The 57671-nt window shown below is 45.9% G+C and carries 48 protein-coding genes and 1 riboswitch (2 of these 49 running past the window's edge); of the genes, 9 read left to right on the forward strand and 39 right to left on the reverse strand.

The genetic code is table 11. The annotated features are described in order from the left end of the window. The 3 genes from H70737_RS25715 to H70737_RS25725 form a co-directional block, all read right to left on the reverse strand. Window positions 1–244, reverse strand: the 5' end (the start) of a protein-coding gene (locus tag H70737_RS25715) for a histidine phosphatase family protein (protein ID WP_042191869.1). It extends 365 nt beyond the left edge of the window; the window shows 244 of its 609 coding nt (coding positions 1–244); it begins with the start codon at window positions 242–244; its stop codon lies beyond the left edge, outside the window. A 115-nt stretch (window positions 245–359) separates the two neighbouring features. Further along, complete coding sequence (locus tag H70737_RS25720) at window positions 360–1985, reverse strand: ABC-F family ATP-binding cassette domain-containing protein (RefSeq protein ID WP_042131056.1); 1626 nt, start codon at window positions 1983–1985, stop codon at window positions 360–362. A 156-nt stretch (window positions 1986–2141) separates the two neighbouring features. Further along, complete coding sequence (locus H70737_RS25725; protein WP_042191870.1) at window positions 2142–3107, reverse strand: MBL fold metallo-hydrolase; 966 nt, start codon at window positions 3105–3107, stop codon at window positions 2142–2144. A gap of 243 nt (window positions 3108–3350) precedes the next feature. Between H70737_RS25725 and H70737_RS25730 the strand changes: the two genes are divergently transcribed. Further along, window positions 3351–4487 (forward strand): virulence factor, encoded by a 1137-nt coding sequence (locus H70737_RS25730; protein ID WP_042191874.1) that lies wholly within the window; start codon window positions 3351–3353, stop codon window positions 4485–4487. Between the two features lie 103 nt (window positions 4488–4590). Then, a riboswitch (Lysine riboswitch) is annotated at window positions 4591–4796 on the forward strand. Window positions 4797–4997: 201 nt separating this feature from the next. Continuing rightward, the gene (locus H70737_RS25735; protein WP_042131059.1) at window positions 4998–6476 is read left to right on the forward strand and encodes an amino acid permease; all 1479 of its coding nucleotides are present in this window, start codon (window positions 4998–5000) and stop codon (window positions 6474–6476) included. A gap of 78 nt (window positions 6477–6554) precedes the next feature. Here H70737_RS25735 and H70737_RS25740 read toward each other — a convergent pair whose 3' ends face one another. The 9 genes from H70737_RS25740 to xylA all read right to left on the reverse strand — a co-directional run bounded on the left by H70737_RS25740 (window position 6555) and on the right by xylA (window position 21503). Next, window positions 6555–7694 carry a transglutaminase domain-containing protein gene (locus H70737_RS25740; RefSeq protein ID WP_042191876.1) on the reverse strand — a complete coding sequence of 380 codons (1140 nt, stop codon included), beginning with the start codon at window positions 7692–7694 and terminating at the stop codon, window positions 6555–6557. 140 nt (window positions 7695–7834) lie between these two features. Next, window positions 7835–10207, reverse strand: a complete 2373-nt coding sequence (locus H70737_RS25745; RefSeq protein ID WP_042191878.1) for a glycoside hydrolase family 95 protein — start codon at window positions 10205–10207, stop codon at window positions 7835–7837. Window positions 10208–10325: 118 nt separating this feature from the next. After that, the gene (locus H70737_RS25750) at window positions 10326–12083 is read right to left on the reverse strand and encodes an ABC transporter substrate-binding protein (RefSeq protein ID WP_076285489.1); all 1758 of its coding nucleotides are present in this window, start codon (window positions 12081–12083) and stop codon (window positions 10326–10328) included. Window positions 12084–12229: 146 nt separating this feature from the next. Continuing rightward, on the reverse strand, window positions 12230–13135 hold the full coding sequence (locus H70737_RS25755) for a carbohydrate ABC transporter permease (RefSeq protein ID WP_042191881.1): 906 nt from the start codon (window positions 13133–13135) through the stop codon (window positions 12230–12232). A gap of 65 nt (window positions 13136–13200) precedes the next feature. Beyond that, a complete protein-coding gene (locus H70737_RS25760) occupies window positions 13201–14136 on the reverse strand; it encodes an ABC transporter permease (protein ID WP_231573511.1) in 936 nt (311 codons plus the stop codon). 738 nt (window positions 14137–14874) lie between these two features. Further along, window positions 14875–16416 carry a response regulator transcription factor gene (locus H70737_RS25765; protein WP_042191888.1) on the reverse strand — a complete coding sequence of 514 codons (1542 nt, stop codon included), beginning with the start codon at window positions 16414–16416 and terminating at the stop codon, window positions 14875–14877. Further along, complete coding sequence (locus H70737_RS25770) at window positions 16413–18200, reverse strand: sensor histidine kinase (protein ID WP_042191891.1); 1788 nt, start codon at window positions 18198–18200, stop codon at window positions 16413–16415. The genes H70737_RS25765 and H70737_RS25770 overlap by 4 nt, the downstream gene beginning before the upstream one ends. 217 nt (window positions 18201–18417) lie before the next feature. Beyond that, window positions 18418–19914, reverse strand: a complete 1497-nt coding sequence (xylB, locus tag H70737_RS25775) for a xylulokinase (protein WP_042191893.1) — start codon at window positions 19912–19914, stop codon at window positions 18418–18420. 272 nt (window positions 19915–20186) lie between these two features. Continuing rightward, window positions 20187–21503 (reverse strand): xylose isomerase, encoded by a 1317-nt coding sequence (xylA, locus tag H70737_RS25780; protein WP_042131068.1) that lies wholly within the window; start codon window positions 21501–21503, stop codon window positions 20187–20189. A 376-nt stretch (window positions 21504–21879) separates the two neighbouring features. Between xylA and H70737_RS25785 the strand changes: the two genes are divergently transcribed. Both H70737_RS25785 and H70737_RS25790 read left to right on the forward strand, forming a co-directional pair. Next, entirely contained in the window at window positions 21880–23040 is a 1161-nt protein-coding gene (locus H70737_RS25785) for an ROK family transcriptional regulator (RefSeq protein WP_042191895.1), read from the forward strand. A 215-nt stretch (window positions 23041–23255) separates the two neighbouring features. Then, the gene (locus H70737_RS25790; protein ID WP_042191897.1) at window positions 23256–23456 is read left to right on the forward strand and encodes a hypothetical protein; all 201 of its coding nucleotides are present in this window, start codon (window positions 23256–23258) and stop codon (window positions 23454–23456) included. A gap of 266 nt (window positions 23457–23722) precedes the next feature. Here H70737_RS25790 and H70737_RS25795 read toward each other — a convergent pair whose 3' ends face one another. From H70737_RS25795 to deoC, 6 genes are all read right to left on the reverse strand, one after another. Further along, entirely contained in the window at window positions 23723–23956 is a 234-nt protein-coding gene (locus H70737_RS25795; RefSeq protein ID WP_042191899.1) for a glutaredoxin family protein, read from the reverse strand. Window positions 23957–24025: 69 nt separating this feature from the next. Then, window positions 24026–24967 (reverse strand): thioredoxin-disulfide reductase, encoded by a 942-nt coding sequence (gene trxB / locus H70737_RS25800; protein ID WP_042191901.1) that lies wholly within the window; start codon window positions 24965–24967, stop codon window positions 24026–24028. A gap of 156 nt (window positions 24968–25123) precedes the next feature. Beyond that, the gene (locus H70737_RS25805; RefSeq protein WP_081951213.1) at window positions 25124–27088 is read right to left on the reverse strand and encodes a heavy metal translocating P-type ATPase; all 1965 of its coding nucleotides are present in this window, start codon (window positions 27086–27088) and stop codon (window positions 25124–25126) included. 636 nt (window positions 27089–27724) lie between these two features. Continuing rightward, window positions 27725–28801 carry a hypothetical protein gene (locus tag H70737_RS25810; RefSeq protein WP_042191903.1) on the reverse strand — a complete coding sequence of 359 codons (1077 nt, stop codon included), beginning with the start codon at window positions 28799–28801 and terminating at the stop codon, window positions 27725–27727. Window positions 28802–29010: 209 nt separating this feature from the next. After that, window positions 29011–30303, reverse strand: a complete 1293-nt coding sequence (locus tag H70737_RS25815; RefSeq protein WP_042131076.1) for a homocysteine synthase — start codon at window positions 30301–30303, stop codon at window positions 29011–29013. 312 nt (window positions 30304–30615) lie between these two features. Further along, window positions 30616–31293, reverse strand: coding sequence for a deoxyribose-phosphate aldolase (gene deoC / locus H70737_RS25820; protein ID WP_143759565.1), 678 nt, complete (start codon window positions 31291–31293; stop codon window positions 30616–30618). Window positions 31294–31615: 322 nt separating this feature from the next. Here deoC and H70737_RS25825 point away from each other — a divergent pair, with 322 nt between their 5' ends. Beyond that, complete coding sequence (locus H70737_RS25825; protein WP_042191906.1) at window positions 31616–31957, forward strand: hypothetical protein; 342 nt, start codon at window positions 31616–31618, stop codon at window positions 31955–31957. Between the two features lie 10 nt (window positions 31958–31967). Further along, window positions 31968–32960, forward strand: coding sequence for a ketoacyl-ACP synthase III (locus H70737_RS25830; RefSeq protein ID WP_042191908.1), 993 nt, complete (start codon window positions 31968–31970; stop codon window positions 32958–32960). Window positions 32961–33056: 96 nt separating this feature from the next. Here H70737_RS25830 and H70737_RS25835 read toward each other — a convergent pair whose 3' ends face one another. From H70737_RS25835 to H70737_RS25860, 6 genes are all read right to left on the reverse strand, one after another. Then, window positions 33057–33890, reverse strand: coding sequence for a prohibitin family protein (locus tag H70737_RS25835; RefSeq protein ID WP_042191910.1), 834 nt, complete (start codon window positions 33888–33890; stop codon window positions 33057–33059). Window positions 33891–33995: 105 nt separating this feature from the next. After that, window positions 33996–34769: a hypothetical protein gene (locus H70737_RS25840; protein WP_042191912.1), complete on the reverse strand. Its 774-nt coding sequence runs from the start codon at window positions 34767–34769 to the stop codon at window positions 33996–33998. Window positions 34770–34958: 189 nt separating this feature from the next. Next, entirely contained in the window at window positions 34959–35957 is a 999-nt protein-coding gene (locus tag H70737_RS25845) for an LLM class flavin-dependent oxidoreductase (protein WP_042191914.1), read from the reverse strand. Window positions 35958–35978: 21 nt separating this feature from the next. After that, window positions 35979–36461, reverse strand: coding sequence for an RrF2 family transcriptional regulator (locus tag H70737_RS25850; protein WP_042191916.1), 483 nt, complete (start codon window positions 36459–36461; stop codon window positions 35979–35981). A gap of 187 nt (window positions 36462–36648) precedes the next feature. Beyond that, entirely contained in the window at window positions 36649–38091 is a 1443-nt protein-coding gene (locus tag H70737_RS25855; protein ID WP_042191918.1) for a SulP family inorganic anion transporter, read from the reverse strand. 192 nt (window positions 38092–38283) lie between these two features. Then, window positions 38284–39360, reverse strand: coding sequence for a bifunctional 3-deoxy-7-phosphoheptulonate synthase/chorismate mutase (locus H70737_RS25860; RefSeq protein WP_042191920.1), 1077 nt, complete (start codon window positions 39358–39360; stop codon window positions 38284–38286). Between the two features lie 680 nt (window positions 39361–40040). Here H70737_RS25860 and H70737_RS25865 point away from each other — a divergent pair. Continuing rightward, the gene (locus H70737_RS25865; RefSeq protein WP_042191922.1) at window positions 40041–40586 is read left to right on the forward strand and encodes a glutathione peroxidase; all 546 of its coding nucleotides are present in this window, start codon (window positions 40041–40043) and stop codon (window positions 40584–40586) included. 205 nt (window positions 40587–40791) lie between these two features. Here H70737_RS25865 and H70737_RS25870 read toward each other — a convergent pair whose 3' ends face one another. The 10 genes from H70737_RS25870 to H70737_RS25915 all read right to left on the reverse strand — a co-directional run bounded on the left by H70737_RS25870 (window position 40792) and on the right by H70737_RS25915 (window position 51425). Further along, window positions 40792–41133, reverse strand: coding sequence for a 4Fe-4S binding protein (locus H70737_RS25870; RefSeq protein WP_042191924.1), 342 nt, complete (start codon window positions 41131–41133; stop codon window positions 40792–40794). Further along, window positions 41130–42740 carry an FAD-binding protein gene (locus H70737_RS25875; protein WP_042191927.1) on the reverse strand — a complete coding sequence of 537 codons (1611 nt, stop codon included), beginning with the start codon at window positions 42738–42740 and terminating at the stop codon, window positions 41130–41132. Before H70737_RS25875 ends, H70737_RS25870 begins: the two co-directional genes overlap by 4 nt. 39 nt (window positions 42741–42779) lie before the next feature. Continuing rightward, a complete protein-coding gene (locus H70737_RS25880) occupies window positions 42780–43838 on the reverse strand; it encodes an ABC transporter substrate-binding protein (RefSeq protein ID WP_042191929.1) in 1059 nt (352 codons plus the stop codon). A 48-nt stretch (window positions 43839–43886) separates the two neighbouring features. Next, window positions 43887–44219, reverse strand: coding sequence for a 4Fe-4S dicluster domain-containing protein (locus H70737_RS25885; protein ID WP_042191931.1), 333 nt, complete (start codon window positions 44217–44219; stop codon window positions 43887–43889). After that, the gene (locus tag H70737_RS25890; RefSeq protein WP_042191933.1) at window positions 44216–45823 is read right to left on the reverse strand and encodes an FAD-dependent oxidoreductase; all 1608 of its coding nucleotides are present in this window, start codon (window positions 45821–45823) and stop codon (window positions 44216–44218) included. Before H70737_RS25890 ends, H70737_RS25885 begins: the two co-directional genes overlap by 4 nt. Window positions 45824–45846: 23 nt before the next feature. Then, window positions 45847–46734, reverse strand: a complete 888-nt coding sequence (locus tag H70737_RS25895) for an ABC transporter permease (RefSeq protein WP_052404425.1) — start codon at window positions 46732–46734, stop codon at window positions 45847–45849. A 36-nt stretch (window positions 46735–46770) separates the two neighbouring features. Beyond that, window positions 46771–47574 (reverse strand): ABC transporter permease, encoded by an 804-nt coding sequence (locus H70737_RS25900; protein WP_042191936.1) that lies wholly within the window; start codon window positions 47572–47574, stop codon window positions 46771–46773. Window positions 47575–47678: 104 nt separating this feature from the next. Then, the gene (locus H70737_RS25905) at window positions 47679–48455 is read right to left on the reverse strand and encodes an ABC transporter ATP-binding protein (protein ID WP_042191938.1); all 777 of its coding nucleotides are present in this window, start codon (window positions 48453–48455) and stop codon (window positions 47679–47681) included. 180 nt (window positions 48456–48635) lie between these two features. Continuing rightward, window positions 48636–49919: an ArsB/NhaD family transporter gene (locus tag H70737_RS25910; protein WP_042191940.1), complete on the reverse strand. Its 1284-nt coding sequence runs from the start codon at window positions 49917–49919 to the stop codon at window positions 48636–48638. A gap of 168 nt (window positions 49920–50087) precedes the next feature. Further along, on the reverse strand, window positions 50088–51425 hold the full coding sequence (locus H70737_RS25915) for an outer membrane protein assembly factor BamB family protein (protein ID WP_042191942.1): 1338 nt from the start codon (window positions 51423–51425) through the stop codon (window positions 50088–50090). 242 nt (window positions 51426–51667) lie between these two features. Between H70737_RS25915 and H70737_RS25920 the strand changes: the two genes are divergently transcribed. Beyond that, window positions 51668–52753 carry an LLM class flavin-dependent oxidoreductase gene (locus H70737_RS25920; RefSeq protein WP_042191944.1) on the forward strand — a complete coding sequence of 362 codons (1086 nt, stop codon included), beginning with the start codon at window positions 51668–51670 and terminating at the stop codon, window positions 52751–52753. Between the two features lie 370 nt (window positions 52754–53123). Here H70737_RS25920 and H70737_RS25925 read toward each other — a convergent pair whose 3' ends face one another. Together H70737_RS25925 and H70737_RS25930 are read right to left on the reverse strand one after the other, a co-directional pair. Next, on the reverse strand, window positions 53124–53360 hold the full coding sequence (locus tag H70737_RS25925; RefSeq protein ID WP_042191946.1) for a hypothetical protein: 237 nt from the start codon (window positions 53358–53360) through the stop codon (window positions 53124–53126). After that, entirely contained in the window at window positions 53357–54364 is a 1008-nt protein-coding gene (locus H70737_RS25930; protein ID WP_042191948.1) for a TIR domain-containing protein, read from the reverse strand. Before H70737_RS25930 ends, H70737_RS25925 begins: the two co-directional genes overlap by 4 nt. A 157-nt stretch (window positions 54365–54521) precedes the next feature. Between H70737_RS25930 and H70737_RS25935 the strand changes: the two genes are divergently transcribed. Further along, window positions 54522–55673: an N-acetylmuramoyl-L-alanine amidase family protein gene (locus H70737_RS25935; RefSeq protein ID WP_052404426.1), complete on the forward strand. Its 1152-nt coding sequence runs from the start codon at window positions 54522–54524 to the stop codon at window positions 55671–55673. Window positions 55674–55745: 72 nt separating this feature from the next. Here H70737_RS25935 and H70737_RS25940 read toward each other — a convergent pair whose 3' ends face one another. The 3 genes in view from H70737_RS25940 to H70737_RS25950 are tightly spaced (at most 43 nt apart) and all read right to left on the reverse strand, a layout consistent with a single transcriptional unit that may run on beyond the window. Further along, window positions 55746–56660, reverse strand: a complete 915-nt coding sequence (locus tag H70737_RS25940; protein ID WP_042191950.1) for a glycine betaine ABC transporter substrate-binding protein — start codon at window positions 56658–56660, stop codon at window positions 55746–55748. A 43-nt stretch (window positions 56661–56703) separates the two neighbouring features. Next, the gene (locus tag H70737_RS25945; RefSeq protein ID WP_042191953.1) at window positions 56704–57360 is read right to left on the reverse strand and encodes an ABC transporter permease; all 657 of its coding nucleotides are present in this window, start codon (window positions 57358–57360) and stop codon (window positions 56704–56706) included. After that, window positions 57357–57671 carry the 3' portion of an ABC transporter ATP-binding protein gene (locus H70737_RS25950; protein ID WP_042191955.1) on the reverse strand. 825 nt of this gene lie beyond the right edge of the window, so the window shows 315 of its 1140 coding nt (coding positions 826–1140); its start codon lies beyond the right edge, outside the window; it ends in the stop codon at window positions 57357–57359. The genes H70737_RS25945 and H70737_RS25950 overlap by 4 nt, the downstream gene beginning before the upstream one ends.

Genomic DNA, 57671 nt, shown 5'->3' on the forward strand with positions numbered 1-57671 from the left:
TTTTATTGAAATCATAACCTAAGATTTCACACAAAATTTGTGTGCTTTGCAGCGCTCTCCCAAGTGGACTTGAAATCACCTTCCATTCGGAGGGATGCTCCACCGAATAACGAAGCAGCCTACCCATTTGTCTGACTTGATCCATTCCATGCTCAGTCAGAGGTGAATCCAATTGTCCTTGGTAACGACCTTGCGTATTAAACTCGGTCTCCCCATGCCTCATAATAAAAATAGTTCTGTCCACATGCTCCACCTACCGTGACCTTTTCAAAATCAAAATTATAAAGACAGCTACCCTAATCCTATTAGGATTAGAGTAGCTGCTTGACGGGTTCCTTCCGCATAACGGAAAGTAAATATTATACTTCTACAGGATACATGCGTTGGCGCATTTCCTTAATTTCAGGATTCTCTAAATACTCATCGTAAGTCATCGTGCGATCAATTACACCTGTAGGTGTGATCTCGATGATACGGTTAGCAATCGTTTGGATGAACTGATGGTCATGGGAAGTAAAGAGAATAGTCCCGTCGAAATCGATCAGTCCGTTATTCAGTGCCGTAATGGATTCCAGATCCAAGTGATTGGTAGGTTCATCGAATACAAGCACGTTCGCACCGTTCAGCATCATCTTCGCCAACATACAGCGAACCTTCTCGCCCCCGGACAATACACTCGCTTTCTTCAGTGCTTCTTCTCCGGCGAACAGCATCCGTCCAAGGAATCCACGCAGGAACGTCTCATCCTGATCTTTAGAATACTGACGCAGCCATTCTACGAGATTCAAGTCCACGCCATCGAAATAGCTGGAGTTATCTTTCGGGAAATAAGCTTGAGTTGTAGTGACGCCCCACGCATATTCACCCGCATCCGCTTCCTGCTCACCCATGATCACATCAAATAGAAGTGATTTAGGCTGGGAGTAAGGACCCACGAAAGCAATCTTATCACCTTTGTTAACTACAAAGCTGATTTCATCAAGAACCTTCTCACCTTCAACCGATTTGGTCAATCCGCTGATCGTCAGAAGCTGCTTACCTGCTTCACGTTCAGGTTTGAAGTTGAGGAACGGATATTTACGGTTAGATGGACGAATGTCATCCAACGTAATTTTCTCGAGTTGTTTCTTACGAGAAGTCGCCTGTTTAGACTTGGAAGCATTGGCCGAGAAACGCTGAATAAAGGCTTGCAGTTCCTTGATCTTGTCTTCCTTCTTCTTGTTCGAATCACGCTGTAAAGCTTGAGCAAGCTGACTGGACTCGTACCAGAAGTCGTAGTTACCAACGTACATCTGGATTTTGCCAAAATCAATATCCGCAATATGCGTACATACTTTGTTCAGGAAGTGACGGTCATGGGATACGACGATAACAGTACCTTCATAATCCATGAGGAAGTTCTCTAACCAGCCAATCGACTCTAGATCCAAGTGGTTGGTAGGCTCATCGAGCAGGAGGTTGTTTGGACGGCCAAACAAGGCTTGTGCCAAGAGTACCCGTACCTTCTCATTGCCGCTCAGTTCGGCCATTTTCTTATCATGCAGTTCACGCATAATGCCCAGACCGATCAGCATAGCCGCCGCATCCGGCTCTGCATCCCAGCCATTAAGTTCGGCAAATTCGCCTTCAAGCTCACCGGCACGCAGACCATCTGCTTCCGTGAAATCAGACTTCGCATAAAGCGCGTCCTTTTCTTTCATGATTTCATAAAGACGAGTGTGACCCATAATTACTGTTTCAAGTACTGGGAATTCATCGTACTCGAAATGATTCTGCTTCAGAACTGCAAGGCGTTCACCTGGTGTTATATGAACATCACCCGTGTTCGCTTCAATCTCCCCAGACAGAATTTTCAGAAAGGTTGATTTACCAGCACCATTGGCACCAATCAAACCATAGCAGTTACCAGGGGTGAATTTTATGTTTACATCTTCGAAGAGAGCGCGTTTTCCGTAGCGGAGTGTTACGCCGCTTGTGCTAATCATTACGCATTACCATCCTTTTCACTTTAGGGTTTCGGCTCATTATAGCATAAAATCAGTGCAAAAATCCCGTGAAATAGGCATTTAAGCTGATCTCACTCCTACGAAACTTATTCCAACTGTTTTACGGCGACAACTTTTAAGGAGGAATTTTTTCAATTATTCCCCAGATGTGCGATTCTCCTTTTGTACGACCAGTGTTTCTCCATAACCGAGTGTACGAATTCTTTCCTCCGAAATCGCATGTTTAACTCGGGCGTTCTCCATGCGATCCAGTGCTTCCCGGGCGGTATCATCCGCAAGTCTGAAGGTACCGTAATGCATCGGAATCATGGTCTCCGCCCCTACATCTAGGAAAGCTTGAATGGCTTCCTCAGGATTTACATGCTGAGAGGTCATGAACCATTCCGGTTCATAAGCCCCAATCGGCATAAGCGCGATATCGATCTTATAACGACTTCCGATCTCCTTAAAGCCTGGAAAATAACCGCTGTCCCCAGCGAAATAAAGATTCGGAGAAGACTTCTGATTTCCGGAATCAGCGGGCTCCAAGATGTACCCACCCCAATGAGAAGTATTCGTATCCCATGGTGTTCTCCGCGTCCAGTGCTGAGTAGGCACAAAACTAAGCTTGATCTTACCTAGCTTAATCTCCTGCCACCATTCCATTTCCACACAGTTGCGGAACCCTTTTCGAAGCATTTTTCGCTTCAGACCAACAGGAACTACAAGCGTTGTCCCTGCCCGATATAATTTGCGGATAGAGGCGATATGCAAATGGTCATAATGAGAGTGCGAAATCAGAATCAGGTCAATCGGTGGCACTTCGCTAAGTGGAATCCCAGGTTGTCCCAGTCTTTTCTCAAAGCCCAGCCTTCTCGCCCAGATGGGATCTGTAATGATATTCATCCCTTCATATTGAAGGAAAAATGTTGAATGCCCAATCCACGTAATGGTAGACTCCAATCGATTCTCAGACAGATAAGATAATCTGGGCGGCGTATTCGGTACAACATATGAATAGTCCTTCTTCTTGCGACGACGCTCCTCACGCCACTGGCGAAATTCCTTTAATGATTTATCGGTACTTACATTATCGACGTTATGGTAACGAGTTTTAGGCATACAACACCTCTTCTACAGAAGTTTACCGAGCAATCCTAGCTTTAGCGAATATACTACAACTATATTGAACAGCAGCGTATTTTGCAAAATATACAAATAGCATGATAAAGGTTCGCCCTTTTATTCATCACAATTGCAGACTTTAGCGAAATAATAGAAGAGTTCTTTTGGTTTCACACCAGAAATGAGATAATATGTGTATAAAGTATGGCGGTGCATATACCGTTCAAGGGGGAGCTACGTATGAAGATTACTTTTATTGAACCGACTCCAAGTCCAAATACGATGAAGCTACATTTGGACGAAAGTTTAGAACCCGGAATTCGCAGAACCTATACTCCAGAAAGTGAGCGTTCCGCACCTGCTTGGGCACGTGAAATGTTAACGATACCGGGCGTTATTAGCATTTATCATGCTGCTGACTTCGCAGCACTTGAGCGCAAAGGCAATGCCGATTGGGCAGCCATTCTAAGAGAAGTTCAAAGCCGCTTCGCTAACAGCGAAGGTGTAACTGGAGATTGGAGCCTAGCTGACGAGAATGCCGGTGCTCATTTTGGGGAAGCGCAAGTCTTCGTCCAATTATTCCGCGGAATTCCGATGCAAATCCGCGTCAAAACGGGCGCGAATGAAGAGCGCATATCCTTAGCTAACCGCTTTACTAAAGCGGTTATGGATGTGGCTAGCGCCGTGATGATCAAAGAGCGCAAGCTCACCGATTACGGCGTGCGTTATGGCGAGCCCGCGGACATTGCGCGCGAGGTCGAGCAAGAGATCGAGGCAGCGTATCCGCAGGAACGCCTCGACTCCCTCGTGCAGCAAGCCATTGCGCACGGAGCCGAAGGTGAGTTCGTCGAGCAGAGACGAACTCGCACACAGGATGAGCTGCTGCGAGACCTGAAGCATGAAGATTGGCGCGTGCGCTACGCCGCGCTAGAGGATCTTACGCCGACGGCGGAGCTCCTGCCGGAGCTTAAGGCGGCGCTACACGATCCCAAGCTGCATATTCGCAGGCTTGCGGTTGTGTATCTAGGCGACCTTCGCACACCTGAGGCGATGGAGCTGCTCTATGAGGCGATGGCTGACAGCGCCCCAGCCGTAAGACGTACGGCTGGCGATACGCTGTCCGACATCGGCGATCCTGCCGCCACGCCAGTGATGACGGCGGCGCTAACAGATAAGAGCAAGCTTGTCCGCTGGCGCGCAGCTCGTTTTCTCTACGAAGTTGGTACATCCGAAGCTCAAGATGCGCTCACACTTGCAGCGGATGATCCAGAGTTCGAGGTTGGCCTTCAGGCCAAGATGGCTTTGGAGCGTATCGCCTCAGGTGAAGCCGCAGCAGGCACCGTATGGCAACAGATGTCAGAACGCCGTCGTAATTAACATGGAAGTACCTGATTTTGTCATTGCTTTGAGAAGTAAACTTGCTTTATACTAATTCCTGTTGTTTATAAATGAATGAAGTAAAGATAGCCTCGTCATACTAAGATGAGGTAGAGGTCGCGGATATAAAGAGTACGCGTGTGGAGACGTTAGAGCCGTCTATGAATCACGCCGAAAGGAATATCCGCCGAAGCTTGCGCTGTAGCTCTTACAGCGGTGCAGGCTGGGGCCGTTGCCGAAAGGCACGGAACTGTCACATTGTACAGCCTGCGTAAGTAGCAGACTGCAGTGTGTTGCGCTATCTTCACAGGGAGTATGATGCGGAGCTGTATAGATGGAAGCCGCAGACATAGTTTGCGGCTTCTTTGCGTTTACAGAATTTGTATGTTTCGTACAGTCATCCATAACCTTCTGGAAATCACGAAGTATACCTCCCGCCTTGCGGGAGTCAGCAGCTCAGCACTCCCCGTTCATGAACAGTAAGATTAGATCATAAGGAGTGTCATATTCATGCAGGGCAATCAGCAAAACCCAGCGCAAGGCAACATAAATCAGCCTGCGCTAAAAAAATCGTTCAAAGCAAGACATTTGACCATGATCGCGCTTGGCGGATCTATTGGAACGGGTCTGTTTCTAGCCAGTGGCGGCGCGATCGCTTCAGCAGGACCTGGTGGAGCGCTTCTAGCTTATACGGCTGTGGGTGTAATGGTTTATTTTCTCATGACTAGTCTTGGGGAGCTCGCCACCTATTTACCGGACTCCGGGTCCTTCAGTACCTACGGCACTCGTTTCGTCAGCCCCGCCTTTGGCTTCGCCATCGGCTGGAACTTCTGGTATAACTGGGCGGTTACGATTGCAGCAGAGCTATCAGCGGCTACCGTCATCATTAAATATTGGTTCCCGGACAGCCCTTCCTTTCTCTGGAGTCTGGTGTTCCTACTGCTGATGTTCGGCCTAAACTTCCTATCTGCTCGTGGCTACGGGGAATCAGAATATTGGTTTGCCATTATCAAAATCATTACCGTTATCGCCTTCCTCGTTGTCGGTGTCCTCATGATATTCGGCATTATGGGTGGAGAAGCCGTAGGCTTCAGTAACTTCCAAATCGGGGGCAGCTCTTTCCACGGTGGCTTCTTCGCCTTCGTCGGGGTCTTTATGGCAGCCGGATTCTCCTTCCAGGGTACCGAGCTAATCGGCGTTGCTGCTGGTGAGAGCGAGAACCCACGCCGCAACGTCCCAATTGCGATCCGCCAAGTATTCTGGCGTATATTAATCTTTTATATCCTTGCTATATTTGTAATCGGAATGTTGATTCCTTATACGAATCCAGATCTTCTGCGTGGAGGCATCGATGATATCGGAGTCAGTCCGTTTACGATCGTGTTCAATAAAGCCGGGCTTGCAATTGCTGCATCCGTAATGAATGCCGTCATTCTCAGCTCTGTACTTTCGGCAGGGAACTCAGGAATGTATGCTTCCACCCGTGTCCTGTATGCAATGGCTAAGGATGGCATGGCTCCGCGCGCACTGGGTAAGCTCAATCGCCGTGGTGTCCCTGTTGGCGCTTTGCTAGTAACTACGGCTGTCGGAATGCTCGCCTTTCTCGCTTCATTCTTTGGTGACGGTGCCGTATATAACTGGCTATTGAACGCCTCTGGTATGTGCGGATTTATTAACTGGTTGGGTATTGCGGTCTGCCATTACCGTTTCAGACGTGCTTTTATTGCACAAGGGCATTCGCTAGATGAACTACCTTACCGAGCTAGATGGTTCCCATTCGGACCTATCTTTGCTTTAGGACTTTGTATTGTAGCTATCCTCGGTCAGAATATGGGCGCCTTCTCAGGTGGAAATATCGACTGGTATGGTATCGCCGTTTCCTATATCAGCTTGCCGCTGTTTGTCTTGATCTGGGTCGGCTATCGCTGGTTCCGGAAGAGTAATATTATTCCTTTGGATAAATGCGACCTAAGTACTCACCCAGAATAAAATAGACCCGGTAAAAAAACAAAAAAGGGACGTCCCGTAGCCATTTAGGCTTATGTGATGTCCTTTTTGGTTATCCTTCTATTCCCAAGTCACAAACACTTTGAGATCGCCCGTATTGTCAAAAGCAGAACTGGAGTAAGATACATCCTCTAGTCCAAGCTTATATAGCTCCTGCAGGTCATTCTTAAGCTTGGTCCCACTCCCTTGATAACGGAATAATATAGACACCTCACCGGAGGCAATTGCCTTATTCGCTAGCCGAGTCAGATCTCCTACCGAACGTACAATTAGCTCCTCGGCATATAGCTCATAATTGAGATCCTTCTGAAGCTGTTTATAGACAACCGCATTCTGTCCTCCACGCTCCACAAGCGCAGACAAGGTCTTATGATAGCCTACAGAAGCTGCCGGATAAGACTTCGTCCAGCTATGGTCCTGACGCATCTGCGCATCCGTTCTCAAGTAGTAGGCTGTGCTAACCACACCTGCCTTATCAGGTGTCGGGTCATCCCAAGTCGTGTCGAGATGATACCACCGTCCATCTAACAGCACAAGATTCCAGGCATGCAACTGGCTACGTCCTCCAGGCTGTTTGGCTGTACCCTCAACGATTTTATTCGTGAATCCAGCCTCCTTTAACAGCTTATAGGTCAACAGCGAATACCCTTGGCAAACGGCGCTGCCACTCTTCAATCCTTCATAAGCCGTATATTTACGATACGAAGTGTCATACTTCAGATGAAGCACAACCCAATCGTGGATAGCCTTCACCTTCTGATGATTGTTCATGCCCGGCGTTATGATCTTCTTCAGCGCAGCCTTCACTTCTTTGTTTACAAAAGCCGTCTGCTCCAGCGTCTCCAAATATTTCACTTCCACCGTAACTTTTACAGAGCTTGCGCTTCCTCGATAAGTATATCCGTAGCTGTCTATAATGTAATACAAATAAGGGTCACTAGCCATCGCTTGATCCAGAGCCGCTTGTATTTTCGTTTTCAAATTTGAAGCTTTGCTCTCATAAGTAAAAGTAATGGTCTCCCTGCGGTTGTTCATTGCACCCGTTAGCTTCTGCGCTACTTCATTTACAGAACGAAGGGTGGGTGAACTCGAAGCCGCATAAGCATGACCCCAGCCCCAATAAATCATCGGTGGAATAGCAGCGAATATAATCACTCCTCCCAGAATGATCTTTACTAATGTGAAGCGTTTTTTCCACATATATATTCCGTTCCTCCGGCTCCTATAGACTTGTAATGAACCCTACCATTTAATAGATAATGAGCATTTAGGCAAAAAAAGACTGCTCCCCGTAGAATAATTCTACTCTGAGAACAGCCTATATGCTAGAACGATGTGTTTTATTCGCTTTGCGGTGTAATGATATAGGTCTCTCCTATAACGGTTTCAAATTCCATCTCTATTCCTATTCGTGAACCATCGGGACTTTGAATGAGCAAAGGCTGGTGACTGTAAATTCTGCATATTTGTCCATGCGTCGAAGTCAGTTCCGCCTTCGTTAAGCGTCCCTCATGCCATTCTATATTTGTGATAAAGCCGCCTCGGGCTATCAAGCCTTTCACACTTCCTTCAGACCACTCTTCTGGAAGAGCGGGTAATAATTCAAGCCCTTCCTGATGACTCTGCAAGAGCATCTCAGCAACTCCGGCCGTAGTTCCGAAGTTACCGTCAATCTGAAATGGAGGGTGATTACCGAATAAATTCGGCAGACTTGAATCTTGCAAAATACGACGTAAACAGCTATACGCACTCTCTCCATCCTTCAAACGCGCATATAGATTAAGTAGCCAGGCTGCACTCCAGCCCGTGTGTCCGCCCCCGCCTTCCAAGCGCTTCTTAAGCGATAACGCTGCCGCCTCTGCTAGCTCTGGTGTGAAGGAAGGACTAATTACATTCCCGGGATATAAATCATACAAATGAGAGACATGGCGGTGCCCAGGCTCTTGTTCAGCAAAATCCTCATTCCATTCACGAATACGTCCGTCCGGTGCAATCCCAGGATGAGCGAGTCGTTCCTGTTTCTGGCGTAGCTCCTGCCTCAGCTGGGCATCGGTATTCAAAATCTCAGCAGCCTGAATGCAATGCTTGAACAGCTCAGCGATCAGCAATAAATCCATAGCTGAGCCAGCTGAAACACTGCATGGCGTACCATCAGCAGTCAAGAATACATTCTCCGGTGAGGTAGACAGACCCGTTGTCCATCTTCCATCAGGCAGCTCTACCAGCCAATCCAGACAAAATAACGCAGCTCCCTTTAACAAAGGATAAGCTGTGTTGCGCAAATATTCCTCATCTGGACGGAAAGCGTAACGCTCCCACAAATGGCGAGAGAGCCAAACTCCTCCCATTGGCCAAAATGCCCACATCGCCTTGCCGTCTGACGGAGACGTCATACGCCACAAATCTGTATTATGATGCACCGTCCAGCCACGTGCGCCATAATGAATATTTGCTGTACGGCTGCCAGTCACACTAAGCTCCGTAATAAAATCGATTAGAGGTTCATGGCATTCACCCAACCCGCATAACTCGGCTGGCCAATAATTCATTTCAGTGTTTATATTAGTCGTATAATTGCTGTTCCATGGCGGCTGAAGATAGGGATTCCAGATCCCTTGCAAATTCAGAGCTTGCGTCCCCGGCCGTGAGCCAGCAATCATCAGGTAGCGGCCATACTGGAACAGCAGCGCTTCTAGCGCAGAATCTGCCTGCCCCTCCTGGTACCGTGCTAGTTGCTCATCCGTGGGAAGCTCTATCCGTGAGGACGAAGGTGCAAGCGTCAACTCCACGCGGCGGAACAAGGACTGATGATCCTCTAGATGGCGCTGCTTCAGCTCTGCATATCCATTAGAGGACAAAGCCAATTGCTCTAGGCACAACTCCGAAGGCAGCTTACCGCCGCTTCCTGGCATCCGGTCATACCCGGCATAATCGGTTGCGGCAGCTAGGCGGATCGTAATGGAGCGCGCACCTGAAACCGACAACATGCCGTTCTCAGCATTACATTTGCCGCCATCTGTACGGATCTCCATTGCAGCGGCAAAACTTATGCCAAGCCCCTCTTCGTATAATACGGAACGCGGATGATCTCCTACATAATTATCAGCCACATGCGATGGAGCACGACCGGTCATCATCAGCGCGCCATCCGGAGTGATCTCTAGTCGGAAAGGATGCGGCGAAGTCAGAGCCACTGAGAAATCCGGCAAAATACCCAGCCCCTCTTTCCCCTCTGCACGGATATGAATGACTATAAGTTCATCTGGTCTGCTGGCCAAAACTTCGCGCACAATCCTTACATCCCCAGCAGTATAGGATACCGTAGCAAGCGCTTGATCCAAATCAAGCCCCCTCTGATAATCCTCTACAGAACCACCAAGATTAAACTTCATTCGCAAGTCTCCGAGCGGTTGATAGGATTCAGTCCGTCTGCCTAACATTTTGGAATCTACCAGTGCTTCCGCTTCCTTGTATTTCCCCTCTGCCACTAATTGTTTGGCCGGAGTCAAATGGCGCAGCGCCTCATAATTAGCTGTATCCCGCGGAAATCCCGACCATAAGGTGTCTTCATTTAGTTGAATTAGTTCTTCTTCCGTTCCGCCAAAGATCATACCGCCCAAACGGCCGTTACCCACGGGCAATGCTTCTTCCCATTCAGCCGCCGGCTGCTTATACCAGAGATCATGAACCCCAGTGTTCTTACTTTCTCCCACGTATATTCCTCCTATCCTATAATTACAGATGAAAAGAAATTGGCGGGAAGCCCGGACTTTCGTTCGGACTTCCCGCCATCTTCATGCTTTTATTTTATTAGCCGTGTTCCAGGAATAATTACTCATTCCAAAGTTTCACGCGTTGTTTAACCAGCTCTTCACGTAAATCTTCAGCTTTCGTCACACCAGCTTTATCCAGTTCAGCCATGTAAGCATCCCAAACTTTGTCGAAATCAGCTGGTTTGGACAAGATGGCTTCAGGAATCCGTTTCCAACTGATATCCTTCAGCTTGTTGTCGAGAACGACAATTTCGCTATCCCCAGGAATCGTGATGTTCCATGCCGCGCCCCAAGGTTTAACTTTGAATTCATCTTCATTTGGGAAGAGGTCTTTCCAAGTTGTTGCTTTATAAGCAGCAAGTGTTTCTTTTTCAACTGCATTGTAGCCTACTGTTACTTGCTCAGGGAAACGAGTGGTATAGTAGTTTCCAGTTGGATCCAATACACCGTCACCATAGTGAGCGCTAAGCAGAGCGTAGTTTGATCCGACATTGCCAAGTCCTGTTTCTTTTTGGAAATTGGTAGTGTCATTATATTTACGGTTGTTCACATCTTCAGGAATGACGCGTTTGCCGTCAACTACGTTGTAATGCTTGCCTTCGATACCCCAGTTAACCAATACTTGACCTTCATCGGAAGCTAAGTAGTCCAAGAATTTAATTGCACGTACCGGATCTTTAGCATCTACACTGATCCCAATGCCGTTACCACCCATAAAGCCTGTAGGCCAGAAGGAAGTTTCTTTGTACTCTTCAGACAGGGTTACTGGATAGTGTCCGTATCCTTGATCCAGCTTACCTTCAGCTTTCAATGCTCTTTCTCCATCGCCATAACCCCAGTCTTGGTCGATCAAACCAATAACACGGCCGGTAGCGATTTTAGCTTTGTACTGATCATACTTTTGAACGAAGCTTTCCGGGTCAAGCAATCCGATATCGTTCATATGGTTGAGCCAGCGGAAATATTCTTTCTCAGCAGGACGACGGAAGTGATAAGTTACTTCTTGTGTGTCGATATCAATTGCATATTCTCCATCATCAGGAGAGCCTGTAGTAGTGAATGCTGGGTTAGTTACTGTAATGTACATGTACCAATCATCTGCATTTAGGGTCAGACCGATGTTTTTGTTACCATTTTCATCCGTTGGATGTTTTTCCAGGTAAGCCTTGATTACGTTCTCATAATCTTGGACAGTTTTAATTGCAGGATATCCCGCTTCTTTAACAGCACGGTGCTGTAGTTCAAATCCGCCGCCAGCATCAAAGTATTTGTTATCCACACCTGCATACGTAGGAATAGCATAGATCGCGTGGTCATCGTCACTATAGCGTGAGCGTTTCATGCCTTCTTCGCCTAATACTTTTTTGATGTTCGGAGCATATTTTTCAATCAGATCTGTCAGATCAAGCATTGCGCCTGCATCCACCAGCTTGCTTACGTCGGTCTTGGCACTGATCAGATCCGGATAATCACCGCTTGCTGCGATCAACGCTACTTTCTGAGCAGGGTCACCAACCGCGTATTCAGCATTCAAGGTAACTCCCGTTTTTTCCGTAATCACTTTGCCTACTTCATCTTGCATGCCTGTCCAGTTCGGGTTAGGGTCAGCACTGAAGAAAGTCATCGTGAGCGGAGAAGTATCCTCAACCGCATTGGCTGAATTAGCCGCATTCCCCTTATTTGTTGCATTTCCAGCTGCATCTCCAGCTGCGTTATTGCCGTTGTTTCCACCACAACCTGCGAGCATGCCGAGCATCATAATAGAAGTAAGTGTAAGTGCAGTTGCTTTAGCTTTTATTTTTCTATTATTCCCCATTACATAAACCCTCCTTAAAATTGTTTATCTATCGTATCACAGATAAATCCTGTTAATACTTATCCCAAAACTTCCCACAAGAAAAGAAAACGGATACAAAACACTCTTAAAGCTTAGGGGAGACTATGCTCCCCTATTAGCTGTGATTAACTCTTCACAGCGCCAAGTGTCATACCTTGAACAAAATATTTCTGAATGAACGGATACACCAACAAAATTGGCACGGTTACGACAATCGTAATCGCCATCTTGATAGACTCTGGCGAGACCTGATTCGAAGCTAGAGAAGCAATGTTGGAGCGGTAATCGCCACCATTACCACTGGTTGTACTCTGCAGAACCTTCATCAGTTCATATTGCAATGTTGTCAGATGAGGACTTGAACCATTATACAAATACGTATCAAACCATGCATTCCATTGACCTACCGCTAGGAACAGTGCGATTGTTGCTAGGGCGGGCTTCATCAGCGGCAGGATGACACGCCAGTAAATGGTAAAATCATTCGCTCCATCCAGCTTCGCCGATTCCTGCAGTGCATACGGCAGTCCGTCAATGAAGGAGCGGATGACGAAGACGTTAAAGGCACTAACCAGTCCAGGTAATACATAGACTGCAAAGCTGTTCATCATATGGAGATCCTTGATTAGCATGTATATTGGAATCATTCCTCCAGAGATATACATGGTCATCGCCAAGAACGTGGAGACGAACTTGCGGCCTGCAAAATCAGGACGGCTGATCGTAAATGCTAGCATCGAGGCACTGATCAGACCGAACAAAGTACCGACGACTGTCCGCAAAGCGGATATTTTAAACCCGGTGATCAGCCCTGCGAAACTGAAGATTTTTAAGTAATTGTCCCAGGTAAATTCCCGAGGATAAATGGTGATGCCGCCGCGCACACTATCCACTGAATCATTCAGCGAGATAGCAAGCACATTCAGAAACGGATAGATCGTAATTACAACCACGAACAGTATTACAAAGTACACTATGAAGTCAAAGATCCGGTCTGACCACGACTTTCCGGTGATAGCTGTGTTTCCCACTGTAACGCTCTCCTTTCATGAAAAGGGCAATATTGCAGCCACGATTGGTAGAAGGGCCTTCTGTGTTACAGAAGGCTCTCTTTAGTTGTACGCTTGAAGATTCCATTAATCGTAAACAGCAGGATTACACTGATCACTGAGTTGAATATATTGATCGCGGTACCGTAGGAATATCTCGCCATGCCTAGTCCGTATTTCAGAGAGTACAGATCCAGCACCTGAGAGTAGTCGGTAACGAGGTTATTTCCAAGCAAGAATTGTTTCTCAAAGCCGATATTCAGCAAATTACCAATCGACATAATGAGTAGCACTGTAATGGTCGGCCGGATACCAGGAAGAGTAATATGCCATACCTGGCGGAGCCTGCTGGCACCGTCCACTCGAGCCGCTTCGTACAGTTCAGGTCCAATACCCGAGATGGCTGCAAGGTAGATGATCGCATTCCATCCGGTTTCTTTCCACACATCTGATAAAGTAACGATTCCCCAGAAGAGATGGCCCTGAGCCATGAACTGTATAGGTGAGTCTATAAATCCAATTGTTAACAAGAGATCGTTTACAAGACCATTTTCGCTAGATAACATTTTAGTTACAATTCCCGCTGCAACCACCCATGATACAAAGTGAGGCAAATACGAGACGGTCTGAGCAAAACGTTTAAAAAATCCAAGACGCAATTCATTGAGCAATATTGCAAACGTTATCGGAAAGATAAAGCCTGCGACCAAGCCCATTCCGCTCATCGCCAGCGTGTTACGCAGCGCCAGAAGGAATTGCGAGTCACTGAACAATGTCTTAAAGTGTTCAAAACCTACCCATTCTTGTTCAAAAAAGCCACGTGCGGGCTTGTACTTTTGAAAAGCCATCGTCCAGCCCCATAATGGGAGATAACTGAAGACGAATGCCCAGATTACAAAAGGTATCGACATCAGCCACAAATACTTTTGATTCTTAAAGCTTCTCCAAAACCGTCCTCCTGAAGCAGGCTTTTTGTTGCGCATTCGGGTGTCCGGCGGGATTTGAGCAGTTACTGTGTCCGCTTTCATAAAGCCCCTCCTCTCTATGCCTTAATTCTAAAACTTTGTAAGCGATTGCAGTACCCTATAAATTCGACTTAAAATCAGGTGAAAATTAGAGATTTTTGTCCGGGGTGAATTCTCATTTCGGCTCATCGACACAGGGGGGGCTAATGCTGCTGGCGTCTACATTATTCTTTGAATTGGACTCCTAAAAACACTTTGCTTGCTGGATATTAGTCACTACGAGGAATGTTCGAACTTTTGATCGCTGGTTCTTCGAAATTTCTAACTAGGCTTCTGGTAACCAGCCACTACGCGGAATATTTGGACTTCCGATCGCTGTTATCCTCAGATTTCCTGATTTGAACCGCTTCTCGCGGTAGAAATCCGAGGATAAAGGCGAACGCTCCGCTTCTACAGTTCCAAAGATTCCGCTACGTTCTTCTACCAGTCGCCAATTTAAAATTAGAAGCTATCAGCGCTTCTACAGTTCCAAAGATTCCTCTTTGCTCCTTTACCAGCAGATGTTTAGAACCCTGATTCTAAAGAAAATGCATTAGCCCTCCACCCGCATAAGCTTAAGCAGGTGTCTATTTAACTACATTAATACTTCACCACGTACATTTGGTGGGAGTAGAAAAAAAAGACCTGCGGGCTGTGGTTCAGAAAAACATCTGATCCACAGCCGCAGGTATATCAAACAAGAACACCACACTATCCTTAGATGCTTTTTCGATAAGAAGTTGGTGAGATTCCTACATATTTACGGAACTTAGCGTTGAAATAATCAGGGTTCATATACCCTACCTTCTCGGCCACCTCGTATACTTTCATCCCTTGCGTCAGAAATTCCTTAGCCTTCTCAATCCGCACTTTATCCACGTACGTATTGAAGTATTCTCCTGTGGTGTTCTTGAACATTTTACCGAGATAAGCGCTGTTGTAGCAGAATAACTCGGATAAGGTCTCTAGCTTTAGGTTCTCATTGTAGCGACGGTTGATTATTTCTGTAATTTTCTTAATTTCATTTCCACGACCACTGGTCATCTGGCCCGCAATTTCTTCGAGAAATGAGACAGCCTGATCCTGCAAATCAGACAAATAATAACTTTGATAAAGCTCCCCTATTGGAGGGGAATGCTCTGCTGCATAGGTGCGAATTTCCGGATACGTAGGCTCCAGACGAGCCAGAACAGTACTAAGGAGTCTCACAAAGGTCTCTTTAATTCGCAATTCATCACTGCCCGCAGATATAAGTTCAGCACAGATAGTCAGCACTATCGGTCGAATCGCGCCAAGACTTCCCGTCTCTACCGCAAGCAGCAGACGACTCTCTGTCTCTTGCGCGTCTTCAGTCTTCTCCTTCATCTCCATCAGAAATCCTGAAGGATCTGTACTGATGATGATCCCCTTTTTGAAGAAGAAGGAACGTCTTAACAGTTCACGTGCTGAATTAAACGATTCTCCCACCATTTCAGGTCGAGGTACTAGTCCCCCCGCTACTGCAATGAAGTCGTAACCCTTTGGTTCTATCACTGCAGATAATCCCTTATATAATTCTTCCCGCTTGCTCGCGCTCTGGTCCGGATCCTTCATGAGAATGCCCAAATACTGTGACAATGTAAAGAATGATGCACTAGGATGATTACTAAAATGCTGTTCCATTACTGTTTTGATTCCCCGGAGATCCTCATCATTTGCACCAGCTGTTTTTCTTAACTCAATGAGAATGACTTCATAATTTCCCTGATCGAGTCCTAGCGCATCCACATGTCTGCTAAGGTCCTCCTCCAGTTCTTCCTCTGAGGTTGGCTGTAGAAGCGCTCGGAGTAAAGTTTCCCTATTGCGAGCGGGCTCCTCCTCATTCCAGTCACTGAACCGCTGCTCCTGCTCAATCGTTTCATGTAGCTGTTCCAGACATACGATCATTTCATCCTCATCCACTGGCTTCAGCAAATAGCCGTCGATCCGATAACTAATCGCCCGCTTAGCATATTCAAAATCAGCATGTCCACTCAAAATGAGTACATGACTTTCTGAGCCTTCTTTGCGAAGCTCACTAATCATTTCCAGACCATCCATTCCAGGCATACGAATATCAGCAACGATCAGCTCCGGGTAGAAGGTATGATACTTTTCAAGTGCTTGCAAGCCATTAGCTGCTGTAGCTACCACCGTATAACCGAGCTTCTCCCATGGGATCAGACTTCGAAGTCCTTCCCGTAGCTTCGGCTCATCATCGACAATCATCACTTTTATCATAGATTGTTGTCCTCCATTGGTATGCAGAAGAAAATAACCGTTCCTACATTAGGTCTACTTTCAATCGTTAGCCCACATTCTGCGCCGTAGGATAGTTTTAGCCGGTCATGTACATTACGAAGTCCAATTCGCTCACCTTCACGCTCTTCCTTACGCTCAAGCGTGTTCAGTAATTCCTCCAGCTGAATTGGAGATATTCCTACTCCGTTATCTGTAATCGTAAATTTAGCATGATCCCCAACTTGTACAACTTCCACCGTCACAAATGCACCTTCCATCTTATTATCCAGTCCGTGGATTACTGCGTTCTCAACAAGTGGCTGAATAAGAAGCGGGGGCATATAAAGAGATTCAACGGCAGGGTCTACAGTAAATTGATATTTCAACCTCTCCTCATAACGGAATTGCTGAATATCCAAGTAACAACGTACCACTTCTAATTCCTGACTAAGCAAAATTTTACTTCGGCCTACCTCCAGGTTACTGCGCATCATTTTACCTAGAAGACGTACCACACGGGCAATTTCCACTTGCCCCTTCATGTGAGCTTCCATCCGAATCGCCTCTAGTGCATTGAATAAGAAATGCGGGTTAATCTGGCTGGCCAGCATTTTGAATCGTATATCATTTTGTTTCTGTTCCAGCAGACTATTCTGTGCATTGGATTCCTGCACCTCATACATCAAATCATTAATGCTGCGTACCATGGAATTGAATTGACGAGCTAACAGGGCGATTTCATCCTTGCCATCAATCTTTAATGTCGTATCAAAATCCCCAGTACTGACTCGGTTAATATGTCTGCTTAAATGCAGCAATCGTCGTGAAAACAAAGAGGAGAAGCTATATATAATTAAAAAGGCCAATAGAACACTTATCGCAACCACAGTAATCGAAAGCTTAATCACTTGATTGGGTTCTTTAACTATACTTTCAATCGAAAAAACAGATATAATTCGTAGTGCATTTCGGCTGGCTTGTGGTTTAAGCTCCTCGATCACAATTTTGGAAGCTTCACCATCTACTACTGCTTCATAGCTTCCACTTCCCTGCCCCAAGAGCTTCGTGTCAAAAGAAACATCCACCAGCTTTTTACCTGTCCGATCTTTCCGGTTCGCTGCAATGATATTGTCTTGATCATCGACGATCATGGTATCAAAAGATTCCTGGCTTAGAATGGATGCAAGCTGCTGACTGTTCACATTAATAACGAGTACACCGATCTTACTGGAGCCCTCCAGCTCGATTTTGCGGACAAGACTTAAATAATTCCGCTTATCACGCTCATCTTCGATATATTCCCAACCGACAAGACTATCGTACCGCTGTGCTCTCTGATACCACTGGCTCTCTTTAATCTCAGGTGATGGATTGATCAGCTCCCAGTTGTTAAGCAGCGTAGCGTTGTCAGTGTATAAGCGAATGTTGGATATATCTTTATACAACCTTAGATACTCACGCATATCCGAATAATCGCGGTAAGCTTCCACCACATCATAAGTGCTAACATACTGACGTATGGCAAGTCTCTTCAACCGTGCATCATTGCTCAAGCGATATGCGATATCCTGAGATACACCGATGACTTCTTCTGTTCTTTTCTTTACCCGATCTACGTTGATTGAAGCTTGTTCCAGTGCGCTCTGAAACGCCATGGTCCTCATCTCAAACGTAAGATAACCGCCTACCAGTAATACCGGAAGTAACGTAGTGAGTAAAAAAGCAAGCAACAGCTTATTGCGGATTTTGATGTCATTCAACAGCTTAACAATCCATTGGAACATGGCCTTCCGCCCCCCGAAACCTTCACTATCTCATGCAGAGTTTAACGCTGCCCTGGAGATACCCCATACTTTACAGAAGAAAAATAGGAACGGCAACAACTACGAATACAGCCTATCCTCAGATCAATAAACGAGATAGTCATAAAAAGGTCCTTCGCCATATGCGAAAGACCTTTTTTATCAGACATATCAAGCATAAACCCTTCGGCGTCCTTAATTATTGGCGGTACGCTGCCAGCTTGTTATTCAGTTCACGGGTCTGACCGTAGACTTCCTGATAGAGGTTAAATAAACCGTCATAGATCGCCGCTTGCTTCGGATCTGGTTTATACACATCCGCAGGACGGATGAAAGCTTCTGCACATGCACTAAGAGAAGTGAACCAGCCGCTACCGTAAGCTGCCAACATCGCTGCTCCCATAGCCGGACCCTGCTCACTTTCAAGCTTCACGATGGATGCATTGAAAATATCTGCTTGCATCTGGAGCCATGCCTCATTTTTAGCCCCGCCACCGATCGCAATGATTTCTGTAATCTCTTTGCCTGAATCACGTACAATCTCAATAGATTCACGTAGCGAAAAGGTGATGCCTTCTAATACAGAACGTGTAAAATGAGTCAACGTATGCCCTGAATCCATACCAATAAAGCTTCCGCGAATATTCGCATCTGGATGAGGTGTACGTTCCCCTACGATATAAGGTGTAAAGAGCAGTCCGCCGCTACCCGCTGGAATGGAAGCTACTCCACTTAGCAATTCATCAAAGCTTTTGTCTGCCGCAAAGGTTTCTTTGAACCATGTAAGGCTATGACCAGCCGCTAGAGTAACGCCCATGATATAGTAGGCATCTTTTTCACCATGGTTGAAGAAATGGACTTTGCCTTCGAGATTTAAATCTTTGTTGCTCTCATAGGAAAGAACTACACCAGATGTACCAATACTGCACATCGTCCGACCTTCACCAAGGACACCTGCCCCAAGTGCTCCACATGCATTATCCGCACCACCAGCAAATACCTTTGTTGATGATAAAAGACCTGATGCTTCCGCAATATCCGGCAATAACGTTCCTGTCTGTTCAAAGGACTCTACCAGTCTAGGACAAAGGGAAAGCGGCAGTTCAAAAGCTTCAGCAATTTCAGCACTCCACGTTTTAGAACCTACATCTAATAGAAGCGTTCCTGCAGCATCGGAATAATCCATCGCATAATCACCGGTCAACCGGAGACGGACATAGTCTTTTGGCAACAGGAACTGATGCGCTTGTGATAATACCTCAGGTTCATTCTCTTGTATCCATAGAATTTTAGGAAGTGTGAAGCCTTCCAGCGCACGGTTTCTAGCAACCTCAATAAGCTTTGCTCCGAGCGTCTTCTCAATTCTTCTGCACTGTGCAGTAGTACGAGTATCATTCCAAAGAATGGCCGGACGAAGCACTTGCCCTTCCTTATCCACTAGTACCAATCCGTGCATTTGCCCGGAGAAGCTAAGACCATCAACTTGTGATGGATCTATGCCCGATACTTCAATCAAACGACGAAGACTGACCAGCGTACCTTTTACCCAGTCCTCAGGATTTTGTTCGCTCCAGTTCGGCTGCGGTCTGCTTAGCGGGTAGGACTCGGAATGCTCAAAAGCCACCTTGCCCTGTGGGTCCACTAGAACAGTCTTCACTGCGCTAGTGCCCAAATCTACACCAATAACGTATTTCATTTTTTACCTCCTAAAAGTTTTATGGAGCTTAGCTACTTGATTCTCTTCGCAATAAAACTTACTTCGAAAGCATCCTGCTTAGTTTTATGAGCATAAGCTTCATTGAATTACTTCGAGTAAAACTTACTTCGTAAGCATCCACTTAGTTTTATGAGCGTTTCTAGAATATCTTTGTACAAAAAGGGGGCTGCCGAAGAATGCTCTCTTCAGCAACCCCCGTTGCATTTGTTCAAACTGGATTCAAAGCCTAAGCTTCAAGGTCCCTGTAAAGACTACTCAGCCAAGATGTATTGGTTAAGGGTAGCTCTCAAGTATTCTTGGCGTCCGGATTGGTTAGGACGTGGGTTCTCATTGTTCAAAGCATATTCAGCCAAGGAAGCCAAAGTTGCTTTGCCGGATACGATGTCCGCACCAACGCCTTCATTGAAGCTGCTGTAACGTTTTTCAACGAAATCTTCGAATACGCGATCTTCGATCAATTTAGCAGCTACTTTCAAGCCTTTTGCATAAGTATCCATACCAGCGATATGTGCTAGGAACAGATCCTCAGGCTCAAAGGAAGGACGACGTACTTTAGAGTCAAAGTTGATTCCGCCTTTGCCAAGACCATCATTCTTGAGTACTTCATACAGTGTAAGTGTTGCATCGTAGATGTTAACTGGGAATTCATCTGTATCCCATCCGAGCAATGTATCACCTTGGTTAGCATCAAGCGATCCGAGCATGCCGTTGATACGAGCTACACGAAGCTCATGTTCAAAAGTATGACCTGCAAGCGTAGCATGGTTAGCTTCAAGGTTCAGCTTGAAGTGCTTGTCGAGATTGTATTTTTGTAAGAAAGAGATCGTTGTTGCTGCATCGAAATCATATTGATGTTTCGTAGGCTCTTTTGGTTTAGGCTCGATCAGGAATTGACCGTCAAAGCCGATTTCCTTAGCGTAATCTACAGCCATGCTGAACAGACGAGCAATGTTGTCTTGTTCAAGACCCATATCTGTATTCAGCAATTCTTCGTAACCCTCACGACCGCCCCAGAATACATAGTTGCTAGCGCCCAGACGTTTACCAACTTCCAGACCTTTCTTCACTTGTGCTGCTGCATGTGCGAAAACATCAGCGTTAGGTGTAGAACCTGCACCGTGCATGTAACGTGGGTTAGTGAACATATTAGCTGTATTCCACAACAATTTCTTGCCGGAAGTCTTCATGCCTTGTTCAAGGATATCAACGATAGTGTCGATGTTGCTGTAGAATTCACGCAAAGATGCGCCTTCAGGTGCGATATCTACATCATGGAAGCAGAAGTAAGGCAGATCCATCTTGTCCATAAATTCAAATGCTGCTTCAGCGCGAGCCTTAGCTTTGTCCAGACCGTTCAATTTGTTCCAGCTGCGAATTGCTGTTTCAGCGCCAAACGGATCAGAACCGCCAGCAGTTAATGTATGCCAATAAGCCATTGCAAATTTCAGATGTTCTTCCATAGTTTTGCCGGCTACGACTTCTTTAGGATTGTAAAATTTAAATGCGAAAGGGTTGGTGGAACGGCTTCCCTCGTAAGAGATTTTGTTCACTGTCTCAAAATAAGCCATTGTGTAATCCTCCTCAATTTGTGCTTCGCCCGCAAGCGTTTACAGGATCATCTTAACACATCTTTTGGACTTTGTATATTGGTTAAACAAAGTTTTGATAAGTTTTTTATGACCATTTTTTGGGACCCTGTCTAGCCTCCTCTCTCCTCTTCCCCAATATAGGAGATCCCTGTTGGAAAATTTCCTCTGGACGCTACGTATTGCAATTTGCAGCACATCACTCTAGACTAAGTGGCATACAACAAATGGGAACTATGCCAAGCTAAAATGCCTTTAGCGTCCTTTTAAGGACGGTAAGCGTTTATGCGAGAATTATAAGGAGAAAGTATACCGTGAAGCTTATACTTTCTTATAATTTAAGAAGGATGTGTGATTTGTGAAGGTTACTGGAGACCAAGCGCTGGTCAAAAAAATAAATAAATCGATTGTACTACATACCATTCGAAGACACTCTCCACTCTCGCGCGCGAAGGTCTCAGAGATGACCGGACTGAATAAAGCTACTGTGTCCAATTTGGTAGCCGAGCTGTGCACGCAAGAATTGGTAACTGAAGTTGGACCTGGGGAATCAAGCGGTGGCCGCAAACCGTTAATGCTGCATTTTAACACGATGGCTGGTAGTGTAATCGGCATAGAATTACGGGTAAAGCAGCTAACAGCGGTCTTATGTGATCTGAGCGGGGGCATTCTTTACGAAAGCGATTTTTCTTTAGAAAACCATGATTTCCCTTACGTTCTGGAACAAATGAAAAAACTTATCTCAGGCTTGATTATCAACGCTCCAGAATCCCCTTACGGCATCGTCGGCATCGGAGTAGGTGTCCCCGGGATGGTGGATGAAAATGGTGTTGTACTCTTCGCTCCCAACCTTGGCTGGGAAATGGTCGAGCTGCGAGCGATCCTCGAAGCTGAATTTTCCGTTCCTGTCACCATTGATAACGAAGCGAACGCGGGTGCACAGGGTGAACTCAACTTTGGAGCGGCACGAGAGGTAAGGCATCTCCTTTACATCAGTGCGGGATCAGGGATCGGATCTGGAATTATTATTGGTGGAGAACTATACAAGGGTGCAAGAGGATATGCCGGCGAAACCGGACATATGACGATTGAAGCCCAAGGCAAGCCTTGCAGTTGCGGGAGTCGTGGCTGTTGGGAGTTATATGCCTCTGAGAAAACTTATGATAATCCCGATCTCTCCCTCCCTGCCCATACTACGCCAGAGCTGGTTCGCTATGCAGCCGGCGGGCAAGAAGACGCCCTGCATCACTTCTCAACGATGGGTGAATATCTCGGTATCGGGGTGACCAATCTAATCAATAGCTTCAATCCAGAGCTTATTGTGATCGGTGGGGCATTGTCTGAGGCTGAAGAATGGCTAGGCAAACCGCTGCGCCGGGTTGTAGCTGAGCGTACTCTTCCTTACCATAAGCAGCAACTCGAAATTACATTCTCTAAGCTCGGCAGCCGTGGAACGATGATCGGCGCAGGTTTCTCTGCTGTTATGCATTTCCTGGGCGATATTCGGGTGACCCTATAATCCATAACGGTAAGCGAAGCGTTTATGTGAGAAATATAAGAATAATTTATAGCGTGGAACATATACATTCTTATATTTTGAAATAATTGACGTAAAATTGACGCATTTGAGTGAATCAAAAGTGCAGTAAAAAGAACAGAAATCCTATATAATAAAGGTCAAGCTAGTGTGACATTTATCACTACAACCCCTTTTTTGAAATGGAGAGCGAGTCCATGACCTATGTTGATACGTCTGATATCTCGGCACAGATGTTCATCACTGTGTTGCTTTTTCTGCTCATTATTGCCCCTTTGATCAGCCTCGGCGTGCTCCGTTTTTTTCAAGCTAAAAAGAAATCAGGATTTATTCTTATTGGCAGCGGCGCTGCTGTATACGTACTATTTCAGCTCATTACATCTTTCACTCAAACCTAAACTCTACTTCTAGATCTACTTTCATAAAAATAGTCTGCGCACAGATGCGTCAGACTATTTTTTGTATGCTTAAAGCTCGCAAGCATTTTATACTTTCTTATATTTCAAAAAAGACCGCCTCCTGATCGGAAGCGGCCCATTACAATTTCCTTACGGAAATCTTATTTAACAAGAAGAAACGACTTTATCGTCCTATTAAGACGACATCGGTTCCTCGTAGAAATATAAGGATATTATAGTTGTGCAGCATATAAATTCTTATATTTTTAAACAGTCGCGAGTGCTTTGTCGAACTGAGTTTTGTTCATGCCAACAATTTTATGCTCACCGATTACAGTTACAGGAATAGCCCTCACTCCCATGTCCCATACTTGCTGCGCAAAATCATCGTTCTGCTCGACATTGCGTTCTTCGTAGGATACGCCTTTTTCGCTTAAAAAGCTCTTCACCTGACGGCAATGCGGGCAATTTGTTGAGGTATATACAATTACATTCTCCATGGTATGACCTCCTATAAAAGATATACAGTGATGATATCAATTGTAGCAATGAGGGTTTTTCAAACCAAATTATAGAATAACTGCACTGTGCTCCAAGCTTTCGATATATTTCTCAGCATCCATAGCTGCCATACATCCACTACCTGCTGCAGTAATCGCTTGTCTGTAACGAGTATCCTGTACATCACCACATGCGAACACACCTGGGATATTAGTTTCGGAAGTGCCTGGGTTCGTCATGATATAGCCATCCGCATTGGTTGTGATCTGTCCACCTAAGAAAGAGGTATTAGGGTGGTGGCCAATCGCAACAAACACGCCGCTTGCTTCGATGATTTCTTCTTCACCAGTCTCATTGTTAAGCACTTTTAGTCCATTGACGCCTCTTTCGCTCGAAGTCACTTCCAGAGGAGTACGGTTCAAGTTCCAGTCTACTTTAACATTAGCGCGTACACGATCCTGCATGATCTTCGAAGCACGCAATTCTCCACGACGGTGCACCAAAGTCACTTTGGAAGCAAAACGAGTCAAGAAACCCGCTTCCTCAAGTGCGGAATCTCCGCCACCAACAACCACGATCTCTTTATTACGGAAGAAAAATCCGTCACAGGTAGCGCAGGTGCTCACACCGCGTCCTACGTTATCTTGCTCCCCTGGGATACCGAGGTATTTTGCTGTAGCGCCTGTGGAAATGATCAATGTATCTGTAGTAAGAACACCCATTCCTTCAACATTCAGCTTAAAAGGGCGCTCTCCAAGTTCTACACTGTTCACCCAGCCCGTACGGAATTCTGCACCAAAACGTTCAGCTTGTTTACGCATATTATCCATCAAATCAGGGCCCATGATTCCTTCAGGAAATCCAGGGAAATTCTCCACTTCTGTAGTTGTGGTTAATTGTCCACCGGGTTGAGGTCCTTCGATGACTAGTGGGTTCAAATTGGCACGAGCCAAATAGATAGCGGCGGTTAATCCTGCCGGTCCAGTACCAACAATTATTGATTTATACATATCTATGTCCTCCTTGAGCTAAACGGCAATGACGTCGCTTCTTATTTAAAATAATTATAATGTAGTGTTAATTATGATAACTGAAAGCAAATATGTCAATATGCCAGACTCCCAAGTTCCGAAACTATTTTGTGAACAATTTAATTTCAAAAAATATTATCGCAATAATCTTAGTCCATTTAGAATCACTAATATCGTACTGCCTTCATGCCCTATCACGCCAAAAGGAAGTGCGATCCCTTGCACAAAGTTGCTGATCATAAGCACTGCAATCACAGTCACAGCAAAAATCATATTTTGCTTCACAATACGCTGCGAACGACGCGCCAATGATATGGTTGAAGCGATCTCTTCTATATTATCATTCATAAGCACTACATCGGCTATTTCAAGTGCTGCGCCGCTTCCTTTCATACCCATCCCCATGCCTACGGTTGCTGTCGCCAAAGCAGGTGCATCATTCACACCATCACCAACCATAACAACGTGACCATACTTTTCACGTAGTGCTTTGATATGCTTCACTTTATCCTCCGGTAATAGATCGGCAAATACCATATCCACTCCAGTTGTACCTGCAATAACCTGAGCTGTAGCGTCACGGTCACCCGTAAGCATTGCCACCTTAATCCCAAGCTCCTGCAGCTTCCGTACTGCGGCTTCTGCTTGTGGGCGAACCGTATCCTGTAAAGCAATCATTCCGGCAATTTGCTCGCCGTCCAGAATGATGGAGACGGTCTTCCCTTCTTCAGCCAACTGCTGCCGCTTAAGTTTCCAATGCTCTAGTTCAGGATTCATAGCAGATGGAGTCAGCTCATCGAGCAAATTAGACTTCCCTATTCTCCAGAGATGTCCGTCGATTTGACCTTCAATCCCCCAGCCTGTGATGGTCTTACTGTCTTCTACTCCCTGTAGCGCTAAACCTTCCTCTTCCGCTTTACGCACAATCGCTTCCGCCAGTGGATGACGGGACATATGCTCAATGGATGCGCTAACCGTTAGCAACTCTTGCCGACTGTAGCCTTCACCTGCAATAAAATCAGTTACCTGAGGAGTTCCCTCTGTAAGTGTCCCTGTCTTATCGAATGCTACAACCGTTGTGCGTGCCATATTTTCCAGATGGACCCCGCCTTTAAACAGAACCCCTTTTCGCGCACTTTTGGAGATGGCTGACAACATCGCTGGCATAATGGAAGAGACCAGAGCGCAAGGTGATGCTACTACTAGAAAGACCATCGCTTTATAGAAGGTTGCGCTCCAGCTCCAGTCCAGCAAAAACGGTGGAAGAATAATCAATGCCACTGTCGAGGCTACGACAACCCGTGCATAGATGGCTTCTAGTCTTTTAATAAAACGCTGCGAGTTAGGAACTTCCGTCTCTGCCTCTTCTACCATTTTGATTATTTTAGCAAAAAGGGTGTTCTCAGCTGCTTTCGTTACCTCAATATAAAGGGGGCCTTCTCCATTCACAGTGCCTGCAAAAACTTCACTACCGGCACATTTCTCTACAGGAACCGATTCTCCCGTAATGGAAGCCTGATCTACTGCCGATTCCCCCCGATATACCTTGCCGTCTGCCGGAATTAAATCTCCCGGGCGCACAAGCAGCAGATCTCCGATCACCAACTGGTCAATATTAACCTCATTCATACTTCCTTTTTCAATGCGCATAGCCGTAGCCGGTTTGAGTGCCATCAGCGAGGAAATATCCTTTTTACTACGTTCCATCGTATAACTCTCTAATGCTCCACTAAGTGCAAAAATGAAAATAAGCATAGCACCTTCATTCCAGTATCCAATGGAAGCTGCGCCTAGTGCGGCTGCAATCATTAATAGGTTCACATCGAGATCTCGTTCTTTGACGAGCGTTTCTACGCCTTCTTTTGCCTTGTTCCAGCCACCAATCGTATAAGAAATGACATAGAGCGCTATGGAAAGAATTTCTGACCATCCACTAACTGACCAAGCAAAAAGCATAAGCAGTCCGCTGCCCAGAGCAGCCTGCATTTCAGAATTGCTGAGCATGGCACGCGGATCGAACCGGCGCTTTGGAGCGCCTGGCTTCTTCATGCTGCCAGAGATTGATTTTTGTTTAGGTAAATGTTTTGATGTTACTTGCATAATAATCGCCGTCCTTTAAAGTTTTTGTGGAGCTTTACTTCATTGACTCTACTTCGCAACAAAACTTGCTTCGTGAGCATACGCTTTGTTTTGTGGAGCCTAACTTCATTGGTTTTTCTTCGAAACAAAACTTAGTTCGTGAGCATACGCTCTGTTTTGTGGAGTTTTGCTTCTGCCAAGTGAGAATGAGAGCCATTATTAAGACCCCTAAAATGACACATGCTGCCCCGGCTTAGCCGGGACAGCATGATTGAAAACTATAGGTAGTGAGAATGATAATCATTGTTGCAATAGTACAACTATATTTCCTTAGTGCAACTTATATTTTAATCATACCACCTGGAATTAAAAAGTAAAGCCTATCTATTCAGCTAAACGCCATTTATTTCAGAATATGTGTTAGCTGCCCGTTTAGTGGCGAATTTTATCTAAAAGCTCTGTTGAAGAAGAGCTCCCAACCATAAATTACAGTGATCATTCAATAACCAAGAGCAATGATCCTCTAATAATAAAGAGCAGTGATTCTCCATTAACGGCAGAATCACTGCTCTTTTGTCTTTTTATCGATTCTAAATGAAACGTATCGTCTTATTTAGAAGAGAAAGCGGCTTAAGTGACAGCCGCTTCATTGTTGTCCTACTGCCTTCCACCGGCGGCAGTATCCAGTGTCTCCTGCTGCCTGGCGATCCAGATCAGACAGGCTGCTCTAAGCAGTGCTTCGGTCCGCTGACCTGCGCTGCAAAAGATCCCGCTGAGGCCGATCTGATACAGATCGGCCAAAGCCGACGCCGCCGGAGTCCCCGCGGCGAGAACTACCGCAGCCGGCTTCACGCTCCGCACGGCGGCAAGGATCTCCCCCGCCGCCAAGGTGAAGCCCTCTGCGGCGGCCCCTTCCGGCGCGAGCTCGCTCGCCGCGCCGTCGAGCACTAGGAAATCGGCGATGCGCGCGATTTCCGCGGCGGCGGAGGGCTCCACATCGGGCGCGATCAGCGCCCCGATGCGGCACGCCGCCGCATAAGCGTGGCCGAGTGTCTGATCGGCCACGACCTCGATGAATTCGCGCTTTGCGGCGAATTCGGCTCCGCTTGCGGTGTAGGCGACCAGCAGGTCAAGGCGGCAATCGCCGCCTTGACGCTGGCTCTCCGCCACCGCAGTAAAAAGCGCTTCGAGCTGCGCGTCCTGAAGCGCGGCGAGCTTTGCGGGCTGCGCCGCAAGCTCCTCTGGATGCAGCAGGGTGACTGCTGCCCATTCACCATCCGGTGATTCCAGCAGAGCTGTGGTGGCTGCTTGCAATCGGTAATAGATCCGCTGCAGCATTCGATTAGCCTGCAGCTCATCCTCACTGGATAACCAATGCTCATAAAGACAAAACAGTTCAGGTTCAAGCAGCCATTCCTCACTTCGTATCAGACAAGGACCGGCTTGAACGGACCTTGCGCCTTCCCGTGTAATCGGACGCTCTTCTCGTTCTTCACGTCCTTCACGCAATACTAAGAAGGCCGACTGTTCTCCAGGTCGTTTAAAATAAGAACGGTTCAAAGGTTCTACAACATCCTTCTGCTCTACCCCGGTAATAAATTCTGCGGCAGCGGAGGCAACGGATCCGGCTTGGCTCATTTCCATCCCAACAGCCCGATCACCGGCCTTATACATGAACTTGAACGGGCGCTCTTCACTACTCCGAAAACCATCCTGCTGACGTTCACCCTTCATCTTCGCACCCACCCTTTATCTTTGGATTGCTGCCGGTACGCCTAGTAAATAAACATCATGCCACCGACATCTTATTACCACACTTATAAATACGGGAACCTCCCATGAAATATGCAAGCGTTGCCAAATCATATGAATAATTTGCCTTATTAAATCACAAAAAAGGCATCGCCACATAGCAGCAGATGCCTTCCTTGAACTTCATTGTTCTATTGTTGACTTGCGGCAATGGCCTGTTCCAGATCATAAATAATATCATCAATAGATTCCGTACCAATCGATAAGCGGAGTAATTCCGGAGTTACTCCCGCTGTGGTTTGCTCTTCATCCGACAGCTGTGCATGTGTTGTGCTTGCAGGGTGGATAATCAATGACTTGGAGTCACCGACATTCGCCAAATGCGAGAACAGCTTCACATTTTCAATCAGCTTGCGTCCCGCAGCACTTCCACCTTTAATACCGAAGGTAAGGATCGCGCCTTGACCTTTAGGTAAATACTTTTGCGCTAATTCATGAGATGGATGAGTAGGAAGTCCAGAATAACTTACCCATTCTACATCTGCGTGTGCCTCCAAATATTGCGCAACCTTTAGTGCATTCTGGCTGTGACGTTCCATCCGCAAATGGAGTGTCTCGAGCCCTTGCAACAGCATCCAAGAGTTAAATGGTGAAATAGAAGCACCTAAATCGCGAAGTAATTGAACACGGGCTTTGATAATATAAGCAATCGGTCCAACAGCTTCCGTATAAACAACGCCATGATAACTTGGATCAGGCTCTGTAAGTCCTGGGAACTTACCGCTTGCCTTCCAATCGAACTTACCACCGTCTACAATAATTCCACCGATAGATGTACCATGCCCGCCGATGAATTTAGTTGCCGAATGAACAACGATGTCAGCTCCATGCTCAATCGGACGCAGTAAATATGGGCTTGGGAACGTATTATCCACAATAAGAGGAATTCCATGTTCGTGTGCGATCGCTGCAACGGCTTCAATATCTAGTACATTCCCCTGTGGGTTACCAATAGTTTCTGCATACAAAGCTTTGGTTTTATCATTAATCGCAGCACGGAAGTTCTCTGGATTATCCGAATCCACAAAATGCACCTTAATGCCAAGCTTAGGCAGCGTTGTAGAAAAAAGATTATAAGTTCCACCGTATAGGCTTGCCGCAGATACAATTTCATCCCCAGCGCCCGCAATATTTAGAATGGAGAAAGAAATAGCCGCTGCCCCGGAAGCTGTAGCAAGTGCACCTGCTCCACCTTCTAGTGCTGCCAAACGCTGTTCAAATACATCTGTAGTCGGATTCATCAGCCGAGTGTAAATATTACCGAATTCTTTGAGCGCAAACAGATCCGCTGCATGATCAGCATCACGGAATCCATAAGACGTGGTCTGATAAAGCGGTACAGCACGTGCGAAAGTAGTTGGATCAATTTCCTGGCCTGCATGAACAGTCAAAGTTTCAAATGACAGCTTACGGTCTTCTGACATAGGTATTTCCTCCCTTTATAAATATGAATAGAAATCTTTAACAAATAATAATTGTACCCATTCTCTCATAAACGACATCATTTGAAAAGAAAAAAATCTTATTATTCCGGTGCGAATTATTATATTTTGATTTATTCGAAGGAAAGCATGTCCGATGAACATCAGATAACGCTTTCAATAAAAATTTTTAAGCCGAAGAAACATGTATAACAATATGTACCTGACACAGAACATCTACGCAATAAAAAATAGAATAGCGGCGGATAAAGCTTATCCACCTCATCTCACCGCTACTATTTTACTTATCTTCTTTTAGTAATTGCTTTGGCTTGTTTCACCCTTAGCAATAGCTACACCGCCGCTGGTACCAATACGGCTTGCACCAGCTTGTACCATTACATGTGCATCTTCTGCACTACGAACACCACCGGAAGCCTTCACACCCACATTAGGTCCAACCGTTGCACGCATCAGCGCGATATCTTCCTTCGTTGCCCCACCTGTAGAGAATCCTGTGGATGTTTTTACGAAGTCTGCTCCAGCTTCAACAGAAAGCTTGCAGGCACGAACCTTTTCTTCTTCCGTTAATAAACAGGTCTCGATAATGACCTTAGTCAGTGCTTTGCCGCGAGCTGCGTCTACAACTGCTGCAATATCACGTTTAACCAACTCATTGTTACCATCTTTCAGCGCTCCGATGTTGATGACCATATCCACTTCACCTGCACCATTAGCGATAGCATTGGTAGTCTCAAATGCTTTGGTCTCTGTTGTCGAGGATCCGAGCGGGAAGCCGATAACTGTGCAGACTTTAACCTCAGGCGTATCCTTCAACACTTCATGGGCAGTAGCTACCCAAGCAGGGTTTACGCAGACTGAAGCAAACTTATATGCTTTTGCTTCCTCTGCCAATTTAACGATATCTTCTTTCCGTGCATCAGCTTTAAGCAGTGTATGATCAATGATCCGCGATAGTGTAATTTCGCTCATTTTTGTCATTCCTCCATGATTTGGATAGTGAATTTTTTTCATCTCTGTAATCATACCAATAGAACTCTGCTTTGCAAAGTCGACTGGACGATCAGACCCACCCTAACCTCGATTAACTCATATAAATACACTTAGAGAAGGTCATTATTTACTAAATTATCTTTTCAAGTTAATTTTATACCTTCTTGTATTTTTTAAAATATAAAGGATAATCCCCCTAAACTTTCCCATTAAAAAATACGATAATATCTATATAAATGGGTTTTTTAGCCTATTTATTTAAATTTTTCTTTCATCATATTTAGGAGGAGATCGATTTAAAATGGGAAACTTTAATTTCACCTCAAACGCTGCAGCCCAAAAACTGAATGTACAAGTAGAAGGTTCTATGTCACCGGAGGACGCCGGGCGCTTCATTCAGGAGTACAACCAAATCGTAAGTACATTTGACCCAGCACAATATGAGATCATTTTAGATTGCAAGACATTAAACGTATCCTCGCCCGACACTCTTCCTATGCTTGAGCAATGCTACATACTGTATAAAGAATCAGGTTTTAAAAAAGTAACCTTCATTATTGCCAAAAGCCCTGTCCTAAAAATGCAGCTAAGCCGAGTAGCCCGGGCAACAAAATTAGAAAATTACGAAATTATTGAAGCATAGGAGGTTTCATTTGGGACATATAACCATCCGACAAGCCGCTTATTACCATCCGGAACATGTCGTATCTAATGATTATTATCTGGAGCATTTCCAGAGTATGGGCAAGGACATTAAGCGATTCCTAGAAGTCATGGGTCGTGACCGGAGATACATCGTAAACGATAAGGATGAAAATGCCCTAACGATGGGACTCAAGGCCGCCCAAAAAGCGCTACAAGAAGCCAATTTACAAGGTGAAGATATGGATATGATCATGTTCGCTTCACAGACACCGGAATATACCTATCCTACCAACGCACTTCTGCTGCACCACATGCTACATGGTAAACATCGGACCATTACGCAAGATTCCAATGCCAACTGTGCAGGAATGGTGTCTGCTGTAGAGCAGACAAGTCGTTATATGCAAGCTAATCCTAGTATCCGGTACGCACTCGTCGTGGGAAGCGACTATAGCTCAGTGCACTGCAATACGGATGATGAAATTACTTACCCTAACTTCGGGGATGCCGCAGCAGCTGTCATTCTGGAACGAAGTGGCGAGCAATCAGGCTTCATTGACTCCCTTTATTACACTGATTCTGAGGGATCTGAGAATATTATGTTCCCTGCTTGCGGTTTATCGAATATTTATCACGAGGACATTACACCTGAGCAAATTCGGATACGCTGGACACCCTTTGACGGTACTGTTTGTGTAAATGCGGCGGTTGCAGACATGAAAGAGCTTCTCTCAAGAAACGGCCTGACTACAGATGATATATCTGCCTTCTGCCTTTCACAATTCTCTCTCAAAAATATCGAACTCATCCAAGAGGGGCTTGGACTTACTGATGAGAAATTCATCTATGTAGGCGACGAGTTCGGGTATACGGCTACAAGCAGTCCTTTTATCGCCTTTCAACGCGGAGTCGAAGACGGACGAATCAAACGTGGCGATTATGTCTTCTTCTGGTCGGTTGGTGCTGGTTGGCAAATTCCTACAATGCTTTATCAATATTAATAGCATAAAAAGCCCTACTTCTATAGAAGTAGGGCTTCCCCATCAGAGGAGCAGATATTAGCAATTTGTGAAATAAATCAGAAATCCAATAATGAATTATTTAGTCAGAGATTGAACATCCACAAATGGAGTGGCTCCCCCTGTTACAGATGGCAGTACGCCGTTCCATTTTTCCAGCGCTTTCTCCTGAACCTCTATTTGCTTCAGCTGCACCAGCTCAGGTGTAACCTCTTGCTTCTTAAGTCTTAAAGATTCGGCTTCGGCTTGCGCCTGGGCGATCTTTTGCTTCGCTTCAATCTCAATCCGCCGGAGATCATTTTCGGCCTTCAGCGCCTGCTGCTGCGCGACCTGCTTCGCTTCAATCGACTGATTGAACGCCTCCGAGAATTTAAAGTTAACAATGTTAATGTCGTTGACGATCAGATCATATTTTGCCAGCCTAGCGGTTAAATGCTCACTGATCTCACTCGACACTACATCTCGGCGTGTAATCAAATCCTCTGCTGGATATTTGGCTGTCACTTCTTTAACGATTTCTTGAATGGCCGGATTGATAATTACATTATCAAAATTACCTCCGATATTGTTCATCAGATTAAAGGCGGAAGCCTTATTTACGGAATAGTTCACCGCCACATGTGTGGATACGGGCTGAAGATCTTTTGAAGAGGCTGAAGTATCGGTCTCCGCTTTCGTTACCTGCGTATTGACTTGAATCACCGTCTGAATAAACGGAACTTTAAAATGAATGCCAGGTGACAACGTATTGTCATTTAATTTACCAAAGGTTTTGTACAAACCTACATGCCCATATTCCACAGATACAAAAGAGTTCGCGCCAATCAACAATACAATGAGCACCGCTGCAACACCGCTAACTATTTTCCCCGGTCGCAGCTGTTTCAATTTCGGATTCATTTGCATATTCATCCAATACCCCTCCTAGATTATGGATAATCATTTAAGCTTAATCGTCTATACGGAGGTTCGAGGGAATTGGTCGCAGGAAATATTTCAGCAGCAGTAGTCATGGCATTACCGCTCTTGGATCAGTCCTTCTAGGGTCAACCGGAATCTTTTGCTCTGCTTGTCCCCGATATTAAAAGCTTCATATATTCCTTCATACGTTAGCACCACGGAGTCCGCCTTCAAAGCATCATTAACGTAAGTTACCTCGGCGTGATCAACATTCCAGCGGTAAATGTAGGCACTCATCGGATTTCCATGCGCGGCTACACCCTCAATAGATCCATCCCCATCAACATCCAGCTCATTGGAATGTCCGGTATCTATCTGCAGCAATCCCGAGGGGTTACCACTCTCGTCGATTAAATAATAGTTAGTGAGCGAATTATTCGCTCCTAGTCCACCGGTGATTTTCAGCACCTTTTCGCTAAAAATCCCCACCACTTCTACCTTGATATCCTCCGGCTGACGATAATTATAAGTTCCTATCGCCCCTAGACTGTATTGTCCTTTGGAAGTAGAAATTTTGGCATACACGTAGTCTTCGTCACTAACCATCGTATACACTTTCACTTTGACTCCTCCGAAATTATTCAGCTTCTTCTCTGTAATCAAAGTAGCGCCTGTAGGTGGAGCACTTAGTTGAGAGACTACGGGGATTGTATCCACCAGCATCCACTCCAGCTTAATGAGGTTAGCAGAGGTGTCTGTTGGCTTCGGTCTTGATGTGTGGTAGTCGTTAGCCGATTGAAGGGGGGTTGGGTCAACCTGATGTTGGCAACCTGCCAGCAGATTCATTAGAAGCAAAGCTGTCAGCGTAACGGATTTATGTAAAGGAAACATCTCTTATTCACTTCCTATCCTCTTTTTAAAATTAAATCTTTCAGTAATCATAGATGAAGTTAGAATTTCAAATGTTACTTTTAGGGGGCGGGAGGGTTAATTTATTGTCTTTTGAGGGTATGCATCGATCAAAAAGCTAAATTGGGCATACAAAAAACCCGCATCAAATGCGGGTTTGAGAAGAAAGAATCAAGAACCTAGCAGTTCACGCGCCAGTAGTCGGTAAACCTCTAGACGTTTCTCCTGCGAATGCGGAATGCTGCATATCATCGCTTCCTGGAAACCATATTGAGCTTGTTCTTCTTGCAAGCGTACGGCGATGTCTTTGACCGCACCAACCAAATGAATCTTACGGCTTTCCTTGATTGACATCCGGTCAATTTCCGATAACGATATGTTCTGAGCTTCTTCTGGTGTCAGCACCTGAGTAATTCTGCCCTTGCTCATCATCAACCGAAAAATATCCTGCGGTAATGCCTCATACTCAGCTTCTTCCTTCGTTTCTGCTGTGGTTACCATATAGGATACACTAATCTCAGGTTTGTCCATGAAGATAGAAGGCTGGTAGTTATTCCGATATTCATCCAAAATCTCATTACTCATCGCACCATTAAAAAATTGCGCAAAGGAGTATCCGACTCCCATCTGTGCTGCTTTTCGCGCACTGTTGCCGCTCGAGCCTAACAACCACACTTCAGGGAGCGCCACCTTCGTTGGAGCGGCAAGATTTTTGGCATACAACTCACTTTCCGGAATCTGATCACTAAGCAACTGCATAGTAATGCCAAGCTTATCATACATGTTATGCAGCATTAACTCGCGGCCTTCAGACAGAGCGTACATAGCACTTGTATCGCCACCAGGAGCTCGTCCCACACCGAAATCTATTCTCCCCGGGGTAAAAGCACTTAACGTTTTAAATACTTCCGCCAGCTTAAGCGGAGAATAATGCATCATCATAACACCGCCGGTGCCGATTCGAATACGGTTGGTCTTAGCGGCTAAACGGGCTGCCGTTACTTCCGGAGCTGAGCTAGCAAATGTATTTCCGCCATGGTGCTCTGCCATCCACATTCTGCTATATCCCAACTCATCTGCTAAAATAGCTAGTTCTTCTGCTTTATTCAGAGCACCTTCCGCTGTGTTACCACTTGTCACGGGTGCCTGATCCAATACGCTTAATCTCATGCGAATACATCCCTTCTTTGGTTAGATGACCATTTTATTGCTGATCCATTCCTCTAAGGCTGCAATCTTATCTTTAAAGCGCTCACCACGCATTTCCTCCGACAACGAAGCAATAGTTTCCCGCTTTAATACAGCTTTCCAAGAGGATTCAGCTTCTTCCATCAGATTGGTTAACAGGCAGCAGCTATCTTCTTTCTCTAAATCCAACATGTCTACCAGAATACCATTGGATGAATACAGCGACTGCTGTCCTTCCACCGCAAGGTAAACGTCATATACACGAATATCTTCAGGTCTCTTCTTTAATTTAAAGCCACCTTTAATGCCGGGAACAGACGTGATGATGTCTGCGGTTACCAGCTTTCTTAACAGTTTCTGAAAATAGGTCGCCGATGCTCCGAGCTGCTGGCTAATCGCTTCTCCAGACAACACCGCTTTGTCCGGCAGCATGTTAAGCAGAACCAGTGCATACACTGACTGTTCCACCCCTGTTTTCATATGCATGTACAGCACCTCGATCTACATAAATTGCTTAATATAAACTGTAGACTATACCACCGCGTATAAAGCGGATAAACATTATCCACTTTATACTTTATATCAGTTTGCACCAAAAGTAAAACCCTGCTCGTCTTCTCTTACAGTTAATATCTGCTATAAAAAAAAGATCGCGCATATAGCGCAATCTTTTTCATATGGATAGTCCCACCCGCTGAACCAGCTGTGAGCTCTGATCATTAAGTCCGGTAATGGTGACTTTTTTGCCACGCACGGCGTATTTGCTCATCGTCTTCGCTATGGCATGAACTGCGGATTGGTCCCACACATGGGAATGTGAAAAATCGATAATAATATGATCGGGATCGCTATCGTAGGCGAATTCATGAATGAAGTGGCTTGTCGTGCCGAAGAACAGCTGGCCGGTAACCGCATATGTTTTGGAAGAGGCAGCTTCCTGAACTGTTAGACGGATCGAAGCTATTTTCCAAGCAAACGTTAAAGCACTTAGCAGAACCCCAAACAAAACGCCAATAGAAAGATTGTCTGTAGCCACCACGGTGACAACCGTCACAATCATAACCAACGCATCGCTAAGCGGAACACGGGTTAGAGATTTAAGCGAGCCCCATTCAAAGGTGCTGATACAGACCATTATCATTACGCCAACGAGCGCGCCCATCGGAATCTGCTTAACCACATCGCCAAGTACGATAATTAGGAACAATAAAAAGATCCCTGATACAAACGTGGACAGACGCGTGCGTCCTCCTGACTTCATGTTAAACATTGACTGGCCAATCATCGCACAGCCTGCCATCCCTCCGAAAAAACCAGTGACTACATTCGCCAGCCCCTGTCCCTTCGCCTCTCTGTTCTTATCACTACCTGTGCCCGTAATATCGTCTATTAAGGTGGCAGTCATCAGTGATTCCAATAATCCAACTACGGCCAGCGAGAGTGAATATGGCAAAATAATAAGCAGCGTATCCAGCGTGAACGGGATCTGCGGTAAATGGAATAGTGGCAAAGTTGCTGTAATATTCCCCATATCCCCTACGGTTCTTACGTCCAGATGAAGAGCGATGCTAAGAATAGAAACGATAACAATCGCTACAAGCGCTGAGGGTACGGCTTTGGTAAACCGAGGAACCGTATAGATAATAAGCAATGTCAGAGCTACCAGTCCATACATCACCCAGCCTTGTCCCTTAAAATGGGTAAACTGCGCCATGAAAATCAGTATCGCCAGCGCGTTGACAAACCCCGTCATGACCGGCTGTGGCAAAAAAGTGATGAATCGGCCCAGCTTTAGCATCCCCATCAATATCTGAAACACACCAGCCAGTACAGTTGCCGCGAACAGATACTCTATTCCATGCTCTAGTACGAGACTTCCGACTAATAGGGCCATAGCCCCTGTAGCCGCCGAGATCATTCCGGGTCTGCCTCCGGCAAGTGCGGTTACAATTGCAATACAAAAAGAGGCATATAAACCAACCATCGGACTTACTCCTGCCAAGATCGAAAAAGCGATCGCTTCAGGAATCAGTGCAACGGCTACGGTCATCCCCGATAAAATATCGGTTCGAGTGTTAGAAAACCACCCATTATTTAAGGTAAGCTGCTTCAAAATCTAATTTCCTCCTGTGACTAATAAGGTATATAGGCCTTTTCAAAAAGACCCGGGGCCGGTGCAACGCTAATGTTCCTTATTGTACTCGACCCGCCTTCACCTTCACAAAAAGATTAGATAGACTTGTAAGCGCTTATTCACCTCATTTTCTAGCCAATCCTTGAAATATCATTCAAATTCTATATTTCTAGATTACCGGTATAGTCCGGAAGCTTTCACTTCATTAAAGAAGTTGTTGAACTCATCAATATTCAGCTGCTGCGCAGCATCGGACAACGCAGTTGCAGGATCAGGATGAACCTCGACCATAATACCATCGGCCCCAGCTGCGAGTGCGGCTTTTGCACAAGGGATAAGAATATCTTTGCGTCCTGTGGAGTGAGTAACATCGACCAATACTGGCAGATGGCATTCCTGCTTAAGAATAGGCACTGCTGAGATATCGAGCGTGTTGCGGGTCGCTTTTTCATACGTACGAATTCCGCGTTCAATCAACATGATTTGTGTATTACCACGAGACATGATGTATTCCGCTGCATGTATGAATTCATCGAGCGTAGCAGCCAATCCGCGTTTCAGCAGCACAGGCTTATTGACTTCTCCGACCGCTTTAAGCAGCTCAAAATTATGCATGTTCCGTGCACCGATCTGGATAATATCTACATAATCTAAGGACTCTTCAATATGTCTTGGATCTACAATTTCACTGATGGTCAGCAGACCATAATCATTTGCAGCTTCACGTAATATTCTTAGACCGTCCATACCTAGACCTTGGAAATCATAAGGAGAAGTCCGCGGCTTGAAGGCACCTCCACGCATAACACGTACACCAGCTTTTTGCAGGGCTGCAGCTACGGTGCGGGTCTGTAGTTCACTTTCCACAGAGCAAGGACCAGCTACCATCAATGAAGAAGAACCGCCAACAGTAACATCTCCCGGCAGAACAATCACAGTGTCTTCTTTGTGACTCTTACGCGCTACTAGTAAAGTTTTTTTATGTTCATCGGATTGTAAGTCCAGAGATGCTGAAAAAATTTGTTTGAAGAGGCTGCGGATAGTTCCGTTAGTGAAAGGTCCTTTGTTGCTCGCTACGAGCTGATCAAGCATTTTCTTTTCACGTTCTGGATCGAATTTAGGCACACCTTGCTTTTCTTTAACTACTCCAATCTCCTGTACAATTTTAGCCCGCTCGGAGATCAGCTCCAGCAATTGCCCATTAATTTCATCCAGACGACCTCTAAGAACATCCAATTCCACGTTACTCATTACCCTTCCACTCCCTCTTCTTATTTATAATTTGAAACGCAAAAAGGCCCCGCGTCGCAAGGGACGAGGAGCCGTGGTACCACCCTTATTTAGAATTAACCCTTAAACTAGCACAAAGGAATAGAAAATCGGATTCCCTCGAATAAAGATTAACTCTATCTTAAACCCGGTAACGCGGGGCGCGGGCCTCCCTACTCATACCTGTCACGACCTGTGACAAACTACTTCAGGGGCCGACTCGGAAGTGAACTTCGGCATTAATCGTCTCATGAGGGTGCTCTCAGTCTCCGGCACACCTTCCCTGTTAAGATCCGCTATAATGCTTACTCTCTTCGTCATAGTCTTATTTATGTCAGCGCGTCTTTTGCGCTGGTTTCTGCTATCTTAATCAAAAAATGTTTCCGATGCAAGATAATAATGGAACGCTGAGTAGCTTTAACGCAATAAAATCATATGAGATACAATTATTCTTATAACAACTCGCTAGAATAGGCTTTGAAGTATGAAATAACCCATACCCATACTATTCTGCCACTGCTTAAAAGGTTCCAATCCCTTTCTATGTATGAAGTTGACAGCGATATTTTGATTGTTTACAATTAAATCATTGAAAATATTTCCTGTTCTTATTCACTGGCAGCTTTAGCGTTGACAATACATAACTGAAGGGATGTAGCAGCATGAGCATTTATCCATATACAGCACGCAGTATTCGAGGAAAAGAGATCGAACTAGAGGAATACAAAGGTAAAGTACTTTTGATTGTGAATACAGCAAGTAAGTGTGGGTTTACCCACCAATACTCCGACCTGCAAAAGCTCTATGAGCGATACGAAGATCGCGGCTTCCAAATTCTCGGTTTCCCTTCCAATCAGTTCGGGGAGCAGGAACCTGGCAGCAATGAAGAAGTGAATGTATTTTGCCAAATCAATTACGGCGTTACGTTCCCTCTCTTTGAGAAGGTTGAAGTAAAGGGCGAAAATAAACATCCCCTCTTCACTCACCTTACTGAGCAGGCTGGATTTGAAGGCTTCGACATGAACCATTCTTCAGGAAAGCTGCTTCAAAGCATGCTTGAGAGCAAAGATCCGGAAGCACTGAACAATGACGAAATCAAATGGAACTTTACTAAATTTCTAATTGATCGCGAAGGCAATGTAATTACAAGATTTGAATCTACTGTAGATCCGCTGGATATTGAGCCAGCGATCGAAGCACTGCTATAGATTTTTTTAGATATGTACGGAACTAATGATATTAACTTAAAGCACAGTAGTCACTGCGGTGAATAATTGGACTTCCGGCCGCTGTTGTCCCCAGATTTCTTGATTGAAACCGCTCTTCGCGGTGGAAATCCCGGGACAAAGGCCTACATAGATTGAATTTCTATACAACAATAAGCCGCCCAGACTCCAACTCTGGGCGGCTTTTTCACGTACGGTACTGCTCGGTAAACACTTCAAAATAAGGTGTGGTATCCCTTTCAGCCATTGAGCCATTAGCGCCCGGTCCCCAGCCGATCTCAGCCCGCCAGCTCCCTAGCAACCCTGTCTGGATTAACGCCTCCTCATTTACACCGATAAGCTGATCTGCCTGTGGCGCTACATAAAGTGCATCTACAGGGCAATAAGCTTCACACATAAAACAAGTCTGGCAATCTTCCTGACGCGCAATAACCGGAATCTTCCCCTGCATTTCGAATACGTTTGTGGGACATACTTTCGTGCACAGTTTACAACCCACGCAGCGTTCCATGCTGATTAGTTCGATCATATCGCCTGCCCCTCCTTTAGTAGATTCAGTTCATGAGCATGGGGCACAGCCTCGGTACCGATGCTTATTTGCTCTATACCGGATACAATCAGCCGGTGGGTTTGACGCGGATCAAGCTCCGGATATTCCGCGAGCTTTTGCAAGCCGCGCGTCTCCTTCCGGGCCAGCGCGGCGGTGTACATCCATCTGCCGACCGCGAGCATAGCCGCGGCTTCGCGTGCTTGCACGATGCCCTGTACGGTGGCGGGAACGCGCCCGTTCAACAAGGGCATCAAGGCATTCAGCCGCTTCAAGGCTGAAGAAATGCCCGGCTCGCTGCGGAAATAATTAATCTGCAGCGGTAAGATTTCACGCTGGATCGCCGCGACTAGCGGCTTCACCTCCAGCGTTTCCGAGGTGTCGGTGCCGGCCGCCAGACCGTAGCGTCCCGCTGCGGTCAGGTTGCGGCTGTTCGCCTGCCCTCGGCTGGACCGCGCATGCTGCGCGGCTCCCTGGCCTGCCCAGCTTCCGCTGCATATGGCCCAGGAAGCGTTATAAGCCCCGCCGCCGGAGATGGCGCCGGTCACTTTCTCGCGCGATGCGGCATCTCCGGCCGCATAGAGTCCGGGCACGGTCGTCCGGCAGTCCGTGCCCGTAAGGCGCAGACCCCCAGTGCCGCGCATCGTGCCCTCATAGCGCAGGGTGAGCGGGAATTTCTGCTTAAACGCATCAATTCCCGCCCGCTCCAGCGGCATAAAGAAAATCGGATGCGCTTTTCGCAGAAAATCCTGTTTCTCCGCTGTATCTGCCAGATCGAGCGAAGCATAAACCGGCCCCTTGAGCATCATTTCAGGGATGCTGCCAAAAGTTCGATCCCCTTTATGCAACGGATGACCGTCCGCATCATAAAGCGTAGCCCACGCTAGCATACGGCCACGTGTTACCGTTCCATCTGCAAAGCTCGGAGCGTACTGACGGCTGAATTCCATGCCTGACAAATCAGCTCCCACCTCAGCGGACATCAACAGCCCTTCGCCTGTCAATACGTTGCAGCCAAGACCTTTGCTGAGAAAAGCACAGCCTCCGGTTGCCATCACAACGGCATTGGCCTTTACTTCCCAAGACTCCCCTGTCAGACGGTTGATCCCACGCGCCCCGCCAACCCCATGTTCATCATGAAGAAGCTCTAGCGCTGGCGACTGATCGAGGATCGTGACTCCCGCTTTGCGGACAACTCTTCGCATAATCCTCATGTACTCTGGTCCATGCAGATGTGTACGCAGCGAGTTACCTTCTTCATCCTTCGGAAAAGGATACCCCCACTTCTCAACTAGAGCCAGATTCTGCTCTACCTGATCCAGCACGCGGTGAATCCAAGCGTTCTCCGACAGATATCCACCAGATTTTAGTCTGGATTGAACCGCCTGCTCACGCAGCTCGGCAATTGGAGGGATAACGAGCAGCGTTGTACCGCCCGGAGCAGTGGCGCCGCTTGTGCCCAAGTAGCCCTTATCGGCCAAGACTACCTTTGCACCTTGCGACGCTGCACTCCATGCCGCCCAAGCTCCTGCGGGACCTCCGCCAAGCACGAGCACATCCACTGTCATTTCCTTCTTAAGCTGCGACATATCTTTTCCTCCCAAGCATTTGCGCTTTCCAAGCAATTGTTATTTCAGCTGCCAATCGCTAATATTGAAGTCTTTTTTCGCTAATTTTTCTTCGACAAGGAAGTTCTTGGTACCCTCCAGTAGCTTGGTTCCTTCGTCAGTGAACGCGGTATCTTTGATATCACTAATTGGATTTACTTGCTTCGCCAGCTCTGGCGTTGTATCTCCGATTTCAGCCAAAAATTGATAATATTCATCCTCGTGTTGTTTCAAATCCGCCAAGGCTTTCTCACGGGCTTCGTTCCACGCCTTCGGAAAGTCAGGGAATTTCGCCAGATAATCCTCGGACACGACAGTTGCACTAGTGCCGAGCAAGTTCGGATGCTTCGAGGCATCGTCTAAGTGAGTGTAACCTTGGTCAATTAACTTCAGCGCAGGTACACCCAAATTAGTCGTAGCATCTACATCTCCACGGGCCAAAGCTGCGGTAGCATCCGGAATGAGCATATGCACGAGTTTATAGTCAGTTACGCCTTCCTCCTGAAGTAACCCAACCACATAGCGGTGCATGAAAGAGCCTTTTTGAATGGCTATAGTCTTCCCTTGCAGTTCCTTCACCGTCTTTGGTCCATCCTTCTTACCGATTAGATAACCGATAGTGTTGGCTGAGGATTGTGAAATCAGACGTGTCTTGGCCCCAGAAGCATAAGCAATAATAGCAGGTGTATCCCCAAGGCTGCCGATATCTAATCGACCACTAATTAAGGATTCTGTCTGATCAGGACCGTTTGGAAAGCCCGTAAGCTTCACTTCAGTAATGCCATATTTCTTCAACTCTTCTTGAATGATCCCTTTATAAAAGCCCCAGCCTTCCGCGCCACCTGGCACATTCAGCTTATTAGAGCCTATAAAACCAAAGTTCAGTACCGCTGGAACGTTACTTTCGGCTTTGCCTCCAGATTTCTCTGTACTAGAGCCGCCGGATGCAGATGCTCCATTTCCTCCAGCGTTATTTCCGCAAGCCTGAAGAACCAGCATAACCATCATAATCGTAGTTAAAAGTGCAAATCGTATCCTTTTAGAACGTTTCCCCTGAATCTCTCTGTACGCTGGTTTCATTTCTTTCTCCCCCTAGATTTATGTTATTTATCTTAATCTTAATCAAGGTCAGAACCCTGCCCTCGACGCCAATTTGTACATAAAGTCATGACTTGCTACCGGTTGTCTGCCTTTGCCCCAGCCTACCTTTTCACGATAACCACCAAGTAATCCCTGCTCCTCTAGCCCTGCCTCTGTCACCCCAATCACTTTCTCTGAATCTGGCGCAACGTAGAGAGCATCCACAGGACAATACAGCTCACACATAAAGCAAGTCTGGCAATCGCTCTGCCGGGCAATAATAGGAATGCCATCCTCTACCCGTTCGAAGACATTGGTCGGGCAGACCGATACACATTGGTTGCACTCTACACATCTGGCAGCGCTGATCACCTCAATCATGATAGAACACCCTCCTTGGCCACGGCTTCTGTCTTCACCCATACCTGATCCAATCCACCGCTAATCAAGCGATGATGCTGTTCTTGATCCGTTCCCTTAAAATCTTCACGCTTATGCATGCCCCTCGTCTCCGTACGGGCAAGCGCGGAATTGTACATCCAGCGGGCGGTTGCAGTCATGGCTTCAGCTTCACGCGCTTTAACCCCTTCAGGTGTTCGCTGAATTTCACGGCTACGCTGATCTTTCCACAATTCATCCAGACGACCTAATGAAGAGGTCAGCCCTTTATCCGTACGGAATAAATTAATGTCATACGGCTTCACTTCAGCCTGCACAGCAGACACAACCTCTGACGTATGAGCTGATACTCCAGGCTTCACTTCTTGATGAACCAGTGGAGAAGATGATAAGCCGACTGGATTACGGTACGCTGCATTCGAGCCAAGGCTCTGCGCATAGACAGCTGCACCTTCTCCTGCAAAACTGCCGGATGACATAGCCCAAGCCGCATTATGGCTGCCACCACCAGTAAATCCCCCGCAAATTAGCTCACGGGTAGCTGCATCTCCTGCCGCATAAAGTCCGGGAACACCTGTGCCACAGCTTTCGTCCGTGATATGAATACCACCCGTCCCACGAACCGTTCCTTCGAGACGAAGCGTAACCGGAAAAGCATCCTTGAAAGGATCGATCCCTTGTCGATCAAAGGGCAAGAAAAAATTCGTCTGCGCCACCCGCAGCAGCGGTCTTAAATCCTCGGGCGCTCCATCCAGCTTGGCATACACCTGATTGCCTGCTAGCAGATTCCGAGCGATAACTGAACGCCCTTTCTTGGAACCCGCCCCTTCCACAATGCTTCCATCCTCATAATAAAAGCTGGCATAGTTGTAATATGCTGTCTTGGTTACAGAGGAGAACGTAGGGCAGATAGCATAGGCATTGGAGAATTCCATGCCGGACAAGTTCGCCCCAGCTTCAGCTGCAAATAGATAGCCATCTCCGGTCAACACGTTACAGCCGAGAGCCTTACTTAGAAAAGCACACCCACCAGTTGCAATGACAACCGCTCCTGCCTGAACAGTCCAGGTGTCACCACTCTGCGTATGGACTCCAGCCGCTCCAGCTACGCCATGCTCATCCGCTAGGAGCTCCATGGCTGGACTATGATCTAGAATTTTAACGCCCGCTTTTTTCACAAGCTTACGCATTAATTTCATATATTCCGGTCCCTGAAGACTCTTACGATACTGGTTACCCTGCTCATCTACAGGGAATGGATATCCTGAAACGCCAAGTTTGTTCATATTGGCATAGGTACGGTCTAGCACTCGGTCCATCCAGCGGGATTCAGCCAACTGACCGCCCAATGTATAACGACTTGCTTTGGCCTCCTCCCGGAGCTTCTCATCCGGCTTCACATACCAGACTCCTGTTCCTGAGGGGGCCGTTGCACCGCTCGAACCGCAGTAGCCTTTATCTGCAAGGACAACTTTCGCCCCCTTCGCTGAGGCCGTAAGGGCTGCCCATGTTCCTGCAGGGCCTCCGCCTATAACAAGCACATCCGCCACCAAATTCAACGACCCTTTTTGTATCGATCCACTCATAGCTCAAGACCTCCTCAAATGATTTACCCTTCGTAACTATCGCGCCAGAACAGGCACTTGCGTTCAATGATTCGGAACAAAGAATCGATTAGCTTGCCGACAATAGCAAAGATAATAATGCCTACAAACACAACCTCTGTATTAGAGTTCTGCTTCGCCTCATTGATCAGGAATCCAATGCCGGATTGTGATCCAATGAGTTCAGCTACAACAAGACCGATCCATGCTACAGCCAATGACAGCCGCAATCCTAACAAAATCCCGGGTAGTGCTGCCGGTAATATCAGCCTGCGCAGCCTCTGATAAGGGCTAAATCCTAACACCCGGGACACCTCAAACAGCTTATTGTCCACATTGCGGATGCCCATAAACGTATTAATATAGAGCGGAAAGAATGACCCTGTCAGAATGATCACTACTTTGGACATCTCCCCAAAGCCGAACCACAAAATAATTAGCGGTGCTATAGCTAGATGAGGAACAAGCCTAAGAACCTGTACACTAGGATCGAGCACATATTCCACACTGCGAAACAAGCCAGTCAGTACTCCGAATAAAAGGCCTAGAACGCCTCCGATAAGAAATCCAACTCCCGCCCTCCCCATACTGACACCTAGGTGATGAGTTAACTCTCCAGTCACCAATAGGCCTGTAAAAGCTCTGGCGATCGACAATGGAGTCGGCAGAAACTGCGCGGAGATCAGTCCGGTGCTTCCTGCCAGCTGCCAAAGTACTATTGTCACCACCGGAATGATAGCGCCCGTTCCCCAATCTGACAGTAGAGATTTCCATGCTATAGGTACCGCCGATTTCTCCAATGTCTTAGTCGATAAAGGGGCAATATCACTGCTATCTAGCGATTCTCTTGCTCTTGTAGTGTTATTCAAAATAGCTTCTGCTCCATCGCTCATGGCGCATCCCCCTTTCGTTTCTTGCGCGTTTTCTGTTTATCCGCGATAGCTGTCCTGCCATCTCAGCAGCCGACGTTCAATGTAGCGAACAATAGAATCACTCACCAGTCCTGCAATGGCAAAAATAATAATTCCCACGAACACCACAGGTGTATCCGCGAATTGACGCGCGTCCGACATCATATACCCAATGCCTGAAGTGGAAGCAATCAGCTCTGCGACTACCAGTCCTAACCAAGAGAGCCCCAAGGAAAGGCGCACTCCGAGAATAATATTCGGCAATGCGGCTGGAAGTACTAGTCTTACAACCTGCTTTAACCGGCTGAATCCAAGCACTCGAGATACTTCGAACAGCTTGTTATCCACGCCGCGAATACCCATGAACGTATTAATATAAAGCGGAAAAAATGCTCCTTTAGCAATCAACAGCACTTTAGACTCCTCACCGATCCCGAACCATAAAATGAATAGCGGCACTACCGCCAAGCTTGGTATCATGCGAATCATTTGCAGGGATGGATCTAGCAATTTCTCTGATCTGCGGAACAGACCTACGAGAATGCCTAATAGCAGACCAAGTCCACCACCGAGCAGGAATCCGGAAAGAGCTCTGACCAAGCTGATCCTAAAGTTCGGCCATAAATCCCCTGAAGCAGCCAAATTTACAAATGATTCTGCAATGGTATACGGCGTCGGGAACAGCATCTCTGAGATCATTCCATAGTGTCCAAGGGTCTGCCACAGAATTAGCACAGTGCCCGGCAGCAGAAGGCCCAGTCCAAATGTTGTTACCTTTCCGGGGCGTCCGGAAGTTCTTACGGCTATAGCCCGGTTTGTCATGCTCTGCACCCACCTTTTTTAGCTTTACAATCTCTTTAAATAACAAAAAGAGACCCTCGAATATTGAACACTTTCGGAGGTCTCCATTGGTATGGTCGACATATTTATATTCCTGCCCCGTCAATAAGCTCAAGCTCATCGACTTTTTCAAAATAATTCAGCACCTTCAGGCGTAGCTCTTGAAAGGAAGACGTTGTTTTTTTACGTGGATACGGCAAATCAACCGGGACAATCTTACGTATTTTCCCGGGGCGAGGTTCTAAAATCACTACCCGATTACCTAGAAATACAGCCTCATCAATATCATGCGTTACAAAAATCATGGTTGTTTTGTTGGCCCGCCAAATGTCCAGTAACACCGTCTGCATATGCGCTCTAGTGAACGCATCCAGTGCACCAAACGGTTCATCCAGCAGCAGGATTTTGGGATTTCGCAGTAGCGCACGGGCTATCGCCACCCTCTGGGCCATCCCTCCCGATAACTCCCGGGGATAGGATTTCTCAAACCCATTTAACTTGACGAGATCAATTAACTCATCGACCTTGCGTCTAATTTCTTTGTTGCCTAGCGGCAAATCAGAAGCAATATTCTTCTCTACGGTGAGCCAAGGAAAGAGACGATGCTCTTGAAAAATAAATCCCTTATCGATTCCGGGACCCCCAATCTCCGTCCCTCCTAAGGTAACACTCCCCGTATATCCACTGTCCAAACCGGCCACGATGCGCAGCAGCGTGCTTTTGCCACAGCCACTGGGCCCGATGACCGTAATGAATTCACCCTCTTGCACATGGAGATCAACATTATACAGTGCCTGAACATGCCCTCCGGTAGTCTCAAAACGTTTATTTAGGTTTGAAATCGACAGCAACGCTTCTCCCATCGTGACCCCTCCTTAAATTCTGTATACAAAAAAACAGAGGTATTGCGCTTTTACATTCGCAATACCTCTGTAGGAACAGTCGGTAATTTTATTCAAAGTAAATCAATTGGAATTATAATATTTAAAATATCATCCATTTGAAAAGCTGTCAACAATAAAACTTTTTTCAGACACACTTGTTTACATCAAATATCTTAAATATAAATATATGCTTGAGATCACAATGGACAGCAGCATTAAAGGGAAACCCACCTTCAAATACTTCATAAATGTAATCGGATAGCCCTCTTTTCCAGCTAGACCAGCAACAATCAGATTAGCACTGGCACCGATCAATGTACCATTGCCACCCAAGCAGGCACCCAAGGCTAGACTCCACCAGAGGGGCTCCAGATTGGTAATCCCCATCTGCCCCATCTCCTGTATCAAAGGAATCATCGTTGCTACAAAAGGAATATTATCAAGAAACGCAGAAGCAATTGCACTGACCCATAAGATCATCATCGAGCTCATGAGCACATCCCCACCCGTTAAATCAATCGCTTTGGCAGCCAGCTCCGCGATGACACCTGTCTCGACGAGTCCTGATACCAAAACAAACAGTCCGATAAAAAAGAAGATCGTAATCCATTCCACGCTGTGAAAAGCTTTTTCCAGCATGTGTTCCCCTCCAGTTAATAAGAGCAGTAAAAAAGCCCCCGCTAAGGCAACCGTAGCGGACTCCAAATGTAGCGCCTGATGTAAAAAGAAGCCTATAATCGTAAATCCAAGTACGGTAAGGCATTTTCGCAGCAGCTTATGATCCGTAATCATTGCCTTCTCGTCCATGTTCATGATACTTTGCTGCAATTCCGGAGTGGATTTAATTTGCTTACTAAACATCAGTAGTAAAAGCGGGATATACGCTAACATAATGATGATAATCACAGGTGTTAGATTGCTGATAAAGGACATAAACGTCAGCTCTTTCACAGCACTGCCGATCATAATATTCGGTGGATCTCCGATCAATGTTGCCGTCCCACCGACATTCGATGCAATAATTTGTGACATCAAAAAAGGCAGCGGATTTATACGCAGTTGCCTTGTAATACTGAAGGTAACAGGCACCATAAGTAGCACTGTTGTAACATTATCCAAGAAAGCAGATGCCACAGCAGTAACAACAAACAAAGCAATCAGGATTCTTCTCGGCTTACCTTTCGCCAGCTTTGCTGATTTCACTGCCGCATATTTAAAAAGTCCTGTCTCTGCAGTAATCCCTACAATCATCATCATGCCTACAAGTAATCCGATGGTATTAAAATCAATGTGATGTAGTGCCGTCTCCTGATCCACAATGCCCATCGCTACCATAACAATAGCGCCTAACATCGCTAAGATCGTACGGTGAATTTTCTCAGAAATAATCAGTCCATAAATCAGTAGAAAAATACCTATTGCCCAAATCGCTTGCTGTTCCATGATATCCCCCGGTCCTTCTATCTAATTTCATTAATGGTACAACCTACTCATTATATAACCTATTTATCATAAAATAGATTTGTATTTTTCGCACTGGAATTGTGGATTACTCCATAAAAAACGACTCTGCCGAGTATTTATCGGAGAGCCGTTTTTTTATGGAGTCGATTATTTCATTTTCAAAACCTGAGGCTCCTTAAAAGCGGTCAAAATACCTTTGCTCTGCACAATAATCATACCGCTTTCCAGCAAGGTTGGGCCGAACACTCTACCTGATGTTTTGAGCTGCACAACCGGTTTTGCGGAAATCAAATCTATCGCGATTAATTTGCCGTCAGTCTGGGCTACATACATGCCATGTCCGAGCAGATCGAAGCGGGCAATCGGATTGCTGATTCCACTGTACTGAACCGCTGATTTATTCGCCATTTTAACACCATAAATGCTCTGTTCGTTACTAAAAAGAATTCTTCCATCATAAGGACCAGCGGCGTAGGATAACTTAGCTCCGATGGATTCGTAAGAATAATTATCGCGTGTTACGGTAGCAGGATCAGCATTGACTGGATAGCTGTAGACACCTTTTTGTCCTGTTATAAAAATTCTGTCACCGTCACTCCAAGCAATGCCCCCCTTTGGTGCTTCGGGATCATTTGGGTCAATATTAGCAGGGTTATAAACTACCGTCTTCACTACTTTACCTGTCTTAACATCCAAACTGTCGAGTGTAGTAAGAGGAAGAGCGTCGAATAAGGTAGCCTTACGTTGTGTTATAAGCGTTCCATTAATCTCAGTAATCGGAAAATAATGATCCTTGTTATTCCAAAGCTCCTTACCCGTTGTTCGATCAAAGGCATGTAGAATGTCATACGTATACGCTCCGGATTCTGAGTTTTGAGCTAATATCAGGTTTCCCTCAACCATGAACGGTTCATACAGCTTTTCACCGAAATTATCACGCCACTGCAGTTTCCCATCCTTCAGATTGTAGGCTTGAATATCACCATTGGCAGCAAAAAGCTGATCTTTATCAATAACTAATTGGCTGATGCCTTTGCTGTTTGCCGATGAACTCCATTTATTTTTTCCGGTAGCCACGTTAACTGCATAGATTGTGCCTGCTTCTGAAGTCACATAGGCCACTCCATCTTGGTAAAGTAACGGTGTCTTTAATTTGGAGCCATATTTCCACATTACTTTTCCCGTCTGAGCGTTAATGGCTAAAAGCTGACCCTTTTGTAGGATAAAAGCTTTGCCCGCACCGACTGCAACTACGCCCTTGCCCATAATGTAGTCCGTCGCTATATCTCCTAGCGTTGGCAAATCCATCGTAGTGGACCACTCAACCTTCGCAGCAGACAAATTTACATAATAATCATCTAAATTCGAGCCTATAAAGGAAGTGTGCGAATCAACCGCAGCAGCTTGTACCGGGTTTACCATAAGCAATACCCCTAAACCAATAATCACAGTACGAAGATATGACTTCAATAATGTTCCTCTCACCACCACACGCCTCCTCATATAAATGCTTCAATTGGATAGATTCTCAAAATAAAATATAATACTAATGACGAGCAGGATGTAAGAACATGGATTATTATTCCTCATTTTGACATCCTAAAGAGCAGAAATCAAAACATTTACTCATAAACTTACAATTTGTAAGTTATTGTGTTATAATAATCACATTCTTCTATAAACGAACAAGCTTTATCAAATATATGAATAACAAGGGGTTTGTAATCATGAGTAACGAGGTAACCACAGCACCAGCATCCGATTTTGAATTCGGTATCTACACCTTAGGAGACATTGTAGCTGATTGTCATACCGGGAATAAGATCAGCCCGAAACAACGACTCGACGAAGTTGTAGCTGCGGCCAAGCTGGCGGATGAGGCGGGGCTTGATGTATTCGGTGTAGGTGAGCATCATCGTCTTGATTTTGCGATTTCTTCGGTTCCAGTCGTGCTGGCAGCCATCTCCCAGGTTACCCGCAGAATCAAGTTGACGAGCGCCACTACTGTATTAAGCACCATTGATCCCGTGCGCGTATTCGAGGATTTCGCCACACTTGATTTACTATCAGATGGCCGTGCAGAGATTATTGCTGGACGTGGTGCTTTTGTGGAATCTTTTCCGCTCTTTGGGTACGAACTTGAAGACTATCATCGACTATTCGCCGAGAATATTAATCTGCTTCTCGAGCTTAATAAGCATGAAATTATGAACTGGGAGGGTTCCTTCCGCTCATCCTTGAAGGATTCTGAGATTGCACCACGCCCTCTTCAGCAAAGCCTTCCTGTATGGATAGGTGTAGGTGGTTCTCCTGAAAGCGCGGAAAAAGCTGGGGTACTCGGGACTGGAATGGCCATCGCCATTCTTAGCGGTAGTCCAGAACCTTTCCAAGAGCTTGCTGCAACTTATCGACGCGCTGGAATTCAGGCGGGTCATGCCCCTGAATCTTTAAAGATTGCGATTACTAGCCACGGCTACATTGCCGAAACTTCACAGCAAGCGCTCGATGAATATTACCCATACTACTATAGTTATCGTAATTCCATCAGCCCAAAACCTGGTCAAGAATACAATGTATCTCGTGACGACTTTGGGCAATATGTATCTGCTGATAACACGATGGCTGTAGGTAGCCCGCAGCAAATTATTGAAAAAATCCTCTATCAGCATGAGCTGTTCGGCCATAGCCGCTTTATGACTCAGCTCGACATCGGCGGCCTTCCTTACGCCAAGGTAGCCAAAGCTATTGAACTATTGGCAACTGAGGTCGCCCCTGTCGTACGACGTGAGATTGCCAAGAAGAATAGCCGATAGAACTGAGGGGCTGTACCAGTTAATAAAAAAGCACTTCTCCCGCTCGTTGAGAAGTGCTTTTTGTGCTGTTGCAACATTGTGTCTTGCTGTAAGAAGTGAACCGGATGCTCTGCTCAAGAATTAGGGAATATCTCCCTGAAAATCGGAGATTTCTACTCAATAGACTAACAATTAGGGAATACCTCCCTATAATTAACCTGATTCGGCGGTAAATATAGATATTCCCCCGATTTTTAGGGAGGAATTCCCTGATTTCACTCATTTAGAGTAATTATCAGCTATTTTCAGGGAGTTTTTCCCTAATTACTCTCAAAAAAAAGAAGCTGCCCCCTAAGTAGATTCACTACTTTTGAGACAGCACTTATGCTCATCACGCAAAGGATGGTTTATTGTTGTCTACCTTCCCGCTAATAAGCTTCTTATATTCATCGTCTCCACCATCTAAAGAAGGCGCAGTATAAATTTGAGCTGAAGCTGGTTGCTGAGCGGAATGGCTCGACCCTGTTTTGCTTGTGGTATTCTTATTATCTTCTGTACTCCTGCTTCCACCACTTGCAGAGCGGAGAACAGCACCCGATAAGTTGTTAATACCCTTTATTCGCTTCATGCTGAATCCTCCCCTACTAAATGATTGATGGTACGGAATAAATCCTGATTATTCGCAACTACCGCCTTAAGATCATCCGCAGATAATCCATCACTCCCTGAAAAGTGTACGGAAAGAACATACTTCTTACCTAGAGGATAGCATAGGATATATACCTCCGCAACTTCCGTGCGTTGAAAAAAAGTCCATTTGCTCGATAAAAATGCATCTACCACACTAGGCTGCTTCTCATTCCCTTTCGTAACAGTCAAGGAATAGGAGTGCCCACGTCCGACATTTCCTCCCACCTGAACAAGCTGTTCTTTCTCTTGAGCCTGCCAAATCGCAGCACCGATCACACGACAATGCTTCGGAGGTAAGAAAGAATTGCGGATCGCCTCACTGAGTGCGTGATACTTCTCTCCATCCTCAGAGATGGTCACATTACTATTATATTGCCAAAAAAAATGAAGGATACTTTCTTTGCGCCTTAATTCCATCTTTAGCTGCTCTAAATCTTTCACCGGGTCACGGAATTTTCCAAACCCCTGGACACTATCAATAATCTTACCACAGCTCACATCCACAGCAGCCGTAGGATTATCATGGTGCATCTCATACTCTAAAGCTGTAATTCCCGATAAATCGGACAACAGATGATATTCTTCAACATTCTGTCCAGGGATTAAATCGTCGCGGGCAGTCACCTGATCCGGCACTAAGCAAAAGACGCGATTACGCCGTAATCTGGCCCAAAACAATCCCATTTCAAACCCCGTATTATCACGAGTCACATAATAAAATTTACCGCGTATTTTGGCGACATCATCTGGCGAGAACACAAATACGGCAAAATCGCTCTCATCCAAATTTCTCTCCAGTGCCTCCATCGTGTATTCATTCGCTCGAAAGGCATTGGCATACCAAGGATGTACTTCAGCATCCCTCTTCAGCTGCTCATGAATCGCTCTTGCATAACGTATGGATTCTCTGGAAGATCCAATGAATAGCTTTGGTTTAGTCACGGCAGTGCTCCTTCATCCTTCCCAATATGTAATAATTATACAAGTCTTTAGACCACCGGAAAAGAGGCCAAGTTCTCATAAATTTCTCAAAAAATATTATTCTAAACCTCGTAAAGTGGGTAAAAAATTACGACTACTTTGAAAAAGCGAGGATACTATGAAAAAAATGATAGGTGTCACATTGCTTGCAGCAAGCCTTATGGGTATAACAGCGTCACAGCCTGCTGAAGCTAAAAAGGCAGCAGTTAGTTATACCGCTCAGGTATACGCGAACTCTTTAAATGTACGCAATGAGCCGGCAAAGAATGCAACTGTTGTAGGATCTATTAAGAACGGAGCAAAAGTAACTGTGACCGATGAACAACACGGGTGGTTGAAGGTTAAGACGGGGAACACCTCTGGCTGGGTAGCCGGCTATTACCTTAAAAAGGTGAACAATAGCTCCAAGCAATCTGGCGCTTCTGGATCATCGGTAGCTTCCAAACCCAGCACTACTTCTTCCACCTCAACCAGCGCCTTGAGTAGTACCACAAAGGTTACAGTTACGGCAGATTCACTACGCGTTCGAAGCGGTCCAGGCACACAATATAAGGTACTCGGTTCTTTAAAAGCTAAGGATACAGCTATCCTCCTCCTTCGTCAGAACGATTGGGCACGAATTCGAACAGCTAGCGGTGACATCGGTTGGGTCGCAGCACAATACATCCGATCTGGAACCACGCCAAGAAGCACAAGCACTACAAGCAGCATTTCGCACACAGGAAATTTACGAGGAAAATTAATCGTCGTAGATCCCGGTCATGGCGGCAGTGATCCGGGAATGCTCGGCACTACATATAACACCATGGAGAAGGATTTGAACCTGCAAACCGCACTTTATCTCCGCGATGCCCTTTTAGCTAAAGGTGCACGGGTTGAGATGACACGTACCCGGGAGGATCAGAAGCCTACGCTCGCACGGCGTGTTCAGATGAGTGAGGACCTGCGTGCAAATGCATTTGTAAGCATTCATTATAATTCCTCTCCGAAAAAAGTATCTGGGACACTAACCTTCTTTTACTCCGAGTCCGATGATCTAAAGCTGGCACGGGCGATTGAAACCCGGCTGGGACAAGGCATCGGTCTAAAGAGCAATGGGTTATCCTTTGGTGATTATCACATCCTAAGGGAGAATCGAATTCCAGCTACCTTAGTTGAACTCGGATTTCTTACCAACCCTACAGATGAGTCAATTGTCCGTAAATCCTCCTATCAGAAAAAAGCAGCCAAGGCTATCGCCGAAGGATTGGCAGACTACTTCAGAAACTAGACAGACCTATAAATAATCAGCAAAGAAGCAGGCTAGGAAATTCCCTAGCCTGCTTTAGTTTATATTTCATATTTAGCCTTCTATTAATCCCTTTTTGATCAGGAAATTACGAGCTACATCCTCTTCCTTGAGCGCATCCACATCAACTTCTGCGTTCAATTGCTGCATTTCTTCGTCACTGATTTGTCCGTTCAATTGATTTAAGACGCCTTTCAATTCAGGGTATTTATCTAACGTTTCCTGACGAATAATCGGTCCTGCATCATAAGGTGGGAAGAATTCCTTATCATCCTGCAGAATCACCAGATCATGTACTTTAATTTGTGCATCCGTCGCGTATGCATTGGTTACATCTGTTTCCCCATCGTCAATCGAACGGTACATGATACCATGGTCCATTCCTTTGCTCTGCTTGAAATCCATTCCGTAGAGTTTTTGGATACCGGGGTATCCGTCCTCACGATCCAAGAACTCGAACTCTACGCCAAGAACCATATTTCCAGATACTTTGGCCAAATCGCTGAAAGTCTTTAGATTGTACTTCTCAGCCGTTTCACGACTAACAGCTAAAGTATAGGTATTATTTATGCCGAATGGATCCAGAAAGGCCATTCCATCTTTTTCAAGCAGTTCTCTGGTTTTGGCCAACGATTCCTCAGAGTTTCCCGTCTCCTCTTGATAGTAATTGGCTACAATGGTTCCGGTGTAATCCGGATATAGCTGGATATTATTATTCTCAAGCGCACTCCAAGCTACATTAGAGCCTCCCAAGTTCATCTGACGCTTCACTTTAATATCTGTTTTATCTTCTATCAGATCTGCCATCATATGAGCGAGTAGAACATTCTCCGTGAAGTTTTTGGAGCCAATCGTGATTTCTCCACTGTTACCCGCAGCAGCGTTATTATTCCCGCCACCACACCCAGCAAGTAACGTCCCCATTAATACTGTAGTTAGAACGCCTGTCATCAATTTTGGAATTTTCATATATAATCTCCCCTTTTATATTCTTTCAAGACTAGAGTTTTAGTTATACTTTCAATCCCTTTGGAGTCGTTAATCTTTCAAGCAATCCGAGTAGATAATCCAGCACGAGTGCAAGAATCGCGGCCGGAATAGCGCCAAGTAAGGTTAGAGCTTCGATGTTCCGTTGAATACCTAAGAAAATAAATTCACCCAATCCGCCAGCACCGATAAAGGCTGCCAGTGTTGCTGTCCCGACATTAATAACTGCAGCAGTACGGATCCCCGCCATAATTACACTTAAAGCTAAAGGGAGTTGAACCCTGAATAGAATTTGCCAGCTCTTCATTCCCATTCCCCGGGCCGCTTCCACTATAGACGGATCCACATCAGTAATTCCCGTGTAGGTGTTGCGGATGATTGGCAGCAGTGAATACAGAAACAAAGCTACAACTGCCGTCTTCATCCCTATGCCAAATAGAGGAATCATAAATCCGAGCATCGCCAGACTAGGTATTGTCTGAAGAATCCCCGCAGCACCAAGCGTAATCCCTTTCAGTGGTTTAACCCGTGTAATCATGATTCCAAGCGCAATGCCAACAATAATTGCAAATAACATGGACAAGAGCACAAGTTGCATATGCACTCCCATAGAATGAATCAAATCATCCCTACGTAAATCTAATTGATATATGAGTTGTTGCCATAACGATTGATCTCTCATACAGACACTTCCTCCTCTTTCGTGCCTCCCCATTGTGCTGCAAACGCCGTCAGAAGACTACCTCTTGTAACAATCCCGGCAATGTTCCCCTCAGCGGTTACAATCGGAATAATGCCGTATGGAGCTTCCGTAATCAATGATAATGCGTCTCTTGCTGTTGCTGTATCCTGCAGCACCACCCCAGGTGGTGTCATAATTTCCTCGATAGTAAGGCTTTGTTCCATTTTGGCGGTAACATCATAAGCGGAGACTATGCCAAGCAGCTTACCTTTCTCGTTTCCAACCAGTAATGTATCCATTTTGCGTTGACG

Source organism: Paenibacillus sp. FSL H7-0737 (assembly GCF_000758545.1).
Lineage (GTDB): Bacteria > Bacillota > Bacilli > Paenibacillales > Paenibacillaceae > Paenibacillus_AQ.

Coding starts and splice junctions, on each gene's coding strand:
- H70737_RS25795 (WP_042191899.1), bottom strand. CDS start 23,956: ATGGAGAATGTAATTGTATATACCTCAACAAATTGCCCGCATTGCCGT.
- H70737_RS25765 (WP_042191888.1), bottom strand. CDS start 16,416: ATGATAAAAGTGATGATTGTCGATGATGAGCCGAAGCTACGGGAAGGA.
- H70737_RS25875 (WP_042191927.1), bottom strand. CDS start 42,740: ATGTCGCAGCTTAAGAAGGAAATGACAGTGGATGTGCTCGTGCTTGGC.
- H70737_RS25865 (WP_042191922.1), top strand. CDS start 40,041: ATGAGCATTTATCCATATACAGCACGCAGTATTCGAGGAAAAGAGATC.
- H70737_RS25860 (WP_042191920.1), bottom strand. CDS start 39,360: ATGAGTAACGTGGAATTGGATGTTCTTAGAGGTCGTCTGGATGAAATT.
- H70737_RS25920 (WP_042191944.1), top strand. CDS start 51,668: ATGAGTAACGAGGTAACCACAGCACCAGCATCCGATTTTGAATTCGGT.
- H70737_RS25850 (WP_042191916.1), bottom strand. CDS start 36,461: ATGCATATGAAAACAGGGGTGGAACAGTCAGTGTATGCACTGGTTCTG.
- H70737_RS25905 (WP_042191938.1), bottom strand. CDS start 48,455: ATGGGAGAAGCGTTGCTGTCGATTTCAAACCTAAATAAACGTTTTGAG.
- H70737_RS25885 (WP_042191931.1), bottom strand. CDS start 44,219: ATGATTGAGGTGATCAGCGCTGCCAGATGTGTAGAGTGCAACCAATGT.
- H70737_RS25720 (WP_042131056.1), bottom strand. CDS start 1,985: ATGATTAGCACAAGCGGCGTAACACTCCGCTACGGAAAACGCGCTCTC.
- H70737_RS25900 (WP_042191936.1), bottom strand. CDS start 47,574: ATGACAAACCGGGCTATAGCCGTAAGAACTTCCGGACGCCCCGGAAAG.
- H70737_RS25770 (WP_042191891.1), bottom strand. CDS start 18,200: ATGTTCCAATGGATTGTTAAGCTGTTGAATGACATCAAAATCCGCAAT.
- H70737_RS25925 (WP_042191946.1), bottom strand. CDS start 53,360: ATGAAGCGAATAAAGGGTATTAACAACTTATCGGGTGCTGTTCTCCGC.
- H70737_RS25945 (WP_042191953.1), bottom strand. CDS start 57,360: ATGAGAGATCAATCGTTATGGCAACAACTCATATATCAATTAGATTTA.
- H70737_RS25750 (WP_076285489.1), bottom strand. CDS start 12,083: ATGGGGAATAATAGAAAAATAAAAGCTAAAGCAACTGCACTTACACTT.
- H70737_RS25790 (WP_042191897.1), top strand. CDS start 23,256: ATGACCTATGTTGATACGTCTGATATCTCGGCACAGATGTTCATCACT.
- H70737_RS25935 (WP_052404426.1), top strand. CDS start 54,522: ATGAAAAAAATGATAGGTGTCACATTGCTTGCAGCAAGCCTTATGGGT.
- H70737_RS25825 (WP_042191906.1), top strand. CDS start 31,616: ATGGGAAACTTTAATTTCACCTCAAACGCTGCAGCCCAAAAACTGAAT.
- H70737_RS25725 (WP_042191870.1), bottom strand. CDS start 3,107: ATGCCTAAAACTCGTTACCATAACGTCGATAATGTAAGTACCGATAAA.
- deoC (WP_143759565.1), bottom strand. CDS start 31,293: ATGAGCGAAATTACACTATCGCGGATCATTGATCATACACTGCTTAAA.
- xylB (WP_042191893.1), bottom strand. CDS start 19,914: ATGAAATACGTTATTGGTGTAGATTTGGGCACTAGCGCAGTGAAGACT.
- H70737_RS25880 (WP_042191929.1), bottom strand. CDS start 43,838: ATGAAACCAGCGTACAGAGAGATTCAGGGGAAACGTTCTAAAAGGATA.
- H70737_RS25940 (WP_042191950.1), bottom strand. CDS start 56,660: ATGAAAATTCCAAAATTGATGACAGGCGTTCTAACTACAGTATTAATG.
- H70737_RS25835 (WP_042191910.1), bottom strand. CDS start 33,890: ATGAATATGCAAATGAATCCGAAATTGAAACAGCTGCGACCGGGGAAA.
- H70737_RS25815 (WP_042131076.1), bottom strand. CDS start 30,303: ATGTCAGAAGACCGTAAGCTGTCATTTGAAACTTTGACTGTTCATGCA.
- H70737_RS25890 (WP_042191933.1), bottom strand. CDS start 45,823: ATGAGTGGATCGATACAAAAAGGGTCGTTGAATTTGGTGGCGGATGTG.
- xylA (WP_042131068.1), bottom strand. CDS start 21,503: ATGGCTTATTTTGAGACAGTGAACAAAATCTCTTACGAGGGAAGCCGT.
- H70737_RS25730 (WP_042191874.1), top strand. CDS start 3,351: ATGAAGATTACTTTTATTGAACCGACTCCAAGTCCAAATACGATGAAG.
- H70737_RS25910 (WP_042191940.1), bottom strand. CDS start 49,919: ATGGAACAGCAAGCGATTTGGGCAATAGGTATTTTTCTACTGATTTAT.
- trxB (WP_042191901.1), bottom strand. CDS start 24,967: ATGTATAAATCAATAATTGTTGGTACTGGACCGGCAGGATTAACCGCC.
- H70737_RS25840 (WP_042191912.1), bottom strand. CDS start 34,769: ATGTTTCCTTTACATAAATCCGTTACGCTGACAGCTTTGCTTCTAATG.
- H70737_RS25760 (WP_231573511.1), bottom strand. CDS start 14,136: ATGCGCAACAAAAAGCCTGCTTCAGGAGGACGGTTTTGGAGAAGCTTT.
- H70737_RS25805 (WP_081951213.1), bottom strand. CDS start 27,088: ATGCAAGTAACATCAAAACATTTACCTAAACAAAAATCAATCTCTGGC.
- H70737_RS25870 (WP_042191924.1), bottom strand. CDS start 41,133: ATGATCGAACTAATCAGCATGGAACGCTGCGTGGGTTGTAAACTGTGC.
- H70737_RS25895 (WP_052404425.1), bottom strand. CDS start 46,734: ATGAGCGATGGAGCAGAAGCTATTTTGAATAACACTACAAGAGCAAGA.
- H70737_RS25810 (WP_042191903.1), bottom strand. CDS start 28,801: ATGAAGGGTGAACGTCAGCAGGATGGTTTTCGGAGTAGTGAAGAGCGC.
- H70737_RS25845 (WP_042191914.1), bottom strand. CDS start 35,957: ATGAGATTAAGCGTATTGGATCAGGCACCCGTGACAAGTGGTAACACA.
- H70737_RS25740 (WP_042191876.1), bottom strand. CDS start 7,694: ATGTGGAAAAAACGCTTCACATTAGTAAAGATCATTCTGGGAGGAGTG.
- H70737_RS25735 (WP_042131059.1), top strand. CDS start 4,998: ATGCAGGGCAATCAGCAAAACCCAGCGCAAGGCAACATAAATCAGCCT.